We start from the raw sequence: 57671 nt of genomic DNA on the forward strand, positions 1-57671 counted from the left end.
GCAGAGGTTGAGTCAATTTATTGAAGATATTCTCTTGGTTCGAGTGCAGAGCAAAATTTTTATTTTTATTGATGAAATTGATAGTGTCTTGGGATTAAGTTTTCTGACTGAAGATTTTTTTGCGCTGATTCGGTATTGCTATAACCAACGAGCAGAAAATCCAGAATATTATCGTCTTACTTGGGCATTATTTGGAGTAGCAACACCTGCCGATTTAATTACTGAGCGCAACCGTACTCCTTTCAATATTGGAAAAGCAGTCGAATTACATGGCTTTCAGCTTGCAGAAGTTCAACCATTAGCCGCAGGCTTGGAAGGAAAAGTCGCAAATCCAATGGCTGTTCTCAAAGAGATTTTAGCTTGGACTGGCGGACAACCATTTCTGACGCAAAAGTTGTGTCAGCTTGTGGTACAGGAAAGGCACAGTGGGAGTACAGACTTACAAGAATTTAACAATCAGGCTGCTGATCGCTATCAATTGGATTACCATTTACCCATTGTTAATTACCACCTAATCAATTTTTATTATCAATTTCCACCGTTAATCTTGGAAACACTCGTGCGATCGCACATCATTGAAAATTGGGAAGCGAATGATGAGCCAGAGCATTTAAGAACAATTCGCGATCGCCTACTGCGCAACGATCTCCGTGCCAGTTTACTCAGAATCTATCAGCAAATTCTTGCAGGTGTTGGGGTAGCCGCCGATGACTCGCGCGAACACATTGAATTACTACTATCAGGCTTAGTTGTCAAGCAGCAGGGACAATTACAAGTCAAAAACCGCATCTATCAAGAGGTGTTTGATCGCGCTTGGGTAGAAAAACAATTAACTCAATTGCGTCCTTATTCGCAAGCATTGCAAGCTTGGCTCGCCTCAGAACGCCGCGACACATCAAGATTATTACGCGGGCAAGCTTTACTCGAAGCTCAAGCATGGTTGCAAGATAAAAGCTTAAGTGAATTAGATTATCAATTTCTTACTGCTAGTCAAGAATGCGATCGCCGCGAAGTCGAAGCACAACTCAAAGCAGAACGAATTCAAGAAGTAGAAGCACGATTACTTCAAGAGCAAAAAGTCACTCGCCTCCAAAAGTTGTTTTTAGCTACTTTGTCTTTGATCTTGGCGATCGCCTTAAGTTTAGGAGTAACATTTGTCACCACTGTCAAGCATTGCTAAGTAAAATTAATGTAAATATTTTCATACAGATACTCAGATTGATTCGTTGCTGGCAGGTCTGGATTGTCATTTGGAGATTACAATGATCGCGATTCTCTCTCTTTCAAAGTCTCTAAACCAGCAGTAGTTACCTAAAGAAGGCGAGATAATTTAGAGCGTTTGTGATAATTTATTTCAATAAATCCTCTACGCTCGCGATCGCCTCAAACTATGACCCTCTTCCTCATAGAATCAGAATTTCACGGACAGACGATCTGCAACCCTGAAGCCGCTCAATCCGACACATTAGAGACACCGCTTATCGACCCCAAGGGATATAGTAAAGGCTATCGGCGCTCCATTGATTTCTGTCCTGAACTGAATCTGCTAATTGATAACTTTACGTTGGAAGAGGATTTATTTTTTCAGGGATTGCTTTGGGAGCCTTATCTTCATCATCCTGGTATTTATGTAGAGTGCTGCTTTTATTTGGCGGGCAACAATGAAGTTGGGGCTGGAGAAAATTTCTTGGCAGCCTATCCTTATGCAGGAGAGGGAAGCCGCATTCACTGGCAAGGCGGGCAGCACTGTATGAAGTTTGATATACATATGGACTCTCGGCTCTTCCAGACGCTAGTCGGGCATCAACAAAACCAACTCCCCTTAGAGATGAGACGAGTGCTTGAGGGCAAAAGCGAGCAATACTACTTCCAACATGGTGGTAAAACAACCTCGGCGATGCAGACAGTGTTGTATCAAATTTTGCACTGTCCTTATCAGGGAGTGTCTCGCAGGTTGTATTTAGAAGCGAAGGCATTTGAGTTAATGGCGTTGCGCTTAGAGCAGATAGCGAGTACTTCTGAAGCACATTCTCTGATTCGCTTGAATAACGCTCAACTGGATCGCCTTTACCATGCTAAAGAGATATTGTGCGATCGCTTAGATAATCCACCGTCTCTACTAGAGCTAGCAAGAGAAGTTGGCATCAATCATAACAAGCTGAAGCAGGGTTTTCGGCAAGTTTTCGGGACAACTTTATTTGGCTATTTGCATGACTGTCGGATGGAAAAAGCGCGTTGTCTACTTTACCAAGGTAGGCTAACGGTGGCATCTGTAGCTAATGAGGTTGGCTATGCCAATGCGGCTAAGTTTGCCAGCGCGTTTAAACGCAAATTTGGCATTACACCGAGTGCGTGTCGGCGGGGTGAAAAGACTGACTAGTTTACCCATGCTTCAGGTTCTATTTGCAAGTAGTTATACAGAGTACTCGTTTCTAGGAAGTTGTTATGGAAAGCGATCCGTACTGACATATGGATTAATTCAAGATTCTGTTGCGCTATTTCCGGTACAACTGCTGGATAAATTCGATTCAAAACATGAAGTCGTTTGCTAACGCTAGGATATGAGTTATGAATTGGCTAAATTCTTCAACTAAGTGAGGTGAGGATTGACGATGATGAGTGCTTCTAGGCGAGAATTTTATGTTGTTATTGAGCGAGATGAAGACGGGATCTACGTAGGAGAAGTACCGCAACTTCCAGCTTGTTATAGCCAAGGAGAGACAATTGATGAACTCATGACCAATATCAAAGAAGCAATTGAACTGTGCCTAGAAGATTTAGCAACAGATGAAAAATTACCCGAGTTTGTTGGGATTCAGAAGGTCGCAATTTAATGCCTAAACTGCCTACTCTTACTGCTGCGCAAGTTATTACTGCTTTGAAAAAAGTGGGCTTTAACATTGTTAGGTAAAGAGGTAGTCAAGCGCGAATAAAGCATGAAGACGGACGAGTTGTAACAGTTCCTGTTCACACTGACAAGACAATTGGTAGGGGTTTACTCCGCAAGATCCTGCGAGATGCCAATTTGACTAGAGAAGAGTTTCTAGCATTACTCGACTAAAGCAGAAAACCTGATTTGTCTGCTTGGAGTCAAAAATGGTCTGCTTGGAGTAGATTTAATGCTGGAAATCCCTTAAATTCCTCATACAGTTCTTTTGCAAGTTTCTTTCAATAAAACCTTTGCAGAGCCATTGGTGGTGCATAGAGGTTTTGCTTGCAGTCTGTGTGAGGAGTTATGATTCAGCAGTTACCAAGTTTTTTGTGGATCGCAATTCAACTGTCGGGCTATTTTACAGGAATATATATCCTCTTTATTTCACCTGTTCGGGCAGAAGACCGCAGGCAGATTACCGAAACGTTCCCAGATCAAAACTCGGTTTTTCTTCATTTTCCTAATCCCACTTTACTGCCAATTCTAAGTCCAGATAACCTGCCACAGGTTTCTACTCAAGCTACCAATTTGCTAAAGCAAGACGCTAACAATCGCGTCAGAGTAACTGCTGTCCGTCTCAATTCCACGGCTGCGGGATTAGAAGCAATTTTAGAAACGGAGCAGGGGCAACTCGAAACCCCAACAACTACTGTGGTGGGTAATGCGTTAATTGCTGAGATTTCTAATGCAGTGCTGGCGCTCAAGAGCGAGAATGAATTTCGCACGGACAACCCAATAGCAGGAATTACTTCAGTTGCTGTAACTCAAGCAGATGCTACCCGTATCCGCGTCACAGTCGTCGGAGAAACTGGAGTACCCTTTGTAGAAGTGGTTCCGAACGACGCGGGTTTAGCCTTAAATATAGCACCCGCAAGCGAAGAGGTAGAGGAAATTGAAATAGTCGTCACCGCCACCCGAACTGAAGAAGAAATACAAGACGTACCGCGCTCAATTACCATAATTCCCCGCGAGCAAATCGAGCAGCAGTCCGTGCTGACCAATGACCTACCTTCGATTCTGGCAAATACAGTTCCTGGATTAAGCCCCCCCAACCAAAATCTCACAAATCGTCAAACTTTAAGAGGTCGCGAACCTGTTGTTTTAATTGACGGCGTTCCTCAAAATACCAACCGACCCTACGAGGCGATTCGACGACTGGACACCTCAGCAGTTGAACGCATTGAGGTCGTGCGAGGACCTTCGGCAATTTATGGTGACGGCGGAACGGGTGGTGTTATCAATATCATTACTCGTCAGCCCAGCTTAGAGGAGGCAACGGTTAACAGCGAAATCGGTGTGTCTGCATCCTTGGGCGAACTCGAAGGTGAGAGTTTTGGCAATAGCCAGAGGTTTTCCCTCTCGGGTACAGAAAGGAATGTTGACTACGTGATTAGCCTATCGCACGTAAACACGGGTTTGTTTTATGACGCTGAAGGCGATTTGATCCCTGCTTTCGGTGCGGAATCGATCGCCGATACAGAAACGTTTAACGTACTAGGTAAGCTCGGTGTAAACCTTGATAACGAGCAGCAACGTTTGCAATTTACCTTAAATCACTTTCGTGATTCTAGGAATACTGCTATTTTCTCCGACCCCGCTGTTGACGAATTTCCAGGTCAACCAAAGGCCCGTGCGCTGGATGTTGGCGAATTAGACTTTATCGATGCTCAAAATCCGGTTAATCTCAATACGGTTCTCAATTTCGACTACACGCATAGAAACCTCTGGGGCAGTCAGCTGCAAGCACAACTGTATTATCGGGACTTGAATAATTTCGGTCGTCCTGTAGATACTCGAGATATCCCAGCGCTGAGTGCGATTACTCGCTACGTGATCCGCGGCGAAACCTGGGGCGGGCGCTTGCAAGTTGATACTCCCTTATTTCAAACTGCTAATCTTCTGTGGGGAGTTGACTACAAAAATGAAGATATTGTCACGAGTTTTGAGGTTTTCGATCCGCTAGAGTTTGACACTAGTAATAGTAGAGTCTTGCGTAGAATTGACGAAATTAATGATTCTGCTCCCTATACTCTAGAAAGCGTTGGGTTATTTGCTCAGGCAAGGTGGGACATTAGCGATCGCCTAGCGTTGAGTGGCGGACTGCGTTACGAAACGGGCAATGTAATTATCGACGATTACACCACCTTCGACCAAACGGTAGCAATTGCAGGAGGAGAACGGGACTTTAGCGACACCGTATTTAATGCAGGTATTGTCTATGACATTACCAATGCCATCAGTCTGTATGCTAACTTTGCCCAAGGCTTCTCAATTCCTAGTGTTAGCCGTGCCCTTTCGGTTCCCCCACCCGACTTTACAATCAAAGACGGTTTAGGGGCGATCGCACCGCAGAAAGTCGATAACTACGAACTTGGCATCCGCGGCATCTGGGGAAACGTTCAAGCTTCTGTCGCCGGATTTTACAACACTTCTGAAGAAGGTGTCGGTCTCACATTTGACGAGACGGCTGGCACGTTTCGTATCCAGCGCGAACCCACGCGAATTTTTGGTGTTGAGGCAACATTAGATTGGCAGCCAGGAGCCGGTTGGCAACTTGGAGGAACTTTTGCTTGGCAAGAAGGAAACTTTTCTCCTCAAGGAACGAATGACTTTTTCCCGCTCGATAGCTTTTCGATTTCGCCGATCAAAGCAACGCTTTACCTCGAACATCAAACCACCCCAATTTGGCGCAATCGCCTGCAAACAATATTTATTGGTTCGCGCGATCGCGCGTTTGAGCAAGGCACCGATCCTGTTGCAATTGAGAGTTACTTTGTCGTGGACTACATCACAAGCCTTCGTCTAGGTACTGGAACGCTATCACTGGGTATTGAAAATTTGTTTGACAATCAATACATTCCCGCCGATGCGCAATTGAATGGCGGTTTCGGTAACTCGTTTAGGATAGCGGCACCAGGGAGAAGAATTAGCGTTCGATACGGTTTTGACTGGTAACTTGACTCGCATTCAAGGGTTGTTGTGTCAAAACGTCAAAGGTCAATATGCGTCCCATCCAACGATTGTTGATAATTATCTTAGTTACTGTCATCTCAGCTTGCGGTCACACTACCTCTCAACGCGAACCTGAGACGGCTGTGCCTAACTCGCCAACCTCCGACTGTCAAGTCATCCGACACGAACTCGGCGAAACTCGTATTTGTGGAACGCCTCACAGCGCGATCGCCCTCGATCCCCATGTCCTCGATCTTATGCTGTCGCTTGGTATCCAACCTGTCGGTTATGCTGAGGTCAGCGAACACTTGCTCGGTTCGCCTAAATTGGGCGAACCGATGGTGCAAATTAAGTACCTCGGCAATCGCGTCACGAGCAATCCAACGCACATTGGTACGCGGGAAAGCCCTTCACTGGAAGCAATTGTTCGACTCAATCCTGAGCTAATTCTCAAGGAATGGCCTGATACGCCACTTTATACCAACCTCACCAAGATTGCCCCCACATTAATTGTTAGAAATAGTTCCGCTGATTATCAATGGCAACAAGGTCTTTTGACATTAGCTCAAGTCTTCAACCGCGAACAACAAGCTAAACAAGTTATCGACGAATACGAGCAATCAATTGCTCAAGCAAAAGCCGAACTCGATTTGGTCGCGAATAACTCAAACGTTTTATTACTCGCTATGGGAGGAGTAGACAAAATAGCGATAGATACTGAGGAGACATTCGTCAAAACGCTGCTCAAAGAGCTTGGCTTTCAACTAACAACACCCAAACAGTTACAAGGACGAGAGGGACGGATTGATATTTCACTCGAAATCGTTCCGCAACTTGATGCTGATATGCTTTTCGTTTCAGCTGGCTGGGATAGCACGGTAGAGGATATTCAAAACTTGTGGAGGCAACACCCAATTTTGCGATCGCATCCTGCTGCGCGAGCCAGACGAGTCTACGTCATCGACGGTCAATTAAGTCGAATTCGCGGTCCGATTGCGTCTGAGTTAATGCTCGCAGAAATTCGCAAGCTACTGTTGCCATTAGGCTCCTCAAATCAACTCACACCAGAAAATTCAGATCCTGTTTCTCAGGTAAATCCGAATTGAGATCGAGAGTAGGAATGTATCTTAGGTCAGTTATCTATTTCAACTAAAGAATTTGCGTTTCTGCTCAACTGTCTATCACATACAGGTTCAGCAATGACTAATCGTACCTTAGCGAACTGCCGTTTCTGTTCAGTTGTCTCCAGAACTAACGGCGAAGACCCCATTGGCACCGCTGAAAATTTTGACCAGTGACTTTTCGTCGAAATCGCTCAACCCTGGACTGGCGAAGTTATGGATAACAATCCAATCGTCGTGCAAATTAAGAACGCAAGCAGGGCATTAATGCAACAAGGAGTTAAGTTAGAATTCTTAACAATTGCTCCTGACCGCGACTACTCTCAACCCAGTATGGCTCGCATACTTCACTATAGCCGCCCTGTGGGACTATTTGCGAAGTTTCACAAGCAAGAGTTTCTCGTACCCAACGCGGAGATTTCCTCCTTAATAACAGCGTTACTGAGCAACCCTGATGAGTTATTGCACTTCAACTCATATCAGCAACAAACGCATCATATCCGCGAATTTTTCGTCTGCACTCACGGCGATGTTGATATTGCCTGCGCTCGGTTTGGCTATGCTATCTACAAGACATTACGCTCTGAGTATGGTGCAAACTCCACAGGGCAGCTACGCGCGTGGCGATGTTCGCATTTTGGCGGTCACAAATTTGCCCCAACGCTGATTGATTTTCCTGAAGGACGATACTGGGGGCATCTAGAGCCAGAAATACTCGCTCTACTGGTGCATCGTATCGGTTCCGTAACAAACTTAGAGCGCTTTTATCGCGGTTGGGCGGGACTCGGTATGTACGAACAAATTGCCGAGCGAGCGATTTGGATGCAACAGGGTTGGGACTGGCTCAACTACCATAAAGTTGGTCAAACGTTAGTACGAGATGAAACTCATGGTCAGTGGAATGCTGATTGGGCGGAAGTCCGAATTGATTTTGTTGCTTTTGATGGGAGTGTCTCTGGAGCGTATGAAGCACGCGTTGAGGTGAGTGGTGAGGTGATGACAATGGGACACTCAGGGGACGAACAATCAATCGGTGCAGTTAAGCAATACCGAGTCAGCCGTTTGGTTCGAGTAGTGTAATGTTTTCCTTGTGAAAAGCAGAAGACCGCGATTATGTAAACTTTGATTGTGTTTTTTAGCAAGATGATCTGTTGACGTACAGTTGTAATTAAGCAGGCAATCATCTCAGTTATCGGATTGTGACACCTTACTACTTCACGAGACAAATGCAGCAGATGAAATAGCAGTCGTGACTCAGCGCTGAGCTTTTGTAGTTATGTTGCATACCACGAAACATAGCCAAACAACCAATATCAAGTTTCAGGATCAATACCAACGTTGGGGATTGAGCGATCGCCATGTTTTAATTGTCTTACTCTTGAGTGCGATCGTTATTGGTTGCAATCGTAATTCTGACCTCAATCAAATTGCCCTATCTTCAAAAAATCAAGGACTTACCCAAAGTACAGAACTGAAAATTTGGTGGGATAAAGGTTATACCCTAGAAGAAGATGAAGCACTCCAGCAAGTTGTTAGCCGTTGGGAACAGCAAACTGGCAACCAAGTTCAGCTATCTCACTACAATAACGATGAACTATCGCGAAAGGCACAGAGGGCAATTCAGGCAGGTAATCCACCTGATATTTTAATGAATGATAGTGCTGAAAGAGTGCTCAACCCGCGTCTTGCTTGGGAAGGTAAATTAGCAGATGTTTCCGATATTATCGAGCCAATTAAGCATCATTATTCTGATACCATACTCACAGACGTTTATTTCTACAACAATCTCAAAAAAGAGTACAGTTATTATGCAATTCCTATTCATCAAGCAATACCGCTAATTTTTTACTGGCGGGATTTGCTCAAAACATCAGGTTATAGCGAACAAGATATTCCCCAAGATTGGCATGGCTTTTGGGAATTCTGGCAAGAAATACACAAGACTGTTCCACTACAGCAAAAAAAAGTTTACGGCATTGGTTTGCCAATGTCAGATCGGGCTGGAGACACTTATGAAGTGTTTGAACAAATTTTAGAAGCTTATGATGTTCAACTTCTAGATTCTCAAGGTCAGTTGCGTGTTGACGATCCTCAAATTCGTCAAGGCATTATTCAATGCATCAGTTGGTACACTAAGTTTTACCGACAAGGCTACGTACCACCAGAAGCAATCAATTGGCTCAACCCAGACAACAACCGCAGCTTGCTCAATCGTCATATTGCCATGACGCCGAATAACTCGCTCTCAATTCCTGCTGCTGTGCGCCAAGCACCAGATCTTTACCGCAACAAGTTGGGTACTTTGCGGTATCCGAATAAGCCAAGTGGTAAACCGATGCGATACTTAACCTTAGTACGGCAAGTTGTGATTTTTGCAGAATCGCAGAACTTGGAACTAGCCAAAGACTTTATCACTTATTTAATTCAACCAAAAATATCGGGAGATTACCTTAAAGCTGCTGGAGGGCGCACCTTACCAGTTCATAAACTCGTCTGGCAAGATCCCTTCTGGACTGATCCTGCTGATCCGCACATCTCAACTGCTGCTCAGCCATTAATCAAAGAACAAACACGCTTGTTTTATACTGCTCAAAACCCTGCTTACAGCGTAGTTTTAGAAGAAAACATTTGGGGTGACGCTATTCATAAAGTCGTAGCTGATGGTGTTTCTCCAGAACAAGCAGCAGATGAAGCTATTGCACGAATCAAGCAAATCTTTGCTGAGTGGAAGTAATCATATTCCTTCTTTTAAAAGTGCCAACTAACTACAATAAAACTTATAGTCAACTTAAATGTATATCTAAACGCATTAATCTTTCCTCAGTGTACTCTGCGGTGTAGTTCGTTTTAGTCATTCTGTTCAGTGCGTAATTCTTGCGCAGCGTATCTATGAAGTTCTGGGAGCAGCATCTCACAACAAAAGTTGCCGGTTCCTTTTTACTATTGTCCCTCATGGCTGTTGGTGTTGTGGGCAGCGTTGCCTTTTTTCAAGCCAGAGAGGCATTAAAACAGGCTGCATTTAATCGTCTGAGTGTTGCAGCCACACTTAAAGAAGAAGAAATTACACGTTGGTTTGAAGATCAGCGACAGGATTTTTTGCTTGTTACTCAGTACCCAGCAGTCCAAAGAAATCTAGAAACACTCTTGCGCGAACAAAATGAGCCACAGAACCTGATTGTTTATAAAACGCTTTTAGATTACTTAATTGGTGTAACTCAAACAAAGCCAGCTTTAAGCGAAATTTTTATCCTCGATCGCAGCAATCAAATCATTCTCTCTACTGATCGACAGCGTGAAGGAAATTACGAAATTCTTGCCAACGTAACTTATCTTGAACAAGTTGATCCAGGAGAATCTTTTGCACCAATTTTTTATGTTTCACCGATTACTCACGAGCCATCTGTAACTTTAGCAACACCGATTCGCGATCGCACACAAGTCCGTCAAGGCGTCATCTTAGCACACTTAAACTTAGACCGCATCGATCAAATTGTCCGCGAACGCACAGGCTTAGGAACAACCGGAGAAACTTATTTAGTTGGTTCCTTGGTAACTCAAAACACATTTATCTCGAAAGAAGACACCAATACGCGCGAGTTTCCTGAAGGAGTCAGTAGCCAAGGTATTGATGCAGCAATGAGTGGTGTTAGTGGTGCAGGATTGTATCTAAATTACGCCAAAATACCTGTAATCGGCGTGTATCGCTGGCTCAATGAACAAGATCTGGCGTTACTAGTAGAAATGGAGCAGGAAGAAGCATTTGCCCCAGCCCGTCAATTAGCGACAACACTCGTGTTGGTAGGACTCGTTGCAGTCGCAGCGCTATCAATTGGTGTGTATTGGTTAACGCATCAACTCAAAATCTCTCGCGAACAATTAGAAAACTATAGTCATCAATTGGAACAAAAAGCTCAAGAAGCTGAGACTGCAAACCGTGCCAAAAGTGAGTTCTTGGCTAATATGAGTCACGAACTTCGTACTCCGCTTAATGCCATTCTTGGTTTTACGCAATTGCTAAGTCGTACTTCGCCAGTTAATCTTGCACAGCGCGAGAATCTAGAAATTATTAGTCGTAGTGGCGAACATTTACTAACACTCATCAACGATGTTTTGTCGATGGCAAAAATCGAAGCAGGGCGCACGATATTAAATGAAAATAGTTTTGATTTGTATGAATTGCTTGATTCCCTAGAAGAGATGCTCAAGTTAAAAGCAGAATCGCAAGGCTTGCAGCTTGTTTTTGAACGCAGTCCTGAAGTTCCTCAATATATCCAAGCTGATGAGAGCAAATTGCGTCAAGTCTTAATTAATCTGCTTAGTAATGCGGTTAAATTTACACAAACAGGAAAAGTCATCCTACGCGTGAGAGGAGTCAATTCCCATTACCCATTACCGATTACCCATTACCACCTCTATTTTGAAGTTGAAGACACTGGTTGTGGCATTGCGCCAGCCGAACTCACACGCTTGTTTAAACCTTTCGTTCAAACAAAAGCCGGTGGAACTCGTGAAGGAACAGGTTTAGGTTTAGCAATTAGTCAACAGTTTGTGCGCTTGATGGGCGGAGAGATTGCTGTTCAGAGCATCGTCGGGCAAGGAACAGTTTTTAGTTTTGAGATTCAAGTTAGCCCCGCACAATCTGAAGTTGAGATGCGACAACAATACCAAAGAGCGATCGCACTCGCACCAAATCAACCTCAATATCGCATTTTAGTCGTCGAAGACAAATGGGAAAATCGTCAGCTTTTAGTCAAAATGTTAACATCGCTTGGTTTTGAGGTACGTGAAGCTGAAAATGGTCAAGTGGGAGTAGCACTTTGGCAAGCGTGGGAACCGCATCTCATTTGGATGGATATGCGGATGCCTGTGATGGATGGTTATGAAGCAACTAAACGTATTAAAACTCATTTGAAAGGTCAAGCAACAGTGATTATTGCACTAACTGCCAGCGCCTTTGATGAGGAAAGATCAATTATTTTATCTACTGGTTGTGATGACTTTGTTTGTAAACCTTTCCGTGAAGAAGAAATTTTTGAAAAAATAGCAAAACATTTAGGAGTACGCTACATTTACGACCCAACTCCTACCGAGGAAGAAGTTAGAGTACATTTAGTTCGCGAACCTGCATTGTTGAGAAACGAACTTGCGCGAATGCCTTCTGAGTGGGTAGCACAGTTATATCAAGCCGCGTTGCAGACTGATGAAAAATTAATTTTTAGTTTACTTGAACAAATTCCAGATGAACTTGCCGCATTAACAAGTGCTCTAACAGATTTAGTCAATAACTTTCGCATTGATCAAATCATTGAGCTAACGCAACCGAATTCAGAATGAATAATCATACGCAAACACCTAAAGCTAATATTCTCGTTGTTGACGATCGCCCAGAGAATCTACGGCTTTTATCAGCCATGCTGACGCAGATGGGGTATGAAGTCCGTCGTGTCATCAATGGGCAAACAGCACTAAAAACTGCTCAGGTTGCACCACCTGATTTAATATTGCTCGATATTATGATGCCAGATATGAATGGCTATGAAGTTTGCCAGCATCTCAAAGCTGAAGAGCAAACGCGTGATGTTCCAGTAATTTTTATCAGTGCGCTTGATGAAGTATTTGATAAAGTTAAAGCTTTTGCAGTTGGTGGCATTGATTACATCACAAAACCGTTTAGTGAGGAAGAAGTTTTTGCACGAGTAGAAAATAATTTGACGATCCAGAGGTTGCAAAAGCAACTGACAGAGCAAAACACACTTTTGCAACAAGAAATCCGCACGCGTGAAAAGGCAGAAGCAGCACTGCGGTTAACTCAGTTTTATCTCGATAGATCGCGGGATGCTGTTTGTTTTATCAATGCTGATGCACAGTTTGTTTATGTCAATGAAGCTGCTTGTCGAATTTTAGGCTATTCTCAAAATCAACTACTCAGTATGTCAGTGCGTGATGTTAATCCTAATTTTCCAACAGAGATTTGGCAGTCACATTGGCAAGAAATTAAACAAAAAGGCTCTTTTACCTTTGAATCAACTTCGCACACCCAGGATGGAAGAGAGTTAAACGTAGAGATTACTACTAATTATTTGGAGTTTAATAATCAAGAGTACAACTGTGCGATTGTACGCGATATTACCGCACGCAAGGAGACAGAAGCAGCACTTAAACGCAGCGAAACTAAATTTCGTCATCTTTTTGAGAATGCTCCAGTAGGAATTATTTGCGCTCACATTCAAAATGGTCTAATTCTAGAAGCTAATAAATGTTTTCTTGAGATGTTAGGATACAGTGCATCAGAAGTTATTCACCAAAAAGCGATCGCTGAATTTTTTAATTCAAATACTCAACAACAAATCTGGGAGAATATCCAAAGTCAAGGACAGATCCACAACTTAAAAACCGAGATTCACAAACACAACGAAGCAACAATGCGCGTGTTACTCTCCGCATGGATGGATGTTGTTGAAGATCACCTAGAAATTATCGTAATTGACATTGATTAAATCAATGATAAAGATGCTCACCGACTGAAGTCGGGGCTACCCAAGCAAAGTGTACCTTCGTACACTAAAACTTTTACCAGTGAGTCCACAAAGGTGGATGATTATTTAGTAGTAAATTCATTCGCCAAGCTTTCTCTCAAAGATGAGACTCGCAGCCGGTTTGAATAACAACCTATACTCTATAAAGTGTTGAACAAAGAGAATAAGTTGTGGATGTAGTATTAGAGCGATCGCACCAGTTAAAACAAGCCTTACTAGATTTTGTTTTGACAGCCGAAGGCGATTTAGCAGCAGCGCTTGAAGCTTATGTAGCAAAGCAGGCGCGGCGAGACAAAGGAAAAGCGCAACAGGATATTATTGTTGATAGCTTTTTGAGTGAAGGGCAAGTCGGGGACAAAACACCATTAGACTTATTTATTAAAGATCATCCGGATTTATCTCAAAGCGATCGCCAGTTAGTGAAGAGTTGGCATCGTAGCTTTATGGGCTTATTTGCAATTACTCAAATTTTGCCTGACGGATTTGAGTTAATGAACTGGCTGACAGCTAAACAATACGTAGTCAAACCTGATAATGCTCAATTTGCCGAAGAAATTCGCCGCTACAAAGAAGGAGAAATCTTACTCACACGGATTTCACCAGTGACAGAGACTTATTGGACATTTTCGGGACCTTGTACGCCATTGGGTAGATTGGGTAAGCCGAAACTAGCAGTAGCCATTGGCAATTTCAAAGACAACTACAAAAATCATCTTTACAGCGACGCGCCTGACTTACTCGCCGAAGCTTGGGAATCTGTCGCACGTTACCACCAACAGTTTATCGATTTCTTTGGTAGTGACGAAGTGATAATGCCAGGGTATCAACTCAATAAAAAGATTGCTGAATTTCAAGAAGTCTTAATGCAACAGCGTTTAGCAGCAGCCGGTATTGACGAATCTAAAACACTAGCAGAAGTAGCACAAGAAGCAGGAATTGACAAAGAGGAACTCGAAGCCGCCGCCGCAGAAGCAGGTGTAGATGGCAAAGTAGCTCAATTATTTGAGAACAAAACGACGGCTAAAATGGTGATGCCAAAAGTCGATCTCCCTGCTGAACTCAAAAAAGCCGAACAGGTAACAGCAATATCGCATCCCCGTTGGGGACAAATGTTTTTACCTACCTATTATCGTGTTGTGGCGTTACTAGAAGCCAAAGATTGGCAAACTATTGAAGGTGCAGAAAAACTAATTCGCAACTATCTAGAAGATCCCAAAATTAATGCATTTATTTGGCAGCGTTTAGCTCAGCAGTATCCTACACAACTAGAACAAGTTTTGCAAACAGTACTCCAGCGTCCATTTCAAATTGACCGCGATTTAGAACCACTGCTAGAAGAATTTGATAAACCACTCGAACCAGAATTACCAGAAATCGCCAGCGTTCCAGTTCATTTACACAATTTATTTGAAGAAGCCGTCGCAGAAGTCAACAAGTCAAAATCGAAAAAGACGAAAAAGAAAGCAGCACTAGGCTTCCAAAAATCTTAATTCTCCGCTACTGTTCCATATTCTGAATAGTCAACACCTGTGGTGGCGTTGCATCTGGCGGATAGAGAAAATTGACTTGTACGAGACGGCGATCGCCTGGGGGCATATTTAATAATACAAGTGGTTCTCCTGCTTGTCCTCTTTTTTGTACTAAGTGGACATAGCGAGTCTGGGGTAAACCGCGATCGTCACTATACCGCAGTCTTACTGTACCGCGAAAGAAGTTTTGAGTCGCAGGCGGAATCAAGAACCGCAATCCACCTTGCGTTAATTCGTCTTCCTTCAGTGGTGTTTGTAGCGATACACTAATTGTCTGGGGTTGATTAGTATTGTTGTACAACGGCAAACTCAGGTTGTATTCAACGCCATAATTACCGTGGGCTTGATAGGCAGTATCAGGATAACGTACCAACAATGGCGCACTTTGGACTTGATTTGTCCCTTGTCTACCCGCAGTTAAGGTACTTAAACCATAAGAAAATGCTTGACCCCGCTGAGGAATACTCAGATGTTGCACACTAGGACTATCAAAAAGTTGAGCTTGCCATTGAGAACCTTGCGCAACTCCAGCAACGCGACCATATATGACTTTACCACCTGCTTCGGGGGGAGTCGGAGCGCGATCGCGCGGTCCAGCTAAATTTCCTGTTTCTAATAACTGTTGCCATTCTGTTGAAGTGGGTGCGCGTTCGCTACCATCAGCATTAGACTTAGCATACATTGCTAAACTTGCCGCATAAACTCTCCCACTGCTACGCAGCCGCATTAAAGTAGAACGTCCATTAATGGGTGGTTCTAAAGTTTGCACAGGAATTGGTAAATTGAGCAACATCTGGCTTTGCTGCGGCGGAATAGTCACTTTTGCCGGAAATATCGATTGTCTTTGTCCGCGTAGAATATCATTCATCACGCGATCGCCTGGACCTGCAAAAATAGTTCCTAAAGGATTTTCAGCTTGCGGCGGTAAGTCAATAAATGGTGCGTCAGGTTGACTTAAATAACTCGCGGCTTGTAAGACATCGACTGTCACGGGTTGCGTACTGGGGTTATGCAGTAACACTCCTAAATAAAGCGTGCGTAAGTCTTCTGGAGAAGTTGCTTTAGCAATGTGATGAGCAAAAATATCAAATCGTCCTTGAAACGGGAAGTTGAGGTGCGCACTTGCAGCTTGTTTCCCCGTCGGCGGAAATGTAGATAATAAAATTCCCTCAGTTTGGACAACTTCTGGGCTATTGCTATTGAATACGGGAACAGTATCTAAAGAACCTGGCAAGGGACGTACTTGTTGCGGTTGTACGATTTCTTGTTGCGGTGGTGTCGGTGTTGGGGTAGGTGTGGCTTGAGCAAATGTGAATAGGGGTAACAATGAGAACATAGCAACAGTCAAGGGTCAGCGAATGAGGGTCAGAAATTGGTTTTCTGCCCTTGTGTTAAGTTGTGATTGATTTAAAATAAGACACAACATAACTTATAAAAGTGCCATTTTTTGAATAATTAATATGAAGTCTTTTGTGACTTGTTGGATATTCTCGTCTGTCAAAATTGGTACGTGAACGAAAAGACAATTGGTGTTTAACTTTTGTGTTGTAATGTGGTTTAAAACTGCAAAATAAAGTCCTTCGCATACAAATTTTCCGGCATCATGACTAATTTGTGTCATGGAAAGCTCAGCAATCAGTTGTTCTAAATCAATTGGCGATCGCATAACAACATCTCCACAAGTAGCATGAGATTCTACAGTAAGTTGCGATCGGCTTTCTGCCATCCCACAACAAATAATCGCAGTAGGTTGGATTTCAGTAATTTTGCTGTTGACATAATTGCTGGCTTGTTCAGTATCGACAGGTAGTTTTCGTAAAACGGTTAGTAGCGGTAGTTTTAAATCGCTATTTGTAAGATATAGCTCGTGGATTTTCGCAATGAGATCGTCGGATGAATTGGATTTGTGATGTGGTAGCCATGTTGTAAATGAGGTTAGGAGAATTCGAGGAGGCATATAACCAATCCTAGGAGAATCACAGATGCCTTTCGACTCCCTTCGGGGCTATCCAGGCAAAGTGTACCTTCGTACAGTAAAACAAGATTTTTATGGGTAAGTTCACCTCCGTGAACTTTGTTTATAGTGTGCCAATTCATTCGCTTAGCATTCATACAGAAGATTTAATGAATTGGTTTCCCTTACAATAAGTTTAGTGGGTAATAATTAAAGGGGGTCTGCCCGATGGCAGCGATCGCAGTTATAGACTACGATATGGGTAATTTGCACTCTGTCTGCAAGGGTTTAGAAAAAGCTGGAGCAACTCCGAAAATTACTGACTCAGCAATGGAATTAGCAAAAGCTGATGCGCTAGTGCTACCTGGCGTAGGTGCGTTCGATCCAACAGTGCAACATATTAGATCCCGCAACTTGGTTAAACCCATTAAAGATGCGATCGCAGGCGGTAAACCGTTTTTAGGCATCTGTATGGGGCTGCAAGTATTATTTGATAGCAGCGAAGAAGGTGTAGAACCAGGATTAGGAATCATCTCTGGTAAAGTACGACGCTTTAAAAGCGAACCAGGAATTACTATTCCGCACATGGGTTGGAATCAACTAGAACTTACTCAACCTCATTGTCCTCTATGGCAAAATCTATCATTGCAGCCTTGGGTTTATTTTGTCCATTCTTACTATGTCGATCCTGAAGATCCTGCAGTTCAAGCAGCAACAGTCACGCATGGTAGTCAAACTGTGACAGCAGCGATCGCCCGTGACAATCTCATGGCAATGCAATTTCACCCTGAAAAATCCTCCACAGCTGGATTACAAATCCTCTCCAACTTCGTGCAGCAAGTTCGCACTGTCGTACCAGTGTAGATATACATTGCTGTAGAGGTAGATGCTAGTTACAGTTTCCCTAGCTCCTAGCCCCTCTTTAATGCGAATTCACGGCAATCGTCTCATCAAAACATTACCAGGAAAAGACACGCGACCAACTACAGGAAGGGTGCGCGAAGCAGTGTTTAATATTTGGCAAGGTGCAATCGCAGGTAGCCGGTGGCTAGATCTGTGTGCAGGTAACGGTTCAATGGGTGCAGAAGCTTTATGTCGTGGTGCAACCCTAGTTGTAGGAATTGAACACTCAAGTCGTGCCTGTACAATTATTAAAGAAAATTGGCAACGAGTATCAAAACCAGATCAAACCTTTCAAGTTTTGCGCGGAGATGTCGTGCAGCGGTTAAAAACACTTTCAGGACAACAGTTTGATCGCATCTACTTCGATCCACCTTATGCAAGTGATTTATATCTACCAGTGTTGCAGGCGATCGCACAGTATCAATTGCTGCATCCGAAGGGCGAACTTGCAGTAGAACATCATCCCAATCTGCCTAAAGTACAACTATCTACACTAGAAATCTGTCGCGAAAAAGTTTACGGGAATACTGCTGTTACGTTCTATCGTGCAGTGTAACTCGAAAAATTAAAAGCCCTTCTAATGATTTTAGAAGGGCTAGCAACCTCGATTAGGTAATGGTTGGTGCAGTTTATAAACCCAACTGCTTGCCACGCTTGTATTGCTGATACGCAGCAAAAAATAAACCAGCCAAAGTAATTACTATCAAGCCCAGAACAATACCATCGAGTAGTGGTTCAACCATGCAATATCTCCTGTTGCGATCGCATAATAAGCGCTGCGCTACGCGCAATTGCGCTTCGTGGCTTAGGCTGTATGAGGTTAGATAACTCAACAGTAGCCAACAGTAATAGACTTTTACCAGCATACACTGAATTACTGATGTGAGAAAACCTGGTTATTGGTAAATCTTCTACACAAAACTTAACTATAAATGCTGATTTAGCTGACTTTGCTTGCGAACACTATCAAGAACTTTTAAGCTATGTGTTAGGAGATAAATATTTTTGTGAATTCTCAATTCAAGTAATCAGCTTTTGGCTAATCAGTTCGCTAAACCAGAAATTCTGCTCCAGCGGCTTGCATTCATCGCTTTGGCGATTTTGTTAGTTGCAATTTTAGTTGTTGTAGGTGTGCATAGGGTAAGAGTTTCTGAACCTTATGTTAAGAATGTTTTGTCATTAGCAGGAGATCCCGTACGCGGAAATGCAATTTTTCAAATGAACTGTGCTGGTTGTCATGGATGGCAAGCTGATGGTAACGTTGGTCCTAGTTTGCAAGGTGTTTCTAAGCGCAAGTCTCGCTTTGGTCTAATCCATCAAGTCATTAGCGGCGATACGCCACCGATGCCACAGTTCAAGCCAAGTCCCAAAGAAATGGCAGACTTGTTAAGTTATTTAGAGACTCTTTAAGAAACGACTAAATTTACTAGATCCAAACTGCCTCTCGAACTCAACCAAGTATTCCTCTGGTAGCAAAAACTCCGTAACTGATTGATTAAACTCTTGTGGATGGTCAAATTGTGCACTCCTCTCAATTTTGCCTGTGTCAATCTTCATCGTCTTGTCGTTTATCTGAGCATGACTACCGTTATTTAAGAAAACTAATGAAAATGTCATAGCGGCGATCGCCACTATAGTTGTCTGCTGTTTTCAAAATTTTCTTCCTTCAGTGCACATATATCAATGGACAACGCAACCTAGGGTATAAACGTTTATTCTATATGTCGCTACATTATCAATAGCCTTCGACACAGAAACTCTTAATATGTTGGCAATATGATTAATCGCGCTTGACCAACAAAAAACCTGAGCGATCGCAGCAATTACGACTCAAACTGAAACACCAAGAGAAACTTCATTACATTCTGTTGCAATGTGCTTGTTAGTCTGCATTAACTGTGATGTAGAATTAATCGCCGTACCATAGGGCTTTTCTTTGTTAAGATACAGCCACGTAGGCACCTGGCGGACAAGATCGCGATCGCCTTCAAAACAAATTGTCTCTTGCTTCAGGGCAGATTTCAGATGAGTGTAGCCTATCCAAACATGAGTGAATGCACTCAGATCAGCTGAGATCAAAACATCCACTCGAAAGCCTGGATCTTTTTGACACACATCCACTTCTCTATCCTCAATCACTACCCACCAGCTACGTTGGGTTTTACGCCCCTTCGTTAACCCACGAAAGTCAAACTGAAGCACAATTTTTTGCTTGGGTACTGCCTCAAGATTGATTTCTCGCTTCATCGCCCACATCAACAAGGCATCATCCAAATCCTCTGAGATAATATGTCCACCTCCCCATTGTTGTGCCCAAGCACTCATCGCCTCAATAATGGGTCGCATGGCTTCTCCCGCTGGGGTAAGAACGTACTCATGCCCCTGCCCAGTTTCCTTTTCATAGCTGACAACCACTCCTGCTTTCTCAAGTTCTTTGAGTCGTTGAGCCAAAAGAGCACGAGACATTAACGGTACTCCTCGACTAATGTCATTGAAGTAGCGACTGCCGTACAGCATTTCTCGCAGCACCAAAGGATTCCAGCGATCGCCAATCACTTCAGCAGCTTTTGCCACCGGACAGAATTGCCCATATCCCTTTCTCATAGCATATCCAGGGAGAACCTAAATCAGGTTCAGATATTAAACTTGTAACACCTAATCCGGCAATCCAGAATAAAAGTATCACAAGATTTAATGAAGGCTATTCGAGGTTAATGTAACAAACTACACAGACAATTTAACACTGTATCGAGTGAAGCTCATGAAAAATCTAGCAATTGTCATCCGCGATGATGGCTACGACAAGTTATTAACTCCACTCACGTTTGCTTATGTCATGGCAAGCAAGGGTGTTGAGGTAGATATCCTCTTCTCACTATGGGCAGTTCGTATACTTACCCCAGAAGGTGTGAACTCCTCCAAAATTGAAGGACGTCATGCACCAGATGAGGAATGGCTACGAGGACGGTTGGCGCAAAACGGCGACTTTGTAGAAATTTACGATTTCATCAAGGTTTTGAAAGAGACTGGCAAGGTGCATTTCTTTGGTTGCAAGTTGGCAGCAGCCACCTTTGAAGTGAGCGAAAAGAACTTGATTCCAGAAGCAGAAATCGTCAATCCTGCTTGGTTCTTGAGTGAAAAGGCTGTAAAAGCAGATCACTGCCAATATTTCTGAATTCCTTTCTCATAGCGTATCTAAGAAGATTGCAAATTAGGTTCAGATCTTGAACTTGTAACACCTGATCCGGCAAATCAAAATGGGAGCATCACAAGAATTAAAGGAGTCTGTCTCATGTTAGAACAACAGACTGCAACAACCTTCCAACAAGAAAGGATAGATTGGTTGTCCCTGGCGGAATCTTTAGGAAACCAATTTGCAGCAAGAGAAGTCGAAGCCGATGAGAGCGACCTGTTTGTCGCGGATAATATGACCAGATTGAAAGTATCTGGGCTGATGGCAGCAGGTGTCCCGACTGAACTAGGTGGTGGCGGAGCCAGCTATACTGAGCTTTGTACTGTGCTACGGATTTTGGGGCGCTATTCCAGTTCAACAGCACTGGCGTTTTCTATGCATACACATCAGGTCATGATACCAACTTGGCGCTGGAACAATCAGAAGGCTCCAGTGGATGGGTTACTCAGACGAGTGGCAACAGAGCAACTGATTATGCTCAGTAGTGGCGGTTCTGATTGGTTACAAAGTTCTGGCACAGCGATCAAAGTAGAAGGTGGATTTCTAATTACAGCTCGTAAAGTATTTGCTAGCGGTGCGCCGATCGCAAATTTATTAATGACAAGCACTGTTTATCAAGATCCCGAAATAGGGTCTACGGTATTACATTTTGCGGTTCCTATGACTGCCCAGGGCGTGACGATTGAATCCACTTGGCAAGCAATGGGGATGCGGGGAACAGGTTCGCATGATGTTGTGCTGTCTGATGTGTTTGTACCGGATGCGGCAATTGCTTTGCGTAGAGAACAAGGCAAGTGGCATTTTATTTTTCACCTCATCTCGATGGTGGCAATTCCATTAGTTTATTCGGTTTATGTTGGGGTTGCAGAAGCAGCGCGCGATCGCGCAGTTCAACTAGCAAAGAAACGTCACACTGATGAACATCTTTGCTACATGGTAGGAGGTTTAGACAATGAATTGATGGCTGCAAAACTATCACTCCAGCATATGATTTCTACTGCTGTAGTCAGTCAACCTGGCTTTGAAACCACAAATCAAATTATGACAGGACGGGCACTAGTTGCCAAAGCGGTACTAAACGTTGCTGATTTGGCGATGGAAATTGCGGGAGGAAGTGCATTCTATCGTAAACTGGGTTTGGAAAAATTGTTCCGCGATTTGCAAGGAGCGCGCTATCATCCTTTACGGGAGGAGGCTCAGCGCAAGTTATCGGGTCAACTAGCACTTGGGTGGAATGTGTCTTCTTTATAAAGTCGTGTCATTTGGAGCGATTGCCCGTAAATGTGAATCGTGATGAATCAAGCAATTAACGACTAATTAAATTGCTGCGCATAATATCGGGCGTAGCGGCGTGATAGAGCTAATAATTCTTCATGCGTACCTGATTCGACAATTTGCCCCTGTTCGATCACTAAAATGCGATCGCAGCGCCGCACAGTAGCTAGACGGTGGGCAATGATAAATACAGTACGACTGTGCATCAGTCGTTCTAAGGCTTCTTGTACCAAAGTTTCCGATTCAGAATCTAAAGCACTAGTAGCTTCATCAAGAATGAGAATGCGCGGATTGAGGAGTACTGCACGGGCGATCGCAAGTCTTTGGCGTTGTCCGCCTGATAAATTGACACCGCGTTCTCCGACTAGAGTGTCATAACCATAAGGCAATTGCGTAATAAATTGATGTGCATTCGCGATTTTAGCGGCTGTCTCGATTTCATTAAGATCAAACTCGGTTTTACCAAAGGCAATATTTTGGGCGATCGTTCCTGAAAAAAGAATTGTTTCTTGCGGTACAATTCCAATCTGCCGTCTTAAGCTACGCAAGGTGACATCTTGAATATCAATACCATCAATGAAAATTTCACCAGATAGCGGATCGTAAAAGCGCGGTAACAAATTCACAATCGTTGTTTTACCTGCACCCGAAGCACCGACAAACGCAATTCTTTCACCTGGATGCGCTAGCAAGCTTAAGTCTTTGATCACAGGTTGTTCAGGTTTATATGCAAAAGAAACGTGGCGATATTCTACTTTGCCTGAAACTGGAGGAAGCGCGATCGCATTTGGCTTTTCTAAAACAGTAGGTTTGATTGCTAATAATTCAAAAATTCGATCTACCGATGCTTGTCCTTGCTTAAACTCATTGTAATTAGTTGTGATAATGCCAATTGGATCAATTAATAATGCTAAACCTGCGACGTAACTCACAAATTCGCTAGCCGTCAAGTTTTCCGCAGAAATTTGCCAACCACCCAAAAACAATAATATTAAAGCACTGATAGCTTCGAGAAAACCAATGACTGGAAACTGAATCGCTTTTAATCTCTCTGCAGCATATTTAGCTTTACGATTGCGTTCAGCATCTTGGCGAAAGCGATTTAAGGCATAATCTTCGGCAGCAAAAGCTTGCACTAAACGAATACCACTGAAAACCTCAATGAGTAATGCTGATAAATCTGATATCTGATTTTGACTGCGGCGCGAAACTTGCTGCAACCGTTCGCCAAACCAAGCAATCAAAATTGCCATTAATGGCGCAATAATCAATGTAGATAGTGTAAGTTGCCAGTTGAGATAAATCATGTACCCCAAAACGACAATTAACTGCAACACACAAGGAATAAAGTCGTGAAAGATTTTGTTGATGACTTCCCCAATGCGATCAACGTCTTCGGTGAGACGATACGACAAGTCACCTGTTTTAGCAGTTTCAAAATAGCTTAAGTTTAACCGCTGTAGATGCGCATATACTTGTTGACGCAAATCAAACGCAATAAATAAGGCAGCTTTTGCCATTAAGGAATCTTGACCGAACTGCGCGATCTTTTGACTGAGAAATACGACAGCACTGATAACTGCAATTTGAGCGATCGCCAACACATTTCCCTGTCCAATAGAGGCTGCAATGCGACCTGCTAACCACGCGAGTATAGGCCAAAAGACAGTAAATACTAACGTGCAAACAAAAGCTTGCGCAATAGTTTTCCACTGCGGCTGAATGTAAGGTAAAAGTTGCCAGTAATGAAAGCGTTTCAAGCTATAGTTTCCAAACGAAGTTTTGTTATTGATCTGACGTTACCAGTATCAGTGACAGTTTCGCAGCGATTCTATTTTTCTCAGATTAGAGATTGACTGTGGTGAGTTTAGGCTAAAACCGAGCTTGCGTCTAGAGTTACAATGACGGTGGTGATGATTTGAGTATGCTTTGAGCAAGATGAAAAGAGATGAGGTACTAGCAATTTTACTAGCCCATCAGACAAAGCTGAAGGATTTTAATGTAAAATCATTATTGCTGTTCGGTTCCGTTGCTAGGAATGAAGCGACAGCAGAGAGTGATGTCGATTTGTTAGTTGAATTTGAGCAACCTGTTGGACTATTAACATTTGTGAGACTACAGCGTTATCTCGAGAAGATTCTAGAATGTCCTGTAGATTTAGGAACGACAGACTCACTCAAGTCTTATCTGCAAGAACCTGTGTTAGGGGAAGCAGTACGTGCCTTCTAGAAAATTGCGTCAGAGAATTCAAGATATTTTAGAAATGAGTCTTGAAATTGAAGACTTCACCAAAAACATCACTTTTATAGATTTCCAAAATGACAGAAAAACTATAAAAGCAGTCTTATACAATTTAGCGATTATTGGTGAAGCAGCAGGTAGCCTCCTACCTGAGATTGAACTTCTTTATCCAGAGATTCCTTAGATTGATATTCGAGGAATTCGCAACATTGTTGTACATGAATACTTTCGAGTCAATTTGGAGATTATCTGGAAAACTATCCAAACTGATTTGCCTCCACTAATACAACAACTGCAAGAAGTCATAGAGCAAATATCAAATTCGTAAATAGTGATGCTGATTAAACTTAACTATACCGCCGCATATTTTTTCTGACTACCCAAAGAATGAAGGCGATAAGTAGAGTAACAACCACAATTTTAGAAACAGGACCAAGATACTCATCTACCAGTTCGTAGTTATCTCCTAGAACGTAACCTAAATAAGTCAGCAAACCTACCCACAATAATGTGCCAAGCGTGGAATAGAGGAGAAAGGGGACTAAATGCATTTTACTGATACCTGCAGGAAGTGAAATTAAAGTACGCACTCCAGGAACTAAACGGCAAAAGAAAACAGCTTTACTACCGTGACGCTCAAACCAGCGATCTGCTTTAGTAATATCTTTACTAGAAATTGATATCCACTTACCATATTTGTCTGCTAGCTGTTGCAAGCGTTCGGTACCAAGAATTTTACCTGCATAGTACCAAGGTAATGCACCTATCACAGTCCCCAAAACTCCAGCGGCGATCGCTGGAATAAACTGCATTTGTCCTCTAGCAATAGTAAAGCCTGCCAAAGGCATAATTAATTCGGAAGGAATTGGCGGAAATAAATTTTCAAAAAACATTAACAATCCAATTCCTAAATACCCCAAAGAACTTATGGTGTTTGTAATCCAATTGAGCATAAAGTCTATTTCTGAAGTAGTTTTGGATGGACAGCTTATATAGTCTCTGGTTGAATAATCAGACTATCGTGGAGGATTGGTAATTGGTAACTGGTAATTGACTTATTGCTAAAACTGTGCTCTAAGCCAATCAATAAGACTTGTACCTCCGAAATACAAGGCAACTAGAATTGATGTGGAAAGAACTGCGCCCAGTAAACACAAAACTAAACCAAGTAAACTAATTGCGCCATCGTCTTCGAGTAAGCCAAAGCCAGTCACAAAAATTCCCATAGCTGGAAGCGTGTTTGTCCCAGGAATCGGGATCATCATGGAAATTGCCATCAGTGCGATCGCACAACCAATTACCACTCGCCCAGTCAGACTAGTGCAGACATAACTTAAACGCGGACGGGCGATCGCTTCGATACGTTTTAACCAGGGAATTCCTGTTTTTAAAATGCCTTGTATTTGTTTTAAGGCGATCGGGTAATTTGCTAGTCGTGGTGGAAGCCAGGGAGATTTAGCCCCAACAACTAACTGCACAGCTAATACAAAAAGCAAAATTCCAAACGGAACGGAGTATCCTGGAGCAGGTAAAGGTAAAGCTGACGGTAAAGACAGCACGACAAATAAAAAGCCAAATATGCGTTCTCCCGCCAGTGCCAATATTTGTGACAAATTTACCTGTGAGGGGCGTTCTTCTTCAAAAAAGTAGCGGTGTAATTCTACAGAAAGTCGAGCCACAATTGAATTCCTGTGTAAATAAACGGGGCGCTACCAACAACGCCCCGCAACATTCTATTCGCAATCAGCCTAAATTATGTACCAGCAGTCCAAGAGTTAATATACTCTTCTTGCTCTGCCGTTAGGCTATCAATGTTAATTCCCATTGCTTGCAACTTCAAACGCGCAATTTCTTGGTCAACTTCAGTAGGAATCGAGTGAATACCAGGTTCTAAATTGCCTTTGTTCTTCACTAGATATTCACACGCCAAAGCTTGGTTAGCAAAACTCATATCCATGACTGCGCTAGGATGTCCCTCAGCAGCAGCTAGGTTAATTAAACGTCCTTCACCTAAAACAACAACCGACTTACCGTTTGGCATCCGGTATTCTTGGGTAAAGTTGCGGACTTGCTTAACTTCTGTTGCAGTTGCACCGAGTGATTTTAGATCAATTTCAATATCAAAGTGACCAGAGTTACAAACGATCGCACCGTCTTTCATTGCTTCAAAGTGTTCGGCACGAATCACGTGCTTATTACCAGTGACAGTAATAAATAAATCGCCCTCTGGCGCAGCTTCAGACATTGGCATCACGCGAAAACCATCCATGACAGCTTCGATCGCTCTTATGGGATCAATTTCGGTGACAATGACATTTGCACCCATTCCCCGCGCCCGCAACGCAGTACCTTTACCGCACCAACCATAACCAGCAACGACTGCGGTTTTGCCTGCTAATAGGAGGTTTGTCGCACGGATAATGCCGTCAAGAGTAGATTGACCTGTACCGTAGCGATTATCGAAGAAGTGTTTAGTGTCAGCATCGTTAACATTCATTGCAGGAAATGTCAAGACCCCATCACGAAACATAGCTTTGAGGCGGACAATACCTGTTGTTGTTTCTTCGGTAGTGCCAATAATATCAGCGATTTGATGTTGCCGTTGTTGAATTAAAGTAGCAACAACATCGCTACCGTCGTCGATAATTACGTTAGGACGGTGATCGAGGGCAATTTGAACGTGACGATGATAGGTTTCATTGTCTTCGCCTTTAATTGCGAAAACTGGAATATCATGATCCGCAACGAGGCTAGCAGCTACATCATCTTGGGTAGAAAGTGGGTTACTGGCAATAAGAATTGCGTCTGCACCAGCAGCTTTCAGCGCGATCGCCAAATGTGCGGTTTCGGTAGTTACGTGACAACACGCGATTAAACGAATTCCGGCGAGGGGTTTTTCTTGAGCAAAGCGATCGCGAATTTGACGCAAAACGGGCATTTCGCGCCCAGCCCATTCAATCCGCTGTTTTCCGGTTGCAGCCAGGGAAATGTCTTTAATTTCGTACTTTGGCTTAGTCGAAGTTGCAGTCATTAATTATCCTTTAATTTAGAACTGGGACGTGTGACCTAGCTTAACTGTATTCTTTACATATTATTAACCGTTACTCTATGTAACAGAGAATACTTTGAGCTGGAGGATAGAGATGTACTCTCGATTTTGGGCAATTACGGGGTCAATTTTTCTTAATACTGTCATAATTTCCCCTCTTGCTGCTCAAATACCAGCACTTCCAATACCTTTACCGAATCTTACTCAACAGACAGACACCTCAGAAACTCAAGTCGTTTCGACTTCAATTCGGTTGGATGGTCGTCGTTTGTTTCAGATTGCTGCACCTAGGGCAAGCTTACAACAACGGGTTGACGATATTCAGCAGCGATTACAAGTTATTAGCCAAAACTACTTTCAAAGTGACTCTGACGAACTGCAAGTAGACATCAGAACGGAAAATAATTTACCCGTCATCTACGTTAATGGTCAGCTGCTATCAACTGTAACAGACCTTGATGCCCAAGTTCAACAAGAAGAAGATCCGTTTAGTTTGGCAGAAAGATTAGCTCAATCTTTAGAACAAAACCTCACAAGAGCAAAACAAGAGCGACAACCAGAAACTTTACAGCGTCAAGGTGCGATCGCTGCTGGTGTTTTGCTGGGTGTAGTTGTAACTAGCTGGGGAATTCGCCGCTGGTATTGGAAACTAAAACAGCAACCTGTCACGTTTGCAACTCCACAAACAAATCCTGTGACAACTCAACTTACACGACAGCGACACCGCAATATCGAAGAAGTTCGACAGCGACTATTTCAACTTACACAAAGTCTTGTTTGGGGTGGTGGTACGCTGGTTATTTTGGGTTTATTTCCCTTTACGCGAATTGTCCAAGCCTGGATTTTTACAGCACTCACAGTTCCCTTTACAGTGGTCATTGTCGGATTAGGAACTTATGTTGTTATCCGCTTGAGCTATATTTTGATCGATCAGTTCACAACTGCTTTTGCAAGTAATGCATTACTAACTTCAGAAGACGCTTTGAGATTGCAACTGCGTGTTTCCACAATTTCAGGCGTTACCAAAAGTATTGCAACGCTTAGTGGAGTTATTATCGGTGCATTGATTGCTTTGACAGCGTTAGGAGTTAACATTGCGCCTATCCTTGCTGGTGCTGGCTTAATTGGTGTAGCAGTTTCTCTAGCTTCTCAAAACTTAATCAAAGACGCCATCAACGGATTTTTAATCATTGTAGAAGACCAATATGCACTAGGGGACGTCATCGCTGTAGGAGAAGTTGGTGGTTTAGTTGAAAACCTCAATCTGCGAATTACTCAACTACGAGATGCTGAAGGGCGTTTGATTACAATTCCTAATAGTGAAATCAAAATTGTGGCAAATCTTTCTAGTCGGTGGTCGCGCGCTGATTTAAATATTCCTGTAGCATATCACGCTGATGTTGACCAAGCGTTGAAGCTTATTAATCAAGTAGGTGTCGAGATGACACAGGATATTCGGTGGATGGAACACATTATAGAAACACCGCAGGTATTGGGAGTAGAAAATTTTGGCGATCGCGGTTTGGTTATTCGTGTCTGGATTAAAACCCAACCTTTGAAACAATGGGATGTAGCACGAGAATATCGCCGTCGTCTCAAAATTGCTTTTGATAAAGAAGGAATTCCAATTCCCTTTCCCCAACAAACTATCTGGCTGCAGGACTCGCAATTTCAATCGATACTTGATAACGACAAAAAGATCAAAGACGAGGATAATAGGCGGCTTAGTTAGATAGTTTTGAGTTTTGAATTTTGAGTTTTGAGTTGAAAGAAGTTGCAGAGGTTTGAGTTTTGAGTTTTGAGTGAATAGAATTTTCTTAACTCATACCTCAATACTCTATAATGTGAGGGCAGTGAGTGTTTCTGATAGCTTTTAAGACGGTAGTAGAAAAGACCATTATTAAGCATTTACCAGTTTACAGACTAGAGTAGTAGTTTTTGATCCGGCACATTTTTGCAGATAAATTTTCAAGAAGTAGCTAACTCTAGTTCAGCGTTGAATGAGATAATGAGATCAAGTTATATAGATTTGAGTGGCATGAACTTAGGTAGAGTCAGCCAGAGATAAAATAAAGTGAATCATTGCAACCTTGTCAAGAATGACTTGGTTGAGGTAAGCGTATGCAAGGTAACTTGTAGGATGTAGCACTTTGAGGTGCTGACGATAAGACAAAACTGGTTGCAGCATTAAGTAAAAGCCACACTGCCAATACTATTGCCAGATACAGGAGGCTGAGATGGAAAGCTTCGATTATGTGATTCTGGGAGCGGGACTAGGTGGACTTTCAGCAGCGGCGTGTTTGACACGACAAGGACATCGAGTTGCTGTCTTAGAAAAACACTACTTACCTGGTGGATGTTGCCAGACTTTCGACTATGGTGAGTATCGCTTTTGTGCTGATGTGCATTACATTTCACAATGCGATTCCGGACAAGCGATCGCCCAGTTTCTCAACTATATTGAACGCGATGTCGAATTTAACTCTCTCGATCCTGAGTGTATCGACCGAGTAGTCACACCCGAAGTTGATTTTAGAATTCCTTTAGGATGGGAAAATTTGCGATCGCGTCTTCTTGCTACTTTTCCAGAAGAAGCCGATGCTATTAATCGTTATTGTGATGCCATCAAGCAGTTACACCAGGAAATTCATAGTTTGGTGCGCGAAGTCAGTTGGTACGATCAAAAATGGTCAGATTGGTTAAAATTACCGAAATATTGGAACTTATTTACTAAACGAAATTGGACACTGCAAGACCTTTACGATCGCGTTGGGCTATCTCCGAAGCTACAAGCCGTGTTAGCAGGTCAAAGTGGCGATTATGCCTTACCACCCAATGAAATTGCCTTGCTGACTCATACTGCGCTTGTCTGGGACTATTCCGAAGGCGCTTATTACCCGAAGCATCACTTTAAGCACTTTGTAGACACAATTGTGGAAGCCATTCGCACCGGTGGCGGTGTTGTTCAATTATCGACTCCGGTAGAACATATAGAAGTCAAGCAGCATCAAGTCCAAAGCGTCACGGCTGGAGGTAAAACGTATCAAGCAAGCATTGCATACATCAGCGATCTTGACCCTAAATTGACTGTACAGTTAATGCATGAGAATCATGCTTTAAGTCAACCAGAACTTAAGCGTCTTACTGGTTATGAGTACTCAGCTAGTGCTTTTAACATCTATCTAGGGTTAGATAGTAGATTCAATCCTCAAAAATATGGAATCGGCAATTGGAATATCTGGTATTACCCTAATAGCGATCTCAACCAAGCTTATCAACAACAACTATTAGGCAATCTACACCATCCCTGGATTTTCCTCTCTTGTCCTACCATGAAATCTCATGAGTCAGGTATGGCTCCTCACGGTCATCATGTTTTAGAAATTGCAACTGTTTGTCCTTATGAGCCATTTAAGCACCTACACGAAACCGATCCCAAAGCCTATAAAGCTAAAAAGCGGGAAGTCTACCAGGAAATCATGCATAGTGTGCGAGATTTGATTCCTGATGTTGATGCTTATGCCCGCATGAAAGTTCCTGGAACTCCAACAACGAGCGAATACTACTTAGGACAACCTCAAGGAAATATTTATGGAGCAAAACTCACACCAAGACAGGTTGGCTTAAATCGTTTGGGCTATCACACCGAGTTGCCGAATCTTTTCTTAGTAGGAGCAAGCGCAGGCTATCCAAGTGTACCTGGAGTTATTGGTAATGGCATGGATGTCGCTGAATTGCTTACAGGGCAATCTATCTGGAGTCACCAAAAAGCTAAAACTACTGGGGAGTTAGTGTACCACTAGTTTGTCAACGAGAGGGACTAAACAGCTAACAGATTGAGCCATCAAAAACCCTCTCAAGTCTGTGATATTTTCACGCAGTGCTAGGAAGTTGAAAGGCGCAGTGGTGTAAGTGGCTGTAACTGCCTATTTATCAGCTTTTCTTCACCTAAAATTCAAAATTAAATTGCCTGAATTTTCCCTATTTCAGTACAGATGTACTATAATAGATGAAGTAGATTCATCGAGCCTCAGCATAAGCAGTCAATGGCTCTACGGCGTACTCATTACGGATAAATTCAAGCTTTTGTCCTATGACTAAACACTATCTTCTGAGCCTTAATCCAACAGCAAAACATGACTGGGATCGTTGCGCTCTACGCGATCCGATTACCGCTAAGCGCCCAGAGCTAGCAAAATTGATTGCCGAAGCGATTGACGCAGAACCAGGCACATATTTAGTGTCTGTCAATATCGAAGTTAAAGTGCTAGAACAAGCTCCCATGCATCAAGCAGAGCAGCTACCAATTAGCCCCGCAGAGCGTACCCACACTCAATTCAAAGAACTAGCTGCCTAATCTACATCCCCGTCCCCCGACATCTGACCCCCGACCTCTCATATGATGACAATGCAATTGAGTCATTACCCAGCGGCGATCGCCCAAGCTGCTCAACGGGTAAATGAACTCGACTCTCAAATTATGGCGGTGCAACAACTTGTTTACCGTGAAGAAGGTAATGCAGACACTCGCTCAGCTTTTGATCCAGATTTGAAAAATGATACTCAACGGCGATCGCGCCGCTTTGAGTTGCTGCTAGTTAATCAAGAATATCAAACCGCACTGAATACATTAATGCAGTTAACGGCAGAAAAAGCCAATGCTCTAGCGCATCTAGAATATCTCCGTAACCAGTTTAGTGTTGCAAAACTAGAGTGTCGGCGAGCGATCGCACAACAACTCACTGACTTTGAATCGAGAGAATTAGTAGGTTTGTAATTCTAAACACAAATTAATTTTTCTAACCAACAACCTGATGGTCAAGACTTTTAGAGCAGCGAAGATGATTTCACTGCTTTTTTCTTTGGCGTTTATCATGTAAAAAATGCTGACTGAGCTTTTCTTGATTCAAAATGATATAAGTTATAGCAATGGTCAATAGGGTTAGGAAATGATAAATGTTCAAAATCATAACTCCAACTAGCTTTTAACTCTGATCCCTGACCCCTGAACCGTAGGTCTGCGCTTGCGCGTCCTCTGACCCCTCTTATCGTTGCAATTATTTCATGACTCAAGTTACATCAGAAGACATTGCCAAATTTCGGGAACATTTACAAGACTATCCCGATGCCTCAGCCGCCCTTGCAGAAATAGAAGATTGTGAGGGTAATCTTGAAGATGCGGCAGTGGTATTAGCAATTCGAGTAGGACAGCAACCAGACATTGCCAATGCAGAATGGTTAGATAGCTTGGCAAAAAAATGTCGCGCGATTATCTGCCGTGAAGACAATAGAAGTGCACTACTTAACGCAGACTATGCTTCAGTTATTAGATACTTAGCAACAACAAGGCTTTGTCCACCATTGTTAGCAGTTCCTGTTCTAATGTATGTATTACAACAGGGTATAGATCAGTTTTGTCAACCTTTAGATACGGTTTCTACTTAAAGATTGGTAATGGGTAATGGGTAATAGATATTCTTTCCAATTACCAGTTACCAGTTACCTGCCCTTAACTTGTGTTCATTTTTACCCACTACCTAGTAGATACTTGCTGTGCCATAACTTGCTCTTTTAGCTTTAATAGTGGTTTATCGCAAATTCCGTACTGCATCAAACCATCAACTGTGTGAACCAAATAATCTGCACAAGTGCCAAGTTTTCCGTTAGCTGTTGCTAAACTGTTGACAATAACTTCATTAGAGATATCGCCTGCATACATGACATGACTGTGATTGATAGTAAAGGCGATCGCATCCCAACGTTCTCTGCCATCAACAACTTTTACCCAACGCGGAGTGTAGGAACCAACTACCATTTCTCGCCGCCAGAGAATAAGTAATTCTGTGAGTACATCTTCTGCAGAAATGCGATAGGCAATACCCCGACAGCTACCACCGCGATCGAGTCCTAACATTAACCCTGGATTTTCTGGTGTTCCTCTACCAAGTGGTGTCCACAAACAAAAGCGACGATGCCATCCATAAATTCTACCGACACGGCGATCGCTAAATTTCACTGTAGGATTCCAAATCAACGAACCATAAGCAAAAACCCAAACATCTGAGTGCGATCGCTGTTGGAGAATATCTTGTATGGACTGCTCTAGTTCAGTTTCATTTAAGATACGCAGATCTAATCCTGATTGTGCTACTAGTTCCTGCAATTGTCGCGATTCTAAGTAAGCACGAGTAAGCGCAATAGCTCCTTGACCGTCACTCATTACACATCCATCAATCAATTATCTCAGCACCTCTGTCACCGCACTAATGGTAATAACAGTATTTTTAACAAGAAAACTTATGTCATTATCACTGGTAAGTACTTTGAACGCAGTATCAATGATATCAAAACAAATTTTCACAGCCTCTGAACAGAATTTTGAAGTATGAATTCTATAGCCTACCTAACTCAAAACTCAGCACTTCACTACTCAAAACTCTTTAAGCTTCATCGACTCAAGGTGCGTAAAAATCGTTGCATACTTGCAAATATTCCTGTTTTTTTAGCTTGTGTAGAATCACCAGTTTGTTGTGAACTATTACCTGACAGAATTAAATCTATTTCATCACCTACAGGTTTTTTTGGCTGTTCGGCAATTAACTGATATTCGCCATTTTTATTCTCTCGCCATACTTGCCAAGGAGAGGGATAACAACGAAATACTGCCGCATCATCCATTGGTCTTAAATAGTAGCAAGATTCAATAGTATTAAGAAAACGCGATCGCAACTGACGTCCCGCGTAACCAATACCAACGATTGCCACATCTTCTAACCGAGGATTTAGTAGAATAAATGGTCGTTCTCCGACTACTTGATACATTTTTTCTACTTGCCCTACTTCAACTGCGGAAGGTGCAACAAATAAAAAAGCTTCATCTTCAGGTAATACTTGTTCCTCTACAGGAACTCTACCACTACCAATATCTAAAATTTCAAATGGCACAGAACCCCAATCACGACGCGCCAGTGCAGCCGCACCAGCATCAGGGAAAAAAACCTTAAGTTGATTGCCATAAGAGTCTAGCGCTGGTAGAAATTGCTCAGCAACAGGCATCGGTTTGAGTTCTGGAATGACAATCTCAATTTGGAGTAGCGAATAACCGTCCGCGATCGCTGCTTGTGTTGCTCCTTGGGCTTGGGCGATCGCTTGTTCTAGTGTTTTCGGAATTTCTGCCATGATCTCGTATTTCGTGCTGCTATGATCTAGCTTACAGTGAGTAGAGCAGGCATCTTGATTTATGGTCGTTTGTTTAGACGCCTAGCAATGTTCTGCCTAACCCCACTATTAGCATTGGTAGAGGCATGTCATCTTGCTGGATTGCTGACTTAAAGCTAGGACGGACTTTCAGGCGGTTGAGATAAGATGCGATCGCCGGACGCTTATTATCTACCCACAGATGACTAAATTGCAACTCATCCAAGCGATTCAAAACTGCTGTCCATACTGTGTCAGCTAAAGAATAACTATCACCACACAACCAGTTTGCTTGACTCAACTGCGTTTCCAAGCGATCTAACATCGGTTTGATTTTCGCATTCATGGCTGTAACTTTCTTGGCATTTTGAATTGTAGAATGCCATTGTTTGACATCTTCTAGCTTTGCTGCATACTGCTCTTTGAGTTCAGGATTAGTTTGCATAAGTTGGGAAAGTAGTTTTGCTTTGATTTGAACAGATCGCCGCAATACAAAACCTTCAATTCCACGATAGTTACCGTACATCACCTCGCGCATGGGAAATTGGTTTTGCAGACCAATCCACTCATTCATCTTTTCTTGCAATGTAGGTTTAGTAGGAGTCAGTCTAGGATGTGGAAATCGTTCATCGAGATATCGGACAATTACGACTGAATCAGTGATGACTTTGCCATCATCAATTAAGGTTGGTACAACACCTTTAGGATTCAGCTGCATATAACTTGGTTGCAAGTTTTCAAATGTCAGTAAATTGATCGGGTGACTTTTCCATTCCAGATTTTTTTCCGCTAAAACGAGCTTAACTTTTTGAGAACATAGCGAACCTGGAGCGTAGTAAAGTTCAATCATCAGGTTTCTCCTGTTAAGTGCGTGAAATTATGACAATTCCTGCGGTAATTAAGCTTGATGCAAATAATTGATTGATGCTGAGATTTTCTCTAAACAAAACGTGAGCCAATATTGCAGTAGCTGCAATCCGAATTCCTGAAACAACCGGAACAGCTGATGATACTGGCAATTGCTGTAGGGCTTGAGCAAAGAAAATCAGGTCAAAAATGTAGCAAGCGATCGCTCCCATAAACCAGGGAGAACTGACAACAGCAAGTCCACCAGAATTAGATAAGGCTAAATTTGCTTGTTTGAGTAACAGATTACCCGCACAAGTTCCAACCGCAGATAACCCTAAGAGCGTCCAAGCATACCAAATAGGATGCGTCGTACCCATCTGTGATTGACTCCAGAAGTCTATGTAACGTAACTAAATTACAACAGTTGTTATGTAAACTAAGATAACAACTGTTATGATAAATTGTCAAGAGAGTGTATTTTGAAATTACAAAAACAATGAGTTACAGCGATCGCCGACTAGAAGTAACTGAAGCTGCGTGGCGGGTAATTATTCGTGAAGGACTAGACCGCGCAAGTATGCGTGCGATCGCCCAAGAACTTGGCTCGTCAACTGGAGTTGTTACTCACTATTTCCGAGATAAAGACGAGCTTACACTATTTGCTTTAGAACGAGTTTTTGAAAACTTGTTTGAGGATATGAAAACTTGTGCAGAAGGGCGACAGGGAATAGATCGGCTAGAGCAAATGATCTTCGCCGCACTTCCTTTTGAAACCAAAGGGATACCAGGTTGGCAAGTTTGGATTGCTTTTTTAGGGTATGCGATCGGGCGTGAAAAATTAATAGAGGAACATCAAAAACGCTACGATTTGTTACGCCAAATTCTTTGTCAAGAGTTAGCTGAGTTACAAGCAGCCAAGCTAATTCGCGGCGATCTTGATTTGACACTTGAGGCTAATGCCTTAATAGCGATCGTCGATGGTATCGGAACAGGAGTCGTTATTAATCCTGAACAATTTCCTTCAGATCAACAGAAGTATCTCGTACAGCGGCATATTAAAACTTTGCTGGCAACACCGTAACCAGTAGACAATTATGGCACTAAACTATATAGCTTTGGTGAGTACTCAAATTAGTTGTTGCCTAATCGCTGTATAACAAACCTAGAGTTTACTGATTCAGTAATTCCATTGTCATAACTGATGCGACCTTTGTTCCAAATGGAATAGCATTGAGATCGACTTGAAAGTTGCTGTTATGGTTTGAGAAAGGAACTGTTTTGCCTTCTGCCCTAGCTTTAGCAAAAAGCGCAGGTTCAGCGACACCAACGAAGACAAAGCCTACCTGAGTATCTTGATTGTCACCTTTAAGTAAATGAACATCTTCTGAGCCTGTTGTACCTGGAAAATCAGCGATCAGTTTGTTGGCTCCAACTAAATTTACCAATTGAGGATTAATGCGATCAATCACTGCTTTGTCATTCACTAGTGGAGTTGTACCACCCTTTGCAGTTATGGTTGGCAATTGATCTTCTGGCATTCCATAGGCACGCGCAATCGACTCATTGACAGACTTAATTCCCTGCACCATTATTTTCCGTACTTCTGGGTTGAACCAGCGCAAACTAAGTTTAAGCAATGCTTCTCCTGGAATCACGTTATTCGCCTCTCCTGCCTGAACTGCTCCCACTGTAATCACAGCTGCTTCTTGAGGATTGATCGCCCGTGCCACGATTGACTGATACTGTGTAATTGCGTGAGCAGCCATGAGAATTGGATCTTTGGCGAGATGAGGTGAGGAACCGTGCCCTCCCACACCTTTGAATACAATATCGATCGGATCGCTTCCTGCTGTTCGGATTCCTGGTACGCTGGCAATTATTCCTGTAGGACCAGGGGCACTGTGCATTCCTAGCAAGAAGTCAGGGACAGGAACACCATGACGAGTGTAAAGACCATCTCCGACCATTGCCCTTGCTCCTGCGACTCCTTCTTCCGCAGGCTGCCCGACTAAAATTAGTGTCCCTTTCCAGTTAGATCTCAGGTCTACCATTGCCTTTGCCAGCCCCAACATCCAAACTGTATGGGCATCATGACCACAAGCATGCATGACAGGTCTTTCGCTACCATCTGGCATCTCCGCCCGCTTGGTACTGGCGTAAGGAAGTCCTGTCGTTTCTTGTACAGGCAGTGCATCTAGATCTGCTCGATACATCACTTTAGGACCATCACCATTGCGCAGAATCCCCACGACTCCAGTTTTGGCAATTCCTGTTTTGACCTCGTAGCCTAATGCTTTCAGTTCCCTCGCCACGATCGCTGCTGTGCGAGTTTCCATGAACGCTAATTCTGGGTTCTGGTGGATGTCTTTGAACAAGCCAATTAGGCGGTTGCGATCTTTGTTGATCGTTGCCAGCAAGCGATCAAAATAAGCTGGTTTTACGGCTGGTGTACCTGTAAAAGGCTTTTGTGCCTGAGCGGGATGCAAACTCAAAAGCAGCAGGGTCAACCCTAGAACCAAGCTACTGACAATTATCCCGATCGCCGATTTCATCGATTTCAACCATTGGTTAGGGAAGAAGTTACGGAAGCAGATCATAGTGGCTACGAATTCCTTACACAATTTCGGTACGATCGGGCAAATGGGGAGTATTACCAAGGGCGATGGTTGGTGATGGGTTGCTGAGCTTAACAGCAGTAGACAAAGAATTTGGCTTTATTAACAACAGAGATTGAGCTAAGAAATAGACACCATATTGAGACAAGCTATGTAGCGTGGTGGTCGCGCAACACGGACAAACAAATGACTCTAGAGAAGGCAGCATAATGCGCCTCGAATATTGCAAAATTTCACAGAAATAGTATAGTTCAATTGAGAGCATCAACAATTTATATGTAATTGTTTCTTAATAAAATATTCGCTAGTTTCCGATTTGAATGTGTTGTTATAAAATCGCATTGCAATGACATTGCTTTGCAATATAGTAGTTTAATAGTGTTACCAGCGTTGATGTCAAACCTGAGAAATCGGGAGTTTAGTAGATTATCTGTTAAATTTTTGCTTTAAAAGTTAAGCTCTTTAAATAAATCTAGAAACTATAACCTAGTTGAGTATAATTTTAATGTTTTTTTGACATATAGAAACTTAGTACAGTGAAATAAAAATTTAATGAGAGTAAAATTAAGGTTGTGTTTAAAATGAAATTAGGAAATAGTAGAAGTCATCAATTTAGTCGAATAGATCTGGTTTTCAAAGGCTATTTTCAAAATTTTAATAATCAATTAATGAAGCAATTTTTGTTATGTACTAGCAGCGCTTTGTCGATCGCGCTTTCAGTGTCACCTGTTTATGCAGAAAGCCAATTACCTATTTCTGACTCGACTGCTACGCTCAACACCGTGTCCGATCTGGAACAACATCATCATTCCGCAGAAGCTCTAGAATTAGAAGCTGCCAGCTTATTGCCTAAACCTGCTGGTGAACCGGCAATTGAGTCTCACATTGCTACAGAGATAGCCTTCCCACTTCATGTAATGAGCCAGGCGGATACTTCCACATCACGGCCTTCTCAACTCACAGTGAGCGATCGCTGGCAATTTTCAGTCGAACCTTATATCTTTGTTCCCTTGCGAGTTCAAGCTGATGCTACAGTTGCTGGACGAACTGCCTCGATTGATTTGGGCTTAGGAAACATTCTAAATTTTGATCGTGCGTTTAATGCTGGAATTCGGTTGGAAGCTCAAAAAAATCGATTGGGGCTTATTCTTGACGGGTTCTATGTTTCTGCACAGAACAGCGGAAATTTAGGAGTGACGTTTCCTCCGAACAGTTTGCCAGGTATCGGAGCAAATATCCCCATCCCAGTTCAAACAAGTGCCGATGCCAGCTTATCAATCCGCCAAGGGTTAATCGATTTGGCAGCGTCCTACCGCGTTGTCGATACAACGCTAGGCGATTCAGTAGCAACACCAAAATCCTTTCCTCGCCTAGTTGTTGCTCCGAGTCTGGGACTCCGAATTAATATTTTGAGTCAAAAGCTTGAGGTAGATGACGTTCGCATCAACGATATTCCTGTCAGCAATATTCCGCTGCCAATTTCGCTTCCGGTGAACCAAGACTTTCGCCTAAATAGAACGACGGTTGAACCACTGATTGGCGTACAGATTGGATTAGATCTATCTGAACGCTGGACAGTTGATCTTCGAGGTGATCTGTCTGGGTTTAATCTCAATGCCGATACAAATTTGACCTGGAATCTGCTAGTCGGTGCGCAATATCAGCTATCTCCAAATACATCATTGCAACTTAGCTATCGCTTTAATGGTTTTGATTTCGAGGATGGATCGGGTCTGACGCGAGCCAACTTAAATTTACGTCAGAATGGGCTGTTACTCGGTGCAACATTCCACTTCTAAAGATTGATAAGTCGGTGAGGGTTGAGTCTTGGCAGTGACCTCAAACCCCTTGGCAGGTTTGTAGATGAACTATGAAGTGCTACTTGTGAGTTTGAGTAGCAATAATCCGCTTTTGATACTCTTGCTCAGTGACAAGATCCAAAGTAGTATCCACGCGATCTAAAAAGACAATGCCATCGAGATGATCGAGTTCGTGTTGAAAGATGCGGGCGACAAAATCTGTTAACTCTTGCTTTTGTTGCTTACCGTTGCGATCGCTATATTCCACCTCAATGACTTGATATCGCGGTACTAACCCCCGAATTCCTGGAATACTCAAACAACCTTCCCACCCTTTCGCGGTCTCCGTCGAGTGCGCTAAGATTTTGGGATTGATCATCGCGGTCGGTTCCATAGTTGGAGCATGAGGATACCGAGGATTAGGGCGAGAAGCAACAATGAATAAGCGATAAGACTCAGCAACTTGCGGTGCAGCTATTCCTACACCGTTGGCTTGCCCAACAGTTGCCATTAAGTCATCAACGAGATTTTGGATATGTTGATCTTGAATATTCTCAACATATTGAGCTTGGGTGCGGAGTATGGGATGACCAAGCTGTACAATTTCTAGAATTTCTGCCATAAGTTATTAACTTTCACTTTGCACAGGAAGATTCTCAAGTCTGACGGCTATTTGTCTAGATTGCCCATTGCGTTGAACACCAATTTCCATTTGGCTACCTACCTGACTACCTGCAACTAAGCGTTGTACGTCTTCGGTTGTTTTTACAGGCTGATTGTTAATTGTTTGCACGACATCACCAGCACGCAATCCAGCGCGCGCAGCAGGAGAACCAGGAACAACACGAATAATCAAAATCCCCTCCTCTGCTGTGACATCAATTTCACCATCAGATTCAATTTCCAGTTGTTGCCTCACTTCTGGGGTTAGTGTTGCCATTTGTACGCCTAGATAAGCGTGCTGTACTTCTCCGGTAGCAATCAGTTGTTGGGAAATATTTTGAACTGTGTTGATAGGAATAGCAAATCCTAGCCCTTGAGCGCCGCTGATAATGGCTGTATTCATCCCAATGACTTCACCACGCGCATTGAGTAAAGGACCGCCAGAGTTACCTGGATTAATCGCTGTATCAGTTTGAATTAAATCAACACGCTTATCAGAAACACCAATGTCACTTGTAGAGCGTTCGGTAGAACTAATGATTCCTGCTGTGACAGTATTATCTAGCCCCAAAGGATTGCCGATCGCAATCACCCATTCACCTGGTTGTAGTACTTCTGAGTTACCAATTGGAACCACAGGTAAATCGCTTGCTTGAACTTGAATAACGGCGACATCAGTTACAATATCTTGCCCTACCACTTCACCTTCAAACGTACGACCATCTTTGAGCGTGACACTGACGCGATCAGCACCATCGACGACGTGAGCATTGGTTAGAATTTGACCTGAGTCACTAATAATAAATCCTGAACCTGTACCGCGGACAACTCGCTGTCTTGGCTGTGCTGGGTTCGGTTGAATGCCAAAGAATCTACGTAAAATCGGGTCGTCAAGTTCTTCGGGTAACTGTCGCGAAACCGTTCTAGCTGCGTTAATTCTGACAACTGCAGGTCCTACCTTTTGAACGGCTGCAACCACAAAATTGGGGTCTGTCGGTGCGATCGCCGCTGTTGTATTCACAGGTTGTTGAGGAGTTGGTTGAGCAGTTGGTTGTTCTGTCTGCGTTATGTTACCACGTTGCGCACATCCACTCAGACTTGCTAGTCCTATTCCAGCTAATAATGTTAAAAGATAACCTACGGTTTGCCGCTGCAACAATGTCTGTATATTAACTTTCCTATGAATCGTATCTTTATGATAATGTTTTTTATGAATATTTGTAGAGTGTAGTTCAATATTGCGGCGAATAGTGCTCATTTGTTTTTGTTTTCTAAAAATCAAACTTTTGGTGGTACCTTGCGGCGTAATTCTCAATATATTCTTTAGTCTAGAAAAGCTAATGACACGCTAACGTAGTTGAAGCAAAACATTTTACCTACGCATTGTAATTTTGCGGTTATTTTTAGCTAGTGTCAAAGGCTTTAACATTCTTAAATAACTATATGACTAATCATATAAGTTTCTCATCATAGTTGCCAAGCGAAGCGCAGCAGAGTTTGCTAAATTGGTTGCCTATATTCGTTTTTTGCTAGAGGTAGAGGTGGTAAGTAGTGGAACTTTCTCTTGAAAGTCTATGGAGTCAGGTACTAGAGCGGCTACAGGAAAAGTTGACTCGACCCACCTTTGAGACTTGGATCAAAACAGCTAGTGCGCAACGACTAGAAAATAATTGCTTGGTGATTTGTACCCCTAATCCATTTGCCCGCAATTGGTTACAAAAGTACTACATCAAAACAATTGTAGGCGTTGTGGAAGAAATTCTCGGTCACGCTGTAGAAGTTCAAATCACTGTAGCCAAGGAAAATGGCGTGACTTCCTTCAACGAGCCAGAAGTAGGATGGTCTGCACCAATTGAGCCGAGTATACCAGAACCGCCAAACAATCGCCCTAAGCCTATTGAATTGAATCCTAAATATGTATTTTCCCGTTTTGTTGTGGGTGCGAATAGTCGCATGGCACACGCAGCAGCTTTGGCAGTCGCTGAATCACCAGGACGCGAATTTAACCCTTTATTTTTGTGCGGTGGCGTCGGGTTAGGGAAAACACACTTGATGCAGGCAATCGGGCATTACCGTTTAGAAATGTGTCCTAATTCAAGAATTTTTTATGTTTCTACCGAACAATTTACTAACGATCTTATTGCTTCAATTCGTAAAGATAGTATGCAAAGCTTTCGAGAGCACTATCGGGCAGCTGATGTGTTGTTGGTAGATGATATTCAGTTTATTGAAGGAAAAGAATATACTCAAGAAGAATTTTTTCATACATTTAATACCTTGCATGAAGCAGGTAAGCAAGTTGTTTTAGCATCTGATCGTCCACCCAACCAAATCCCGCGCCTACAAGAAAGATTGTGTTCTCGCTTCTCAATGGGGTTAATCGCAGATATTCAACCACCAGATTTAGAAACAAGAATGGCTATTCTGCAAAAGAAAGCCGAATATGAAAATATGCGTCTACCCAGGGAGGTAATTGAGTATATAGCCTATAACTACAAGTCAAACATTCGAGAACTAGAAGGCGCTTTAATACGGGCAGTTGCTTATATTTCTATTTCTGGCTTGTCAATGAGTGTAGAAAATCTTACTCCAGTATTAAACCCACCCGTAGAGAAAGTAGAAGCTTTTCCCGATGCTGTGCTGATGGTAGTGGCAGATGAATTTGATGTTTCTGTAGAAGATCTTAAAGGTAATTCGCGACGTCGCGAAATTAGCTGGGCACGTCAGATTGGTATGTATTTAATGCGACAACACACTGACTTGAGTTTACCAAGAATCGGTGAAGAATTTGGTGGAAAAGATCACACAACTGTATTGTATAGCTGCGACAAGATTGCTCAGTTACGCGAAAATGATCAAAATTTAGCACAAACTCTGAGACAATTGAGCGATCGCATCAACCTCGCCAGTCGTCATTCTTCTTAAGTTGAAACTGAGTTTCCATCAAAGTTTCTCTAGCAGGTATAATTTCTCAGTAACTCCGAAATGCTAACAGCGTGATTGCTATTTATCCTGGGAGCTTTGATCCGATTACTTTAGGACACCTTGATATCATCGAGCGCGGCTGTCGCCTCTTTGAGCAAGTTGTTGTCGCTGTGTTGCGTAATCCTAACAAAACACCTTTGTTTTCGGTGCAACAACGGCTAGAGCAAATACGGATATCAACATCTCATCTGACAAATGTAGAAATTGACAGCTTTGACGGTTTAACAGTGAAGTACGCTCAAATGCGACAAGCACAAGTTCTCTTGCGGGGTTTGCGAGCAATCTCTGATTTTGAAGCCGAGTTGCAAATGGCACATACAAATAAAACGCTTTCTACCCATATCGAAACAGTTTTTTTAGCAACTTCTAATGAGCATAGTTTTTTAAGTAGTAGTGTGGTGAAAGAGATTGCCAAATTTGGTGGTTCCGTCGATCACCTTGTTCCTCAGCACGTTGCCTTAGATATCTACCGATGTCACACCAAGACCCCTTAAGAATAGATCCTGAGCCAAATAAAATTCCTCAGGAAGCAAGAAATACAGATATCCAGACGGCATTGAACCGACTGGAAGAAAAAATCCTCGCCAGTCCTCGCATTCCTCTGACACGAAAAACTCTGATTGATGAGGAAGTGATACTCGATCAGCTCGATCAAATTCGCTTTAGTCTACCATCTGTATTTCAAGAAGCACAGGCGGTTGTCGAGCAAAAAGAAGAAATTTTGTTGCAGGGAGAGCAACACGCACAAGAAATTATTCAAGCTGCTGAAGCTAAAGCAGCACAATTACTTCATGAAACTACAATTGTTCGGCAAGCCGAAGCTGCTGCACAAGAAATTCGTCAGCAAGTTGAACAAGATTGCATTGCAATGCAGCAACAAGTCCAAGCAGAAATCGAGCAAATGCGCCGTCAGGCTCAAGAGGAATTACGACAAATGCGCCAAGCTGCGATCGCTGAAGCTGAAGATATCCAAAATGGTGCAGATGAATATGCTGATAGTGTCTTAAGGAGTATTGAGCAGCAGCTTAATGATATGCTCCGCATTATTCGTAATGGCAGGCAACAACTGCAACTACCAAAGGGGTTAGAAGTTAGGGATGAGGGGTGAGGGAAAAATTGATTTGTTGCGATCGCATCAATCATTCGTTTCATTTAAATTTCTTATAAGTAATCTGCATGGCTATTAAGCTTTTCTTTTGCTACAGTCTTAACATAATGAAATAAAACTTTGCCCTTGAGTCGTAATTGTCACGAGTAATGGTTTTAAATAACTAACGCTTAATGTGTACTTTTATTGCTGTTTGGGTAAAGTCTTTATAAAGATAGTCAAGAGCGTACATAGGTACGAGAGGCGATTATGGCTGTCGTTGCCCAAACTTCTGCATCATCACACTTAAAGCAAGTCTTCCACAAAATTAATGGACAAAGCTGCCCGCGGTATTTTAACTTTCATATGCATACTGTTTACTCGGATGGTAAACTGCAACCTGAAGAGTTAATACAACAGGCGATCGCAATTGGGTTAAAAGGACTTGCAATTACCGATCACCACACTGTTGATGGTTATCGCGTTGCTCTAAGTTACTTAGATGACTTGAAGTCAAAACCTCACCTTAAACATATCGTGCCAGAAGTTTGGACTGGTGTAGAAATTAATGCCAACTTATTGAATGTAGAAGTTCACATCTTAGGCTATGCTTTTCAACTAGAGCACCTCAGTATAGCTCCTTATTTGCGAAGAAGAACAACTGTAGGCAAAACCTACCAAGCAGAGAACGTCATTACAGCAATTCATCAAGCTGGAGGACTAGCGGTACTAGCACACCCAGCACGGTACAAGCGATCGCACCAAGAACTAATTCCAGCGGCTGCTGCTTTAGGTATCGATGGAGTCGAAGCTTTTTACGCTTATAACAATCCTAATCCTTGGCATCCTAGCCCAAAACAATCCGCAGAAGTACAAGTCTTAGCTAATCACTACGGTTTATTCAACACTTGTGGCACTGATACTCACGGTCTAAGCTTGCTGCAACGTCTTTAAGCTTTGTGTCAGTCTTATAGCACTCAGGGGTTAGAGAACGCGAATCGCGCAAACTTATGGTTCAGAATTAGAAGCTAGCTAGATGAGTGGTTTTGAGCTGCGTATAGTGTCCCGACCTATTGACTTATTGCTATAGCAGCCAGATTGTGTTGACTTGAAATAAAAGTACCCTGTCGCTGAACAGGGTAACTTTAAGAAATATTAGGATTATTAAAATAAAGAGCTTAGAAAACAGACATGATTGTAATGATACCAGCGCTTGTCAATACAAAAACGAAACCTAGAGCAATTGACTCGCCTAAGTGTTTTGAGACTTTCATAACTTTTGGTTTATTAAGTGAGTATTGTTATGAATTTATCATTAAGCTTTCAATTAGCAACAAACAACACCAAAAAATTAAATTATCGTAATTTTTCTTAATGTATTTCTCAGTTAAAGAAGCAGTAGAGTAGACATCTTGCCTGCCCCTGCTTGGTAAGTTTATTAGTTTATTTCGTCAAGCCATGCTCCAAAGCAAAACGGACTAACTCAGTTCGACTATTTGTACCTGTTTTGCTAAATAAGCGACTAACATACTTTTCTACATTGCGGACACTCGTTTGCAGACGACGAGCAATTTCTTTATTCATCAAGCCCTCTGTAACGAGGTTTAAAACACTTTGTTCTCTGGGAGTTAAATCAATTTTAATGGGAGCTGGAGTTGTTGCAATACCCTGGCGCTGAGTTAACAGTGCTTTAATTTGAGCAATTTGATTTGCCAAATCAGCAATATCAGGCGTTTCTCCCAACTCACCACTTGAAGTTGTTGCCCGACGTGCCAGTAAATTTTCTATAATGGCGATTAGCTCATCTGGGTCAAATGGCTTGGGTAAATAAGCATCAACACCAGCTTGATAGCCTTGGATACGATCTGTAGTCATACCTTTTGCTGTCAGAAATACGACTGGCAAAGTTTGAAAGCGAGGATCGTCGCGCATTTGCTTAAGGAATTGGTAGCCATCTATCTGTGGCATCATAATGTCAGAAATGACCAAATCAGGTATATTTTGCTGTAGTAATTCCCATCCCTCATGAGCATTACTAGCTACCTGAACAGTAAAACCACTTTCTTGCAGATAATCTTTAACAGCTTCTCGCAAGCCTGGTTCGTCGTCTACCAGCAAAAGTTGTGCGGACATCTACATATTCCTTGACGCTATCTTCTCACTGTAGCGAAAATGAGGGGCAGAGGAGTCGTGAAGTGTTGAGTGTTGAGTGTTGAGTTATGAAAATTCTTCCATTCAAATCTCAAAACTAGCCACTATATCACTAGCTACTAGCCACTCTTAACTACCGCATATCCGATGGTTTCAGCGTTTGATTTGGTGTAGTTTGAGCCAAGGAGTTTGTGCCTAGCACAGCGATCGCGCGAATATACTGTGGATCGTTTTGAGTACCAACTAAGTTTGGATTACTTGCTAGCTGACGTATCTGTGCTTCTGTTAAGTCTATTTTGACATCAGGTGTAATGCCCTTTTGACTAATATCTGTTCCCTTAGGTGTGTAGTAATGAGCAATTGTAATTGCTAAACCAGAACCGTCAGAAAGTGAATGAACTGATTGCACTAGCGCTTTACCAAATGTTTGGCTACCGACAACCACTCCTCTATTGTTGTCTTTGATTGCCCCTGCTAGAATTTCGCTGGCACTAGCAGAATTACCATCGACAAGCACAGCTACAGGCTGCTTGACTAACGCAGTACGATTTGCTGCTATTTTTTCACTTCTCCCTCGGCGGTCTACAGTACGAACAATATCGCCGGTTTCTAGCCACATCCGCGCAATTTCAATACTCGATTGCAATAAGCCTCCAGGATTACCGCGTAAATCTAATACGTAGCCATTGACCTGTTGGCGGTTGAGATCGTAGATTGCTCGTTGCATTTGTTCTGCAGCATGAGCATTAAATTCTCGTAAGCTGATATAACCAACGCGATTTTTGCCTTCTTGTTTGACAGAGTAACGGACTGTTGGTACTTCTATTCTTGCCCGCGTGAGTTTAATATTTAGATTTTGCTGTCCAGAACGTCCGATACTTAAACTCACAGGTGTTCCAGCCTGACCGCGAATCATACTAGAAGCTTGCTGAACATCTAAGCCTTGTGTTGGTTTACCATCAATAGCTAATATCTGATCTCCCGATTTGATACCAGCTTGTAGTGCAGGAGAATTTTCGATTGCTTCTACCACAGTCAAACGCTTGGTTTGCTCATTGACTTCCATGCGAATGCCAACGCCAGAGAGTTCTCCAGATGTCTGATCTGTCAGTGCGGCAAACTGTTTAGGATCGAGAAAGCGAGTATAGGGATCTCCTAGTTTTTCTAGTTCTTCTCGAACAGCATTATAAGCTTGTTCTTTGGAAGTATAGTTTCTGCTTAAAAGGTTTTGCCTGCTTGTTTGCCAATTAACTTTATTGAATGTAGCGTCAACATATTCGCGATTAACAAGCTGCCAAACTTCATCTACCAAAGCTTTAGGACTGTCTTGAAATGAAGCACGAACTGAGCGAACTGGCAACAGGGACATTGTTACAGTCGTGGCGATCGCTCCACTAAATAAAGCAAAATGGCACAATGATAAGCGTTTAAAGTATTGCTGCATTGGAATATTGCGAAGTAATTTTTGTGCTTAGAATTTAGTATTACTCAGAGCCTACATCTTTGCACTGAGTATTTTGTTGCTATTGACTATACACTTGGTTAGTCTGTGATGGCAGTAATAACAGTTAAATCGTTATGGTTTTCAAAAATATTATCTCCACGATACTTGGGTTCCTCATTGATATATCAATTATTTTGTGCCAGTTTTCGCAGTGTCATTTAACCGAAAGAAACTATGAGTGATTTTAGTGGTTAGAACATATAATTCATCTGGCAATTCTCTGTGTTTCCCTAGTTTCTCTTTTTACAAACTTGATCCGCGTATCATCGCTTGAATAGTGGATAAGGGAACTGTCGAGAAGTACTGCTGTTGAAATTGTTCCTCTTGCACAGTAATTAAGAATTTTTCAATCACTTGCAAGCATTCATCTTCAGATATTTTGGCTTGTGGTTGCCAATGGACGATAAAACTTCGATCAACAGAACTAATTGTAAAACCTATACTAGTAAGTGCTTGAAATCCTTGTTTAAGTGTTTGATCGCTAATTTCTAGTTTTTGACATAGTTGAAACCGCGAGACAGTTTGACCTGTACGACTAATGTACTTTGCAATTCCGAGTAACGAAAGCCAAATTTGATTAGGTAGGATAAATTGTGGTTTTTTCCAGGCTAACACTAGCTGTTTTTTTTCGGCAAGCGATCGCTTAAACCAAGTACGTAAATTATCCCAACTCCGAGGACAATCTTGAACAATCAGTGCCTCTTCTAAATTGGTATCAATTTCACTAGGTAGATTACGCCAGTCTAATAAATCTAGATTAGTCGTGTCAGTTGTTTGAGCCGAAGCGTTTTCTGCTGTCCGCAGTGCCACAACTCGAATTTCGTAACGTTTTTTAAATGAGTTATAATCAATCTCTACGATGCAATCGCACCGTGTAGGTGGTAATTCGTCTTTGTAGTGTCCCCACCACACACCAGGAAATTTAGCTTGTGTTGAATCATCTCGAAGATCAAATTCGGTTTTAATATATTGAACTTTTTTCCCTTGTCCATCTTGTTGATTACGATGCCAAGCATTTTCAAACCAGCAATTTTGAATCAATAATTTTGGTACAGGATTTCCCATACCACAAGGTTCGAGTAATTTCAATTCCCAAAAAAGCTCTTTGCCTAGGGCTTGGACAGTACACATTAAGTCTGCTTGAATTGTTGGTGTTGTCATCGCACCACCTAAGGACTGTCGTAATTTTTGATTAATTGCCTCAGCAAATAAAGAAATATTTTCTGTTGGTAAACTCAATCCTGCAGCATAAGGATGTCCGCCAAAGCGATGTAGTAAATGTGCCTGATCTTTTACCAACTGATATAAATCGATTTGATTGACCGAACGTGCCGAACCACGGGCTAAGGTAGTGTGTTCTGTACTTGCACCTTCAGTACTCAGTAATATTGTCGGACGTCCGGTTTCTTGTGCAACTTGTCCAGCGACTAAGCCAAGTACACCCGCAGACCATTGAGGATCTGCTAAAACAATAACACTAGTGGTCGATAAGTCCAATTGCTGTAGTTTCGCCGTCACTTGCTGGGCAACGTCTTTTTGTAAAGATTTACGTCGAGAGTTTGCCAGTTCTGTATCTTGTGCTAGCTGTTCAACGCGTTGTAAGTCGCGACTTGTTAGTAACTCTACACAAAAACTAGCATCACCTTGAATTCGGCTGACGGCATTGATGCGCGGACCCAAACCAAAGGAAATATCAGTAGGGCGATCGCCACTTTTCTGACACCACTCTAATAATCTTCCTACCCCTGGACGTCGTCGTTGTGAAGCTGGTTGTTTGAAGTCTTGCTGCATTTTGGCAATACCCAACTGCGCTAAATAGCGACAATCACCAGAAAGCTGTACCAAATCTGCAATTAAACCAATTGCAACTAAATCAAGTAAATCTTCTAGCGGTTGTTGAGGGTTATCTGTTTTTTGATACAAAGCTTCTACGAGTTTATATGCAACAGCAACTCCTGAAAGATGAAATAAGGGATGGTCTTGTGGTAAATATCGAGGATTGATAATTGCGACAACTGGCGGTCGTTCTAGCGGCAATGTATGATGGTCGGTGACAATAGTATCAATACCTAGTTGCTTTGCATACTCGATTTCAGCAATATTAGTACTACCTGTGTCGCAAGTAACAATTAACTGCGAACCTTGTTTAGCAAGCAGCTCAATCCCCTGACAGTTTAAACCATGAGACTCAGTAATGCGATTAGGAATATAATAAACTAAGTGCGTGTTTTGGCTAAAAAACTGTCCTAAGCCATCCCAAAGCACAGCGGTTGATGTAATCCCATCAGCGTCAAAGTCTCCCCAAATTGCAACTTTTTCGCAGCGATCGCGTGCTTGTTGAAGTCGTTCTACTGCTTGATACATTTCTGCACCAAATTCAAAGGGACTTGCTAATTCTTGACAAGCTTGGGGATTGACAAATGAATCTAGACTGTACTGATCGCAAATTCCTCGTTGCCACAATAGCTGTGCAGCATATCTACCAGAGGAGTTTGGACAATACTGACTAACAGCTTGGATAAACCATTCGGGTGGTGATTCAACAGGTGGTAGCAGCCACTGTAGTTGTTCTGGCATGAAGAAGGGGTGAGGAGTGAGGGGCGAGGGGCGAGGGGTTAGTTACTAATCACTATTTTCATCTACTAGAGAATTGAGGGCAACTTCACCGGCGATTCCTTCAGGTTTGCGCGATACAGTGGGACGCGATCGCTTATAACCTGCTCTTTCAGCTTTTTGTCTTTCGTAAGAAATTAATCTGCCGTAGTATTCGTTTCTACTTAAATTCATGGATAAGAAAATATGCTGCCGGCTGTTGCCAAAGCCTTTACGCTGAAAAAATTTAACGGCGGGTATATTGGCGGGATCAGTATCAACAAGCATAAACCGCGCACCATCTTCAATCATCCGTTCAATGAGTTTGTCTACTAAAGTGTCGCCAACTCCACGGCGTTGAAAGTGGGGGTTAACTCCTAACCAAATAATGTAACCGTATGTCCAAGAACCTTTTGTAATGACTGTGCCTAGAATAAAGCCTGCTAGTTTGCCGTCAATTTCTGCAACAAGACAATATTCAGGATCGGTGTTATAGAGTCCAATTACCTCCCACTGATCCCATGTACGGTACAAGTAGGGATATAAATCACTCGTAAATAACTTTTCTCCTAAGTGATACACAGGAGCAAGGTCGTCAATTTCTAATTCGCGGACATAAACTGAGGATGTATATGTTGAATCTGTAGTGTCGTGCGCCATAACTAATTTACTATTTAGTCCTTTATAGTGGGACTTCTTGAATATTTACAAGATTTGGCAGTAAGCTTTGAGGAGATGCGCTGTCATCGCGATCGCGATGACAGCGCGTTGCATATTGACACAGATCGCACAGCTTGCTTCCTAATGTTATTTGGGGAAATAGTTCGCCATATTCGTAACCTTGCAACCATTGTGTAAGTTGGTTTAAGAGATAGTTTAGTTGTTGTGCTGTTTTGGTGTGCTGAGCGTTGTTGTAAGTAAATTTGAGACTTTGTGGCTGATTTTCTGACTGAATAAACCAGTAAGTCATAGACAACTGTTCGGGTACGTATTCGCTTGTTTCTGCGAGGACATACAAGTAAAGTCGTGTTTGCCAGTTATGTGCTAAAGCGCGGCGATTTTGGGGTTTGGGATAAGTTTTCCAATCGAGAATTTGAGCTTGGCGATCGTCTGCAATAAGTAAGTCATAAATGACTGTCAACAGATAATCTTGCACTTGTAATGTACGGCAATGTTCGCTTTCGCGGAATGATTGAGTGGTGAGATCTGGTGTTATTTCTGGTGCAACGCTGGTAAAAGCACTCATCCAGCATTGTAGTTGAGCATCTTCTTGCACTAAAGATTCAATTGGCAATCCAAGTTCGCGCTGCTGCATGAGCAAATGAAAGCGACTGCCCCATGTAAGGCGCTCTTGTTGCTCTAAACTGGTTGGTGAGCCGAGTTGCTCTAAGTAAGTGTGTTGAAATTGACGCGGACAACGTTCAAGTAAGTTGAGCTGTCCCTGAGATAGACGCATAGAGCTATTGATAACTAGCTTTATTTAATTTTACTCAGCTAGGTGAGCTGTTGTTACTCTAGTGCAATTCACGAAGTTAGAGGAAGCGCTAGCGTTGTACAGCGGGGTCTCTCTGACCTCGCAAAGCTCGAAGTCCGGCTTCTAAGCGATCGGCGCGCTGGCGTTGTTGTTCAAGTTCCGTTGCCACCCAATTGCCTTGAGCATCATACTAACGCAGCTTGGTAAATCGTACATTGTGGGCAGAAGTTCTGAGGATGACTGCAGCGCGTCTTTTTGAAACATGGCACCAACTAGTAATTGATTAGCTTTAGGTTAACTTAGGGGTTGCGGTAATTGGTAACGGATACTAATTGCGATCGCTATCTACTCAAAACATAAACGCTGCTTTTGTCACCACGTCCAACTAGCCTTAAATCAAAACACCAGCATGGGTTGTTGCGTTTAGCTTCAGCGCAGCGAAGGTGAGTAAATCTATTCAGTTCTTTCTTAGGTTCCCATAACTAATAGGTATGTTTTTTGATGAGTTTGTGGGCTTTCTGTAACTACATTAGTCTCATCTCGAACTTACTTTTTTGGAGGATTCATATGGGAGTCGGTGTAGCTCGTAAAGAAGTGACACGCACAGATGTTACAACATTACCTATTAAAGCCACAACAGTTCTCACACGACAAGACTTAGTTGACTTGGTACAAGGTAAATTCATTGCCTTGTGCATTACTGACTACTATCCAAAGTGGCTTTGCGAGCAACTATGCAAAAGGTTGCTAAAACTTCCGGAGTTTGCCCGCTACTTACGAGCACAAAATGTTGGTGTTCAAAGAACTGGAATGACTTTTTTTGAAACAAAAGGAGATCCAAGGCTACTTGAACAGTACTATGCAGAAGCCCAGCGTATGCGCACTACTATCAGAAATACTTGCTTTCCTTACCTTTCCCCAATAGATAAACTCCGAGTCGAGCTTGAAGAAGTATGGTTTGCAGGCGCTCGGCTTGAGAACATTCATGGACAACCAATGATGGTTGGAATTGCACGTATGTTCGAGGATAGCTTTGAGCTTCCACCACACCAGGATGTGTTAGCTCGTGATATTGTAGATAATTCAAGCGATGGACTGCTTCTGTCGCAGCTTTCTGCAAACATATATTTACGAGAAGCAAAATTTGGTGGAGAGCTAGAGATTTGGGGAATCAAACCGTCTTATCAAGAGTTTCTCAAACTTGCTTGCGACGATCTGCACTTTGATCAAAATAAACTCCCACCATCACAAGTGCTGTATAAACCCCGTGCTGGCGATCTAGTTCTCTTTGACTCAGGACGAGTTCATGCAGTACGTCCATCCAAGCAGGGACCACGAGTATCTATGTCATGTTTTGTAGGATATCGCGGTCAGAATATGCCTTTAACTTATTGGAGTTAATGCCTATTCTACTTTGCCTTGTCGTAGGTTACTATCTGTAAGTAGTGGCAGAATGCTGTGTTTTTTAAGTGATAGGAATTGACTAAATTGTGAGCTGAGGCAAGAATTGCCTCTACAGCTAAGGCAGTCTACCTATTGTCCAAGGATATGGGTAATATCCTAAAGAGGGTATTGCCCATTCACTCACTTAATGTTGCCTTGAATTTCTGTCTCCAAAGACTAGTAAATTGAATAAAGCAAATGAGTATAATCACCTTATCGCCAGAAAATTTGACCACACATTAATCATGGTTTATGCGCTAAGCTTGCTATGCTTCCGAGTAGTTCAAACTCACATTGGCAGTGTAAATTACCTGAGACAGAAATTAAACGTTTGCAGGCGCTGTGTCAGTATCAGATTCTAGATACTGTTCCTGAAGCACACTTTGACAACATAACTCGCTTGGCTGCTTACATTTGCCAAACTCCAATTGCTGCAATTAGTTTAGTAGATGCTCAGCGACAGTGGTTTAAATCAAAAGTAGGGTTCATGGCAACTGAAGAACCCCGCGATATTACTTTCTGCGCTTATACTATCCGGCAAGCTGAATTACTAGTTATCCCAGACACTTTAGCTGATGAGCGCTTTGCAACTAACCCTTTTGTGGTTGGTGACGCTCGGATTCGATTTTATGCAGGTGCTCCTTTGATTACTCCCACTGGCTTTACTTTGGGAACTTTATGCGTACTCGATCATGTTCCACGAAAATTAAGTTGCGAACAAATACAATTTCTACGGGTTTTAGCTGACCAAGTCGTGGCACAACTAGAGTTGCGACGTAATTTAAAAGATTTGAAACAAAGCATCATCGAGCGTCAAAAATCAGAAGCAAAACTCCGCCACCATGTCTTTCATGATGAGTTGACAGGTTTGCCGAACCGAGCACTTTTTATGAAGCGGTTGAAATCTGCAATTTTGAAGAAGAAGTGGGAAACAGACTACTTATTTGCTGTGCTTTTTATCGATTTAGATCGTTTTAAGGTTGTTAACGATAGCCTTGGGCATATGGTTGGAGATCAGCTACTGATTGCAACTGCACGCAGATTGAAAGCGTGTTTGCGACCTGAGGACATGGTTGCTCGGCTCGGAGGTGACGAGTTTGTGATTTTGCTTGACAATATTAGGGGTATCAGTGACGCTACTGATGTGGCAGAGCGGATTCAGAAAAGACTATCATTGCCTTGCAACTTGAGTGGGCACGAAGTATTTACTAGCATCAGTATAGGCATTGCTCTGGGCACAACAAATTATCACCAACCGGAAGTCTTGCTCCGCGATGCTGATACGGCAATGTACCGTGCAAAGGTGCTAGGTAAGGCTCGTTACGAAGTCTTTGATATAGAAATGCATGACTCGGTTGTGAAGCTCATGCAACTAGAGAACGATCTCCGACGGGCAATTGAACGTCAGGAGTTCCAGATTTATTACCAGCCAATAGTACTAGTAGACACAGGCGAGATCACTGGGTTTGAAGCGCTAATTCGCTGGCAACATCCAACGCGGGGCTTGCTGAATCCAGCTGATTTTATCTCGGTAGCAGAAGAAACTGGAGCGATCGTCCCGATTGGCTATTGGGTACTTTATGAGGCATGCCGCCAGCTAAGGACATGGCAGTCGGAATTTTCCGCTCAACCCTTAACAATCAGTGTCAATCTCTCCAGCAAACAGTTTTCACAACTAGATCTCGTTGAGCAAATCATTCACATTCTGCAATTAACTAACCTTGATGCACGTAGCTTGAAGCTGGAAATCACTGAAAGCACAATTATGGAGAATGCAGAATCTGCAACTGCCATGCTTTTGCGACTGAGAGACTTGGGCATTGAAATATATTTAGATGACTTTGGTACAGGCTACTCATCCTTGAGTTCTTTACACCGCTTTCCAGTTGATGTGCTCAAAATTGATCGCTCTTTTATCAGCACAATTCAAGCTAATCATGAGAAGACAAAAATTGTTCAAGTCATCATGACACTAGCTCAGAATTTGGGCATGGACGCAATAGCAGAAGGAATAGAAACAGTAGAACAAAGGGAACAGCTTAAAATATTACGGTGTAGGTATGGACAAGGGTACTTATTTTATCAGCCAGTAGACGCACAGACAGCGGCAGCAATAATTGCTCAAAATAAACAATAGACTGCGCAATAGCTCAATAGCTATCTTAAAATCAATTAAATTACCTAGCTCAACTAGTCATGAGTGGTAATGACAGCGATCGCTAAACTTTACTTAAAACATAAACGCTGCCTTCGTTACCACGCCCGATGCGTAAATCACGATCGAGATAAGTAATATCTAGCCATCCTTGTTGTTCGCGGTTATCTAAACGAAAATCAACTGCTGCAAACTTTTTACCCGCTTCAATCTGCCCAATAAAGTCCTTGGGAGACTTGTTGTATCCTACCAAACGCTGTAAACCCAAGATTGAACGCTCAAATTTTACTTGGACTCGACGTTCAGAAAGTGGCTCAAACCGCGCAGCAACTGCCACCATTCCTTCTAAAAAAGGTATGCCATAAACTTCTGCGATGTTGTAGACACTGGTTGTCGCAACACGGATAGATTGATAAATTTGACCGAGCTTGAATAATGGCAATTGGTCAATATTTAATAAACCTTTACTCGTGGTGTAAAGCAGTCGCCAGTCACCATCGAGGAATTCTCCCGCTTCAACAGGGCGAGGAGTCGGGTTGCGCTCTTCTAGCTGAGCGATCGCCATTAAAATAGCTTGCTTGTCTTGCTCAGTTGCCAGTAGTCCGCGATTTTTGCCTGCGATCGCTTCTAACAGTGTTGTTTTTCCTACCATCACACCCTTCCCTATTTTTTCTGTGGAAATTTACACCTTATTTCACCAACACTAGCTTAGTTATCCTTACAAATTATTCTCGGTTGAATAAGTCACCTATAGTTAATAAGTTTTTTTGATATTTTTGTTACCTTTTCACTATCAAGGTTTTCAGCTAAAAGGAAACAGCTTTTTTAGTGATAAACTTGAACTATATAGATTAAAATACTTTCTATGCGTAATTCTGCTCTACGTGAAGAACCTCGCGATCAACGTGCTGCTGTGATTCCTGTAAAGAATGAATCTTCATTACTCGATTGGTTAGAGTCGTCAGGTCGCTTGATAGCGCGTGACCAACAAGAACCAGACTATTCAGACGATGAAGAAGAAATTGCTGGCTTAATGGACCCAGATGATATGTCTTACGACCTTGATGATGATGATGCTATAGAAGTAGAAGATTAGCACTCTGCTGTTTGCAGAAACACTACATGCATTCTTAGTCAAATAAGTAAGTCACTAGAAAACCTTCACAACTCACTTTGAGTTTGACGGCAAATCAAACAGCCCGTAAACTCTATGCTGGTTACTCTAAATCTTGTGGCAGGTACATTGCTGCAGATAGGTTTAGGAGTCGTCATCTAAAAAGTGCTGTTGTGAGGAAATGTCGTGGAAGCTAAATCATCTTCGGATTCATTTCATTTGTCTGGCATCAATCTACTTGTGCTATTAGGCGTATCAATAAGTATTACGGCACTTGTTCTAGATTGGATTGCAAACCGATTGCCTTGGCAAACTACTTCTCTAAGTTTACCTTTAATTGTTTGTGGAATAGCAGCTG

General features: G+C 42.5%; 54 protein-coding genes and 2 pseudogenes (2 of these 56 running past the window's edge). 33 read left to right on the forward strand and 23 right to left on the reverse strand.

Annotated elements, in window-relative coordinates; translation table 11 throughout:
- The 11 genes and pseudogenes from CSQ79_RS02560 to CSQ79_RS02610 form a co-directional block, all read left to right on the forward strand.
- Positions 1-1180: the 3' portion of an AAA-like domain-containing protein gene (locus tag CSQ79_RS02560; RefSeq protein ID WP_099699614.1), read on the forward strand. 350 nt of this gene lie to the left of the window's left edge; 1180 of the gene's 1530 nt are visible here — the last part of the coding sequence; its start codon lies off the left edge, out of view; the stop codon is at positions 1178-1180.
- A gap of 210 nt (positions 1181-1390) precedes the next feature.
- Positions 1391-2380 (forward strand): helix-turn-helix transcriptional regulator, encoded by a 990-nt coding sequence (locus CSQ79_RS02565; RefSeq protein WP_099699615.1) that lies wholly within the window; start codon positions 1391-1393, stop codon positions 2378-2380.
- 235 nt (positions 2381-2615) lie between these two features.
- Positions 2616-2834 (forward strand): type II toxin-antitoxin system HicB family antitoxin, encoded by a 219-nt coding sequence (locus tag CSQ79_RS02570; RefSeq protein ID WP_289500415.1) that lies wholly within the window; start codon positions 2616-2618, stop codon positions 2832-2834.
- A pseudogene (locus CSQ79_RS28775) lies at positions 2834-3061 on the forward strand (type II toxin-antitoxin system HicA family toxin). Before CSQ79_RS02570 ends, CSQ79_RS28775 begins: the two are co-directional and overlap by 1 nt.
- A gap of 174 nt (positions 3062-3235) precedes the next feature.
- The gene (locus tag CSQ79_RS02580; protein WP_099699617.1) at positions 3236-5887 is read left to right on the forward strand and encodes a TonB-dependent receptor domain-containing protein; all 2652 of its coding nucleotides are present in this window, start codon (positions 3236-3238) and stop codon (positions 5885-5887) included.
- A gap of 47 nt (positions 5888-5934) precedes the next feature.
- Complete coding sequence (locus CSQ79_RS02585) at positions 5935-6990, forward strand: ABC transporter substrate-binding protein (RefSeq protein WP_099699618.1); 1056 nt, start codon at positions 5935-5937, stop codon at positions 6988-6990.
- 204 nt (positions 6991-7194) lie between these two features.
- The gene (locus tag CSQ79_RS02590; protein WP_289500416.1) at positions 7195-8085 is read left to right on the forward strand and encodes a ferredoxin family protein; all 891 of its coding nucleotides are present in this window, start codon (positions 7195-7197) and stop codon (positions 8083-8085) included.
- Between the two features lie 196 nt (positions 8086-8281).
- Entirely contained in the window at positions 8282-9739 is a 1458-nt protein-coding gene (locus CSQ79_RS02595) for an ABC transporter substrate-binding protein (protein WP_099699619.1), read from the forward strand.
- A 155-nt stretch (positions 9740-9894) separates the two neighbouring features.
- Positions 9895-12339 carry a hybrid sensor histidine kinase/response regulator gene (locus CSQ79_RS02600; protein ID WP_099699620.1) on the forward strand — a complete coding sequence of 815 codons (2445 nt, stop codon included), beginning with the start codon at positions 9895-9897 and terminating at the stop codon, positions 12337-12339.
- A complete protein-coding gene (locus tag CSQ79_RS02605) occupies positions 12336-13502 on the forward strand; it encodes a PAS domain S-box protein (protein WP_099699621.1) in 1167 nt (388 codons plus the stop codon). The genes CSQ79_RS02600 and CSQ79_RS02605 overlap by 4 nt, the downstream gene beginning before the upstream one ends.
- 209 nt (positions 13503-13711) lie before the next feature.
- A complete protein-coding gene (locus CSQ79_RS02610; protein WP_099699622.1) occupies positions 13712-15031 on the forward strand; it encodes a hypothetical protein in 1320 nt (439 codons plus the stop codon).
- A 7-nt stretch (positions 15032-15038) separates the two neighbouring features.
- On the opposite strand, the gene CSQ79_RS02615 is transcribed toward CSQ79_RS02610, so the two are convergent.
- Entirely contained in the window at positions 15039-16406 is a 1368-nt protein-coding gene (locus CSQ79_RS02615) for a DUF3370 domain-containing protein (RefSeq protein ID WP_099699623.1), read from the reverse strand.
- Positions 16407-16499: 93 nt separating this feature from the next.
- Entirely contained in the window at positions 16500-17027 is a 528-nt protein-coding gene (locus tag CSQ79_RS02620; RefSeq protein WP_099699624.1) for a pyroglutamyl-peptidase I family protein, read from the reverse strand.
- Between the two features lie 225 nt (positions 17028-17252).
- Between CSQ79_RS02620 and hisH the strand changes: the two genes are divergently transcribed.
- Both hisH and rsmD read left to right on the forward strand, forming a co-directional pair.
- Positions 17253-17888, forward strand: a complete 636-nt coding sequence (gene hisH, locus CSQ79_RS02625; RefSeq protein WP_099699625.1) for an imidazole glycerol phosphate synthase subunit HisH — start codon at positions 17253-17255, stop codon at positions 17886-17888.
- A 22-nt stretch (positions 17889-17910) separates the two neighbouring features.
- Positions 17911-18483 (forward strand): 16S rRNA (guanine(966)-N(2))-methyltransferase RsmD, encoded by a 573-nt coding sequence (gene rsmD, locus CSQ79_RS02630; RefSeq protein ID WP_502693900.1) that lies wholly within the window; start codon positions 17911-17913, stop codon positions 18481-18483.
- Positions 18484-18556: 73 nt separating this feature from the next.
- Here rsmD and petG read toward each other — a convergent pair whose 3' ends face one another.
- Positions 18557-18670 carry a cytochrome b6-f complex subunit V gene (gene petG / locus CSQ79_RS02635; protein WP_015190616.1) on the reverse strand — a complete coding sequence of 38 codons (114 nt, stop codon included), beginning with the start codon at positions 18668-18670 and terminating at the stop codon, positions 18557-18559.
- A gap of 292 nt (positions 18671-18962) precedes the next feature.
- Between petG and CSQ79_RS02640 the strand changes: the two genes are divergently transcribed.
- Positions 18963-19337, forward strand: a complete 375-nt coding sequence (locus tag CSQ79_RS02640; RefSeq protein WP_099699627.1) for a c-type cytochrome — start codon at positions 18963-18965, stop codon at positions 19335-19337.
- A 420-nt stretch (positions 19338-19757) separates the two neighbouring features.
- Here the strand turns inward: CSQ79_RS02640 and CSQ79_RS02650 are convergent, their stop codons facing one another.
- Complete coding sequence (locus tag CSQ79_RS02650) at positions 19758-20531, reverse strand: winged helix-turn-helix transcriptional regulator (RefSeq protein WP_099699629.1); 774 nt, start codon at positions 20529-20531, stop codon at positions 19758-19760.
- Between the two features lie 157 nt (positions 20532-20688).
- Here CSQ79_RS02650 and CSQ79_RS02655 point away from each other — a divergent pair, with 157 nt between their 5' ends.
- Both CSQ79_RS02655 and CSQ79_RS02660 read left to right on the forward strand, forming a co-directional pair.
- A complete protein-coding gene (locus CSQ79_RS02655; RefSeq protein WP_099699630.1) occupies positions 20689-21102 on the forward strand; it encodes a DsrE family protein in 414 nt (137 codons plus the stop codon).
- A gap of 117 nt (positions 21103-21219) precedes the next feature.
- Positions 21220-22371: an acyl-CoA dehydrogenase family protein gene (locus CSQ79_RS02660; protein ID WP_099699631.1), complete on the forward strand. Its 1152-nt coding sequence runs from the start codon at positions 21220-21222 to the stop codon at positions 22369-22371.
- Between the two features lie 62 nt (positions 22372-22433).
- On the opposite strand, the gene CSQ79_RS02665 is transcribed toward CSQ79_RS02660, so the two are convergent.
- Positions 22434-24155 (reverse strand): ABC transporter ATP-binding protein, encoded by a 1722-nt coding sequence (locus CSQ79_RS02665; RefSeq protein ID WP_099699632.1) that lies wholly within the window; start codon positions 24153-24155, stop codon positions 22434-22436.
- A gap of 178 nt (positions 24156-24333) precedes the next feature.
- On the opposite strand from CSQ79_RS02665, the gene CSQ79_RS02670 reads away from it, so the two are divergent.
- Together CSQ79_RS02670 and CSQ79_RS02675 are read left to right on the forward strand one after the other, a co-directional pair.
- The gene (locus CSQ79_RS02670) at positions 24334-24624 is read left to right on the forward strand and encodes a nucleotidyltransferase family protein (RefSeq protein WP_099699633.1); all 291 of its coding nucleotides are present in this window, start codon (positions 24334-24336) and stop codon (positions 24622-24624) included.
- A gap of 34 nt (positions 24625-24658) precedes the next feature.
- A pseudogene (locus CSQ79_RS02675) lies at positions 24659-24964 on the forward strand (HepT-like ribonuclease domain-containing protein).
- A gap of 19 nt (positions 24965-24983) precedes the next feature.
- On the opposite strand, the gene CSQ79_RS02680 reads toward CSQ79_RS02675, so the two are convergent.
- From CSQ79_RS02680 to ahcY, 3 genes are all read right to left on the reverse strand, one after another.
- Positions 24984-25589: a DedA family protein gene (locus CSQ79_RS02680; protein ID WP_099699634.1), complete on the reverse strand. Its 606-nt coding sequence runs from the start codon at positions 25587-25589 to the stop codon at positions 24984-24986.
- A 108-nt stretch (positions 25590-25697) separates the two neighbouring features.
- The gene (locus CSQ79_RS02685; RefSeq protein ID WP_099699635.1) at positions 25698-26315 is read right to left on the reverse strand and encodes an exopolysaccharide biosynthesis protein; all 618 of its coding nucleotides are present in this window, start codon (positions 26313-26315) and stop codon (positions 25698-25700) included.
- A 74-nt stretch (positions 26316-26389) separates the two neighbouring features.
- On the reverse strand, positions 26390-27667 hold the full coding sequence (gene ahcY / locus CSQ79_RS02690; RefSeq protein ID WP_099699636.1) for an adenosylhomocysteinase: 1278 nt from the start codon (positions 27665-27667) through the stop codon (positions 26390-26392).
- Positions 27668-27779: 112 nt separating this feature from the next.
- Here ahcY and CSQ79_RS02695 point away from each other — a divergent pair, with 112 nt between their 5' ends.
- The gene (locus CSQ79_RS02695; RefSeq protein ID WP_099699637.1) at positions 27780-29417 is read left to right on the forward strand and encodes a mechanosensitive ion channel family protein; all 1638 of its coding nucleotides are present in this window, start codon (positions 27780-27782) and stop codon (positions 29415-29417) included.
- 312 nt (positions 29418-29729) lie between these two features.
- Here the strand turns inward: CSQ79_RS02695 and CSQ79_RS27315 are convergent, their stop codons facing one another.
- On the reverse strand, positions 29730-29873 hold the full coding sequence (locus tag CSQ79_RS27315; protein WP_289500351.1) for a hypothetical protein: 144 nt from the start codon (positions 29871-29873) through the stop codon (positions 29730-29732).
- A gap of 49 nt (positions 29874-29922) precedes the next feature.
- Here CSQ79_RS27315 and CSQ79_RS02700 point away from each other — a divergent pair, with 49 nt between their 5' ends.
- The 4 genes from CSQ79_RS02700 to CSQ79_RS02715 all read left to right on the forward strand — a co-directional run bounded on the left by CSQ79_RS02700 (position 29923) and on the right by CSQ79_RS02715 (position 33130).
- A complete protein-coding gene (locus tag CSQ79_RS02700; protein WP_099699638.1) occupies positions 29923-31488 on the forward strand; it encodes a phytoene desaturase family protein in 1566 nt (521 codons plus the stop codon).
- Positions 31489-31778: 290 nt separating this feature from the next.
- A complete protein-coding gene (locus tag CSQ79_RS02705) occupies positions 31779-32042 on the forward strand; it encodes a hypothetical protein (RefSeq protein WP_099699639.1) in 264 nt (87 codons plus the stop codon).
- Between the two features lie 42 nt (positions 32043-32084).
- Positions 32085-32462: a hypothetical protein gene (locus CSQ79_RS02710; RefSeq protein ID WP_193934055.1), complete on the forward strand. Its 378-nt coding sequence runs from the start codon at positions 32085-32087 to the stop codon at positions 32460-32462.
- A gap of 287 nt (positions 32463-32749) precedes the next feature.
- Entirely contained in the window at positions 32750-33130 is a 381-nt protein-coding gene (locus tag CSQ79_RS02715; protein WP_099699641.1) for a hypothetical protein, read from the forward strand.
- Positions 33131-33218: 88 nt separating this feature from the next.
- Here the strand turns inward: CSQ79_RS02715 and CSQ79_RS02720 are convergent, their stop codons facing one another.
- From CSQ79_RS02720 to CSQ79_RS02735, 4 genes are all read right to left on the reverse strand, one after another.
- Positions 33219-33905 carry a gamma-glutamylcyclotransferase gene (locus CSQ79_RS02720; RefSeq protein ID WP_289500352.1) on the reverse strand — a complete coding sequence of 229 codons (687 nt, stop codon included), beginning with the start codon at positions 33903-33905 and terminating at the stop codon, positions 33219-33221.
- A 227-nt stretch (positions 33906-34132) separates the two neighbouring features.
- Positions 34133-34864, reverse strand: a complete 732-nt coding sequence (locus tag CSQ79_RS02725) for a DUF1995 family protein (protein WP_099699642.1) — start codon at positions 34862-34864, stop codon at positions 34133-34135.
- A gap of 73 nt (positions 34865-34937) precedes the next feature.
- Complete coding sequence (locus CSQ79_RS02730) at positions 34938-35732, reverse strand: glutathione S-transferase family protein (protein WP_099699643.1); 795 nt, start codon at positions 35730-35732, stop codon at positions 34938-34940.
- A gap of 13 nt (positions 35733-35745) precedes the next feature.
- On the reverse strand, positions 35746-36108 hold the full coding sequence (locus tag CSQ79_RS02735; RefSeq protein ID WP_099699644.1) for a DMT family transporter: 363 nt from the start codon (positions 36106-36108) through the stop codon (positions 35746-35748).
- 119 nt (positions 36109-36227) lie between these two features.
- On the opposite strand from CSQ79_RS02735, the gene CSQ79_RS02740 reads away from it, so the two are divergent.
- A complete protein-coding gene (locus CSQ79_RS02740; RefSeq protein WP_099699782.1) occupies positions 36228-36812 on the forward strand; it encodes a TetR/AcrR family transcriptional regulator in 585 nt (194 codons plus the stop codon).
- 88 nt (positions 36813-36900) lie between these two features.
- Here CSQ79_RS02740 and CSQ79_RS02745 read toward each other — a convergent pair whose 3' ends face one another.
- Together CSQ79_RS02745 and CSQ79_RS27010 are read right to left on the reverse strand one after the other, a co-directional pair.
- Positions 36901-38283, reverse strand: coding sequence for an amidohydrolase (locus CSQ79_RS02745; RefSeq protein WP_502693904.1), 1383 nt, complete (start codon positions 38281-38283; stop codon positions 36901-36903).
- Positions 38284-38344: 61 nt separating this feature from the next.
- The gene (locus CSQ79_RS27010) at positions 38345-38554 is read right to left on the reverse strand and encodes a hypothetical protein (RefSeq protein ID WP_143755413.1); all 210 of its coding nucleotides are present in this window, start codon (positions 38552-38554) and stop codon (positions 38345-38347) included.
- 460 nt (positions 38555-39014) lie between these two features.
- Here CSQ79_RS27010 and CSQ79_RS02750 point away from each other — a divergent pair, with 460 nt between their 5' ends.
- A complete protein-coding gene (locus CSQ79_RS02750) occupies positions 39015-40145 on the forward strand; it encodes an outer membrane protein (protein WP_289500354.1) in 1131 nt (376 codons plus the stop codon).
- A gap of 79 nt (positions 40146-40224) precedes the next feature.
- Here CSQ79_RS02750 and def read toward each other — a convergent pair whose 3' ends face one another.
- Together def and CSQ79_RS02760 are read right to left on the reverse strand one after the other, a co-directional pair.
- Positions 40225-40767, reverse strand: a complete 543-nt coding sequence (gene def / locus CSQ79_RS02755; RefSeq protein WP_099699647.1) for a peptide deformylase — start codon at positions 40765-40767, stop codon at positions 40225-40227.
- 6 nt (positions 40768-40773) lie between these two features.
- The gene (locus CSQ79_RS02760) at positions 40774-42066 is read right to left on the reverse strand and encodes an HhoA/HhoB/HtrA family serine endopeptidase (RefSeq protein ID WP_099699783.1); all 1293 of its coding nucleotides are present in this window, start codon (positions 42064-42066) and stop codon (positions 40774-40776) included.
- A gap of 293 nt (positions 42067-42359) precedes the next feature.
- On the opposite strand from CSQ79_RS02760, the gene dnaA reads away from it, so the two are divergent.
- The 4 genes from dnaA to CSQ79_RS02780 all read left to right on the forward strand — a co-directional run bounded on the left by dnaA (position 42360) and on the right by CSQ79_RS02780 (position 45834).
- Positions 42360-43733: a chromosomal replication initiator protein DnaA gene (gene dnaA / locus CSQ79_RS02765; protein ID WP_099699648.1), complete on the forward strand. Its 1374-nt coding sequence runs from the start codon at positions 42360-42362 to the stop codon at positions 43731-43733.
- Between the two features lie 71 nt (positions 43734-43804).
- A complete protein-coding gene (gene coaD, locus CSQ79_RS02770) occupies positions 43805-44287 on the forward strand; it encodes a pantetheine-phosphate adenylyltransferase (protein ID WP_099699649.1) in 483 nt (160 codons plus the stop codon).
- Positions 44266-44901 carry a F0F1 ATP synthase subunit B family protein gene (locus CSQ79_RS02775; RefSeq protein WP_099699650.1) on the forward strand — a complete coding sequence of 212 codons (636 nt, stop codon included), beginning with the start codon at positions 44266-44268 and terminating at the stop codon, positions 44899-44901. Before coaD ends, CSQ79_RS02775 begins: the two co-directional genes overlap by 22 nt.
- 249 nt (positions 44902-45150) lie before the next feature.
- Positions 45151-45834 carry a PHP domain-containing protein gene (locus tag CSQ79_RS02780; RefSeq protein WP_099699651.1) on the forward strand — a complete coding sequence of 228 codons (684 nt, stop codon included), beginning with the start codon at positions 45151-45153 and terminating at the stop codon, positions 45832-45834.
- 489 nt (positions 45835-46323) lie between these two features.
- Here the strand turns inward: CSQ79_RS02780 and CSQ79_RS02785 are convergent, their stop codons facing one another.
- The 5 genes from CSQ79_RS02785 to CSQ79_RS02805 form a co-directional block, all read right to left on the reverse strand.
- Positions 46324-47013, reverse strand: coding sequence for a response regulator transcription factor (locus CSQ79_RS02785; RefSeq protein ID WP_099699652.1), 690 nt, complete (start codon positions 47011-47013; stop codon positions 46324-46326).
- A 151-nt stretch (positions 47014-47164) separates the two neighbouring features.
- Positions 47165-48475 carry a carboxyl-terminal processing protease CtpB gene (ctpB, locus tag CSQ79_RS02790; protein ID WP_099699653.1) on the reverse strand — a complete coding sequence of 437 codons (1311 nt, stop codon included), beginning with the start codon at positions 48473-48475 and terminating at the stop codon, positions 47165-47167.
- 303 nt (positions 48476-48778) lie between these two features.
- Complete coding sequence (recJ, locus tag CSQ79_RS02795; RefSeq protein WP_099699654.1) at positions 48779-51112, reverse strand: single-stranded-DNA-specific exonuclease RecJ; 2334 nt, start codon at positions 51110-51112, stop codon at positions 48779-48781.
- Positions 51113-51157: 45 nt separating this feature from the next.
- Positions 51158-51787 carry a GNAT family N-acetyltransferase gene (locus tag CSQ79_RS02800; protein WP_099699655.1) on the reverse strand — a complete coding sequence of 210 codons (630 nt, stop codon included), beginning with the start codon at positions 51785-51787 and terminating at the stop codon, positions 51158-51160.
- 22 nt (positions 51788-51809) lie between these two features.
- A complete protein-coding gene (locus CSQ79_RS02805; protein WP_099699656.1) occupies positions 51810-52583 on the reverse strand; it encodes a PD-(D/E)XK nuclease family protein in 774 nt (257 codons plus the stop codon).
- A gap of 585 nt (positions 52584-53168) precedes the next feature.
- Between CSQ79_RS02805 and CSQ79_RS02810 the strand changes: the two genes are divergently transcribed.
- Positions 53169-54002: a 2OG-Fe(II) oxygenase gene (locus CSQ79_RS02810; protein ID WP_289500357.1), complete on the forward strand. Its 834-nt coding sequence runs from the start codon at positions 53169-53171 to the stop codon at positions 54000-54002.
- A 310-nt stretch (positions 54003-54312) separates the two neighbouring features.
- On the forward strand, positions 54313-56181 hold the full coding sequence (locus tag CSQ79_RS02815; protein WP_099699658.1) for a putative bifunctional diguanylate cyclase/phosphodiesterase: 1869 nt from the start codon (positions 54313-54315) through the stop codon (positions 56179-56181).
- A gap of 82 nt (positions 56182-56263) precedes the next feature.
- Here the strand turns inward: CSQ79_RS02815 and CSQ79_RS02820 are convergent, their stop codons facing one another.
- Positions 56264-56851 carry a PAP/fibrillin family protein gene (locus tag CSQ79_RS02820; protein WP_099699659.1) on the reverse strand — a complete coding sequence of 196 codons (588 nt, stop codon included), beginning with the start codon at positions 56849-56851 and terminating at the stop codon, positions 56264-56266.
- A 213-nt stretch (positions 56852-57064) separates the two neighbouring features.
- Between CSQ79_RS02820 and CSQ79_RS02825 the strand changes: the two genes are divergently transcribed.
- Positions 57065-57295, forward strand: coding sequence for a DUF3134 domain-containing protein (locus tag CSQ79_RS02825; RefSeq protein ID WP_099699660.1), 231 nt, complete (start codon positions 57065-57067; stop codon positions 57293-57295).
- A 204-nt stretch (positions 57296-57499) separates the two neighbouring features.
- Positions 57500-57671: the 5' end (the start) of a phospho-N-acetylmuramoyl-pentapeptide-transferase gene (gene mraY / locus CSQ79_RS02830; RefSeq protein WP_099699661.1), read on the forward strand. 932 nt of this gene lie beyond the right edge of the window; 172 of the gene's 1104 nt are visible here — the first part of the coding sequence; the start codon lies at positions 57500-57502; the stop codon falls past the right edge of the window.

This window comes from Gloeocapsopsis sp. IPPAS B-1203, from assembly GCF_002749975.1.
Lineage (GTDB): Bacteria > Cyanobacteriota > Cyanobacteriia > Cyanobacteriales > Chroococcidiopsidaceae > Gloeocapsopsis.

Coding starts and splice junctions, on each gene's coding strand:
- CSQ79_RS02565 (WP_099699615.1), top strand. CDS start 1,391: ATGACCCTCTTCCTCATAGAATCAGAATTTCACGGACAGACGATCTGC.
- CSQ79_RS02570 (WP_289500415.1), top strand. CDS start 2,616: ATGAGTGCTTCTAGGCGAGAATTTTATGTTGTTATTGAGCGAGATGAA.
- CSQ79_RS02580 (WP_099699617.1), top strand. CDS start 3,236: ATGATTCAGCAGTTACCAAGTTTTTTGTGGATCGCAATTCAACTGTCG.
- CSQ79_RS02585 (WP_099699618.1), top strand. CDS start 5,935: ATGCGTCCCATCCAACGATTGTTGATAATTATCTTAGTTACTGTCATC.
- CSQ79_RS02595 (WP_099699619.1), top strand. CDS start 8,282: ATGTTGCATACCACGAAACATAGCCAAACAACCAATATCAAGTTTCAG.
- CSQ79_RS02600 (WP_099699620.1), top strand. CDS start 9,895: ATGAAGTTCTGGGAGCAGCATCTCACAACAAAAGTTGCCGGTTCCTTT.
- CSQ79_RS02605 (WP_099699621.1), top strand. CDS start 12,336: ATGAATAATCATACGCAAACACCTAAAGCTAATATTCTCGTTGTTGAC.
- CSQ79_RS02615 (WP_099699623.1), bottom strand. CDS start 16,406: ATGTTCTCATTGTTACCCCTATTCACATTTGCTCAAGCCACACCTACC.
- CSQ79_RS02620 (WP_099699624.1), bottom strand. CDS start 17,027: ATGCCTCCTCGAATTCTCCTAACCTCATTTACAACATGGCTACCACAT.
- hisH (WP_099699625.1), top strand. CDS start 17,253: ATGGCAGCGATCGCAGTTATAGACTACGATATGGGTAATTTGCACTCT.
- rsmD (WP_502693900.1), top strand. CDS start 17,911: ATGCTAGTTACAGTTTCCCTAGCTCCTAGCCCCTCTTTAATGCGAATT.
- petG (WP_015190616.1), bottom strand. CDS start 18,670: ATGGTTGAACCACTACTCGATGGTATTGTTCTGGGCTTGATAGTAATT.
- CSQ79_RS02650 (WP_099699629.1), bottom strand. CDS start 20,531: ATGAGAAAGGGATATGGGCAATTCTGTCCGGTGGCAAAAGCTGCTGAA.
- CSQ79_RS02655 (WP_099699630.1), top strand. CDS start 20,689: ATGAAAAATCTAGCAATTGTCATCCGCGATGATGGCTACGACAAGTTA.
- CSQ79_RS02660 (WP_099699631.1), top strand. CDS start 21,220: ATGTTAGAACAACAGACTGCAACAACCTTCCAACAAGAAAGGATAGAT.
- CSQ79_RS02670 (WP_099699633.1), top strand. CDS start 24,334: ATGAAAAGAGATGAGGTACTAGCAATTTTACTAGCCCATCAGACAAAG.
- CSQ79_RS02680 (WP_099699634.1), bottom strand. CDS start 25,589: ATGCTCAATTGGATTACAAACACCATAAGTTCTTTGGGGTATTTAGGA.
- ahcY (WP_099699636.1), bottom strand. CDS start 27,667: ATGACTGCAACTTCGACTAAGCCAAAGTACGAAATTAAAGACATTTCC.
- CSQ79_RS02695 (WP_099699637.1), top strand. CDS start 27,780: ATGTACTCTCGATTTTGGGCAATTACGGGGTCAATTTTTCTTAATACT.
- CSQ79_RS27315 (WP_289500351.1), bottom strand. CDS start 29,873: ATGCTGCAACCAGTTTTGTCTTATCGTCAGCACCTCAAAGTGCTACAT.
- CSQ79_RS02700 (WP_099699638.1), top strand. CDS start 29,923: ATGGAAAGCTTCGATTATGTGATTCTGGGAGCGGGACTAGGTGGACTT.
- CSQ79_RS02705 (WP_099699639.1), top strand. CDS start 31,779: ATGACTAAACACTATCTTCTGAGCCTTAATCCAACAGCAAAACATGAC.
- CSQ79_RS02710 (WP_193934055.1), top strand. CDS start 32,085: ATGATGACAATGCAATTGAGTCATTACCCAGCGGCGATCGCCCAAGCT.
- CSQ79_RS02715 (WP_099699641.1), top strand. CDS start 32,750: ATGACTCAAGTTACATCAGAAGACATTGCCAAATTTCGGGAACATTTA.
- CSQ79_RS02720 (WP_289500352.1), bottom strand. CDS start 33,905: ATGAGTGACGGTCAAGGAGCTATTGCGCTTACTCGTGCTTACTTAGAA.
- CSQ79_RS02725 (WP_099699642.1), bottom strand. CDS start 34,864: ATGGCAGAAATTCCGAAAACACTAGAACAAGCGATCGCCCAAGCCCAA.
- CSQ79_RS02730 (WP_099699643.1), bottom strand. CDS start 35,732: ATGATTGAACTTTACTACGCTCCAGGTTCGCTATGTTCTCAAAAAGTT.
- CSQ79_RS02735 (WP_099699644.1), bottom strand. CDS start 36,108: ATGGGTACGACGCATCCTATTTGGTATGCTTGGACGCTCTTAGGGTTA.
- CSQ79_RS02740 (WP_099699782.1), top strand. CDS start 36,228: ATGAGTTACAGCGATCGCCGACTAGAAGTAACTGAAGCTGCGTGGCGG.
- CSQ79_RS02745 (WP_502693904.1), bottom strand. CDS start 38,283: ATGAAATCGGCGATCGGGATAATTGTCAGTAGCTTGGTTCTAGGGTTG.
- CSQ79_RS27010 (WP_143755413.1), bottom strand. CDS start 38,554: ATGCTGCCTTCTCTAGAGTCATTTGTTTGTCCGTGTTGCGCGACCACC.
- CSQ79_RS02750 (WP_289500354.1), top strand. CDS start 39,015: ATGAAGCAATTTTTGTTATGTACTAGCAGCGCTTTGTCGATCGCGCTT.
- def (WP_099699647.1), bottom strand. CDS start 40,767: ATGGCAGAAATTCTAGAAATTGTACAGCTTGGTCATCCCATACTCCGC.
- CSQ79_RS02760 (WP_099699783.1), bottom strand. CDS start 42,066: ATGAGCACTATTCGCCGCAATATTGAACTACACTCTACAAATATTCAT.
- CSQ79_RS02775 (WP_099699650.1), top strand. CDS start 44,266: ATGTCACACCAAGACCCCTTAAGAATAGATCCTGAGCCAAATAAAATT.
- CSQ79_RS02780 (WP_099699651.1), top strand. CDS start 45,151: ATGGCTGTCGTTGCCCAAACTTCTGCATCATCACACTTAAAGCAAGTC.
- CSQ79_RS02785 (WP_099699652.1), bottom strand. CDS start 47,013: ATGTCCGCACAACTTTTGCTGGTAGACGACGAACCAGGCTTGCGAGAA.
- ctpB (WP_099699653.1), bottom strand. CDS start 48,475: ATGCAGCAATACTTTAAACGCTTATCATTGTGCCATTTTGCTTTATTT.
- recJ (WP_099699654.1), bottom strand. CDS start 51,112: ATGCCAGAACAACTACAGTGGCTGCTACCACCTGTTGAATCACCACCC.
- CSQ79_RS02800 (WP_099699655.1), bottom strand. CDS start 51,787: ATGGCGCACGACACTACAGATTCAACATATACATCCTCAGTTTATGTC.
- CSQ79_RS02805 (WP_099699656.1), bottom strand. CDS start 52,583: ATGCGTCTATCTCAGGGACAGCTCAACTTACTTGAACGTTGTCCGCGT.
- CSQ79_RS02810 (WP_289500357.1), top strand. CDS start 53,169: ATGGGAGTCGGTGTAGCTCGTAAAGAAGTGACACGCACAGATGTTACA.
- CSQ79_RS02815 (WP_099699658.1), top strand. CDS start 54,313: ATGCTTCCGAGTAGTTCAAACTCACATTGGCAGTGTAAATTACCTGAG.
- CSQ79_RS02820 (WP_099699659.1), bottom strand. CDS start 56,851: ATGGTAGGAAAAACAACACTGTTAGAAGCGATCGCAGGCAAAAATCGC.
- CSQ79_RS02825 (WP_099699660.1), top strand. CDS start 57,065: ATGCGTAATTCTGCTCTACGTGAAGAACCTCGCGATCAACGTGCTGCT.